Here is a 45,092-nt window from a genome sequence, read left to right as displayed (position 1 = left end):
GCCGGCGGCGCGGCCTCAGGGCCTGCCGGCTGGCGCAGGGCGGTGGGCGGGCCCTGAGGCGCCTCGCGCTGCTGCTCCAGGGCGGTATCCGCGGGCAGCGGCGGCAGGCCACTGACAGCCGGCATCTGGCCATTGCGTGGCCCGCCGCCTTCGAAGCAACGGTCCACCATCTCCAGGTAAACCCGGCTGGCCTCGACATTCGACAGGCCGATCACCAACGAGGCGCGGCTGGCCTTGCCCTCCCGCAGGGCCACTGTCGCCACCCAGGGGATGAAGGGGTCGTTGGCCGCGCCGGTCGGGTTGATCTGGCCGCAGACGGCGAAGCTCTCCGGCACCTGCTGCGGATAGACCTGAATGGCGCGCAGGCTCATGTCCCCGACGATGCGGAGCCGGGCACGCACCTGTTCCTCGGCGGCCCGGCGCGCCTCCGTCATGGCGGCCTGCGCCGCCCCTGACTGCTGCTGCGCCTCCGGCGGGTCGTCGCAGCCGGGAAGCCCGAGCAGGGCCAACAACAGAAGCGCAGGGGTTACTTTCAGCATCACAATCCAAACTCATCAGCCTCTGCCAGCGGACTGGCTTGGAGGGCAGATGGGGCTGGCTCCGGCCGGAACAAGCCGGAGGCGGCTCAGCCAGCCTCCAGCATCGCCTCGGCGGCTGCCAGGGCCTGCGTCAGCCGGTTGCAGGCCCGCATGGCGCTGACGGCAGCGAAGCGCGCGGCATCGGAGCCCGGCGCTGCTTCCGCCAGGCTGCGCAGCGGCGAGAGCACCGGCCAGGGCGGCTGCGGCAGCGCCGGGTCATGCGCCATCCGGTCGGTCGCAACATAGTCCAGGGGCACCAGGATGCGGGACAGGCGCATCAGCAGCCGGTTCCGCGCGGCTGCGTCCCGTGCCGGGCTGGCCTGCAGCCGCGCCAGCCGGTCCCGCAGCCGGGTGGTGGTGGCGAGCACCTCTTCCACCGGCACCTGGCCCGCCAGCCTCTGTGCCAGCCCTTTCAGTTCCTCCAGCAGGGAATCAAGCTGGGCGGAATGGTCCAGCGGCAGTACCGGGTCCGCCAGCAGGCGCCAGGTCGCATGCAGCAGGATGCGGGTGTCGCGGAGCAGATTGGCCTCGTCCACCTTGTCCAGCAGGTCCTGCGGCGTGTGCCACCACCAGCCCAGGGCGTTGCGGAAACCATCCGGCGGGGCGGGCTGCATGCTGATGCTGCCGAACATCGAGGGAATGCCGATGCCGGGGAAGGATTCGTCGCTGTTGCGGTTCTTGCGCCGCCCGGCATGCACTTGCCCGGAGACGGTCGAGATGGCATCCGCCGCCAGGGCGTTCAGCGGGGCCATGCAGCCGGCCTCGCTCAGCACATCGGCGCCGGCGCCGCCAAGGCTGTCCACGTTCACATGGGCGGCGCAGCGCTGCTCCAACTCGGCCCAGTTGCGATCGGCATACCAGGCGGAGCTGGCATAGCGCCCGTGGGAGTGGCCGGACCAGAAGCAGACCCGCAGCCCCCGCCGCCACTCCGCCCGCCGCGTGGCGCAGAGACGCGCCACCTCCAGCATGCCGATATTGGCGGAGCCGTTGTCCATGACGCCCCGATACCAGGTGTCCTGATGGCCGGAGAGCAGCACGAAGGGCGCCCCGGGATCGCTCCCGGGCGCATCCAACTCGCCGACCAGGATGGGGGTCTGGCGCCAGCCGGTATCCACCTTGGCATGCAGGGTCACCTGCGGCGCCTCACCCGCCGCCAGCCGCGCCGCCAGGGCCTCGCCATCCGCCTTGGAGACGGTGCAGACGGTGACACTGGGCAGGTCGGCCACCGTTTCCAGGCCGGGATTGCCCCAGACCGGCGAGATGCACATCTCGTGCAGGTGCCGGTGCGGGCTGACATGCAGCACGCCCGCCGCGCCGGCGCGCGAGGCGCGCAGCGCGACATCCGGGCTGGCAATGCCCCGCACCAGCAGCAGCGCCCCGCGCAGATTGGCACCCGCGAAACGCGCCGCCTCGCCGGCGCCCAGGTCCACCAGAGGCCCATTGGTGCCATTGGGGCCGGAAGCGCGGGACATGGAATGGGTGATGGCATTCACCCGCCTGCCATTCACCTCCACCCGCGCCGGGCCGGGCAAGCTGATATAGGCGTCGTGCATCAGCACCTGGGTACGGTAGCCGGCCGCATCCAGTTGCCTCCGCAGGAAGCGGATGCTCTCCATCTCCTCCGGCGTGCCGGAGAGCTTCACCCATTGCGCCAGCTCGGCGAGGTCCCGCATCATGCGTGGCCCGTCCACCTCGGCCCGCAGGCTCTCCAGCGGCATCCGTCCGCTCTCCCGTTCAGCCAAAGCCCTCATTTGGAGGGCCGGACGGTATCGGCGAAGGTGAAGGAGTCGGCTCGTGGCGTCATGGTCAGGTCCCGGCGCAGGCCCCAGATGGCCTTGGTGAAGTAGACCGGAACAATGGCGGAATCGCTAATGGCCTGGCGGGTCGCCTGCCGCACGAGGCCGGTGCGCCGGGCATCGTCCGGCTCGGCCTCCGCTTCGCTCACCATCCTATCAAGTTCCGGATTGGAATAGCCGGTGTAGTTGTTGCCGCCGCGCCCGCGGTCGCGGTCCATGGTCTGGGCCAGGGAGGACAGCGCCGAGGTCGCGAGGCCATTCGGCGAACCATAGCCGGCCATGAAGCTCGCCACATCCGGCCCGCCATCCGGCGCAGCGGAGCGGCGGCGGAAGAGGATGGAGATCGGCACCGTCTCCACCCGCGTCTGGATGCCGACAGTGCCCAACATCTGGCCCAGGGTCTGGCAGACCTTGGCATCGCCCGGATAGCGGTCGTTGGAGCAGGCCAGGGTCATGTGAAAACCCTTGGGGTAGCCGGCCTCCGCCAGCAGGGCGCGGGACCGGGCCGGGTCATGGGCCACCGGCTTCAGTTCCGCGTCATGGTTGTCGAGGCCCGGCGCCATGAACTGGCTGGCGGGCTCGGCGGCGCCTTCCATGGCGCGCTCGGCGATGGCGGCGCGGTTGATGGCATGGCTGAAGGCCTGCCGCACCCGCAGGTCCCTGAAAGGGTTTCGGGGCAGCGGCTGGCCATCCTCACCGGTGACGAAGGGCGACTGCTCCCGCCCCATCTCCAGTTGCAGGTAGATCATCATGATGGCCGTGGTGGACATCAGACGTGTATTGCCCGCTTTCTCGACCCGGTCGGTCAGGCCCGGCGGCACCGCGTCGATCACGTCCAGGTCGCCAGCCAGCAGCGAGGCGACACGCGCGCTGTCATTGGGCACGAAGCGGAAATCCACCGTCTGCCAATGAGGCTTGGTTCCCCAGTAATCCGGGTTGCGCGTCAGCGCCACGCCCTGGCCTGGGGTCCATCGATGCCAGCGGTAAGGGCCGGTGCCCACGGCCGCCTTGCCGCCGCGGAAATCGTCTGGCCTGGCATCCTTGGTCGCGCGGGCCGAAACGATGCCGAAAGTGGCGAGGCTGAAGGTCAACTGCGGCTGCGGTGTGCGGGTGCGGATGATAACGGTGCGCGGTCCCTCTGCCTCCACCGCGACGATCTCGCGCAGGTCGGACTTATAGGTGAGGGGCGTATCGGTCGTCTGATTGCGGAAGATCGTATGCGCCACGTCCTCGGCCGTCAGGGGCGTGCCATCGTGGAAGGTCACGCCTTCCCGCAGCGTAAGTTCCCAGGTTGTGGGGTCGCGCATCCGCCAGGCGGCCGCCAGGCCTGCGACGGGCTTCAGCGTCGCATCCTGCAACAGCAAGGGCTCGTAGATCTGCAGCGTGATGTTGCGGTTGGGCGAATAGGAACTGGCGGGATCGGCCACATCGAGTGCGGCGCGTAGGCCGACCCGCAGGGCCTGCGCGAAGCCCGGGCTGCCCTGCGCCATTGCGAGAACCGTAACGGCGCCGAGGGCGGCGCGGAAGGACGTTGCTCTCATGCATCAAAGGAAATCACGCAGCCGGGTCTCCCGCAACTGGCTTTGTCGACGCCCTGCGAAGAAGATACCTGAAGCGGCAGCCGGGCCGGCCGAGGCCTGGCGCTGATATCACAGGAGCTTCTCGATCGCGCCTTCGATGGCGGCGGGCTTGGTGATCGGCGCGAAGCGCGCCACTACCTCTCCTTGCCGGTCCACCAGGAACTTGGTGAAGTTCCATTGGATGCGCCCGGTGCCAAGCCAGCCACGCCGCGCCTGCTTCAGGTACCGGAAGATCGGGTGCGCCCCTGCCCCATTGACCTCCACCTTGGAGAAGAGCGGAAAGCTCGTGCGATAGTTGGTGGCACAGAACTCGGCGATGCTGCCGTCATCACCCGGCTCCTGCGCACCGAACTGATTACAGGGGAAGGCCAGGACCGTGAAGCCGCGCGGAGCCAGTCGCTGCTGCAGTGCTTCCAGTCCCTCGTACTGTGGCGTGAAGCCGCAGCGGCTGGCCGTGTTGACGATCAGCAGCACCTTGCCGCGGAACTCAGCCAGGGAGGTGTCGCTCCCGTCGGCGCGGCGTGCGGAAAGGCCATAGAGTCCAGACATGGAAGGCTCCTTCTGCGAGACGAATGACGTGACAACCGACCCGCCGGGGAGCCCGGCACGGAAGGCGGCGGTGCCCGGGATACCACGGAGAGGAGGACGGATCTCCCCGCGCCCACGCGTACCTCAAGGGCTCAACCGGCATATCCTGGCGGAGCGGCAGAAGCTTCCACGCACTGCCCTTCGTGCAACTAGGTGCGATCCCGATCCTGCGCCGGGCTGGCCAGCCAAACAGTTCCGTAACCCTACGGAACGAGAACGATCAGAAGCCGCACAGTTCTGCGGCCCATATCCCGCTTCGGCTTCACGCCAACGCGCAGACGCGCGGCGCGGTGGAACGCCATGCCGGCCGCCTGGCGGCTGTTGCGGGCAAATAGCAGCCACTCCCCGGCAGCGGGCGCGGCGTCAGGGGCGGAAGGGCCGGCTGAGAAAGGCGGAGCCGGCCCAGCCGAAGCGCCAGGGCGTCTCACCGCCGCGGGTTACGCCGATGCGGGAGCCCGAGACCACCTCGGGCGGCGCCGCGCCCGCATGGATCGAGAAAGGCGGCTGGTCGAGCGGCTGGCCGTTCAACGCGCCCGTGATTCCGAGCGCCTGGCACAGCCGCCCCGGGCCAGCGCAAAGCAGCCGGGCATCGGAAAGCCCGCGCCGCTGTTGCATGAGGTCCAGGCCAGACCTGGGCTCCAGGGCGCGGATCAGTACGGCGCTCCCCAGCGGCTCGGGACCGCAGACAATATCGAGGCACCAGTGCAGGCCGTGCGAGCGATAGACATAGGCATGCCCCGGCGGCCCGAACATCGCGGCATTGCGGGCGGTGCGGCCGCGATAGCTATGGGAGGCCGGGTCCTGGTGGTCATAGGCCTCGGTTTCCACCACGACGCCCCCCACCCCTTCCACCAGCAACAGGGTACCGACTAGGTCACGGGCGACCTCCGGGGCGGGGCGCCGGAAGAAGGCAGGTGGAAGGAGAAGCACGGCGCCTCGGGAATGCAGGTGGCTGAGGAGTTACCTATAGCATCGGCTTCTGGCTGCACAGGCGAGCATCAGCACGAGCTAAAAGCGGGAGTTATGGCTGCGAGACGGCATCCGTTCTGGCCTCTGGTGCCCGGCGGTGGCCCCATGTGCCCTCAGAAAGAACCTCGGGGGATCACCAGATGCGCTACATCGACGCTTTCTGCCACTTCTTTCCCAAGCCGCTGTGGGACCGCATGCTGACCCTGGAGGGCGCCGGGCAGAATATCGGTTCCCGCATGCGCGGCATCCCGGCCATCTACGACCTGGATGAGCGGCTGCGCGTCATGGACCGCTTCAAGCAGCATGACTATACGCAGATCCTCTCCCTCGGCATGCCGCCGCTGGAATCCCTCGGCACGCCGGCGCTGAGCCTGGAACTGGCCAGGCTGGGCAATGACGGCATGGCGGAACTGGTCTCCCGCCACCCGGACCGCTTCGCGGGCTATATCGCCTCCCTGCCCATGAACGACCCGCAACTGGCGGCAGCCGAGGCCGAGCGCGCCTTCCGCGATCATGGCTGCAACGGCCTGCAGATCCACACCAACATCAACGGTGCGCCGCTCGACGAGGAACGCTTCTTCCCCGTCTTCGAGACGGCGGCGAAGTGGAACAAGCCGGTGCTGCTGCATCCCTCGCGCGGCTCCGAGATGACGGACTACAAGACCGAGGACAAGTCGAAATACGAGATCTGGTGGACCTTCGGCTGGCCCTACGAGACCAGCGCCGCCATGGCGCGCCTCGTCTTCGGCGGCGTCATCGACCGCCTGCCGGACCTGAAGGTGCTGGCGCATCACCTTGGCGCCATGGTGCCCTATTTCGAGGGCCGCGTCGGACCGGGCTGGGACCAGCTGGGCAAGCGCACCTCGGATGAGGACCTCTCCCCGGTGCTGAAGCGGCTGAAGAAGCGCCCGGCGGAATACTTCAAGGATTTCTATGCCGATACCGCCGTCTTCGGCTCCCGCCCCGCCACGGTCTGCGGCCTGGAATATTACGGCCAGGACCGCGTGCTCTTCGCCTCTGACTGCCCCTTCGATCCGGAACGCGGCCCCGGCTATATCCGTGACACCATTGCGGTCCTGGAATCGATCGAGATGTCGGCGGAGATGCGCGAGAAGATCAACTTCCGCAATGCCGAGGCCCTCTTTGGCCTGAAGCGCAGCGGCGCGCAGGACCAGGCGGCGGACTGAACCCAGGCTGAGCAACGATCCCGGCGCCACGATCGGGACGGATGGAGGACCAGGAAGGAATGTTCACTCGCAGGATGGCCCTGCTCGGTGGCTTGGGGGCGCTTGGCGCCGCCGGGCTGCCGGCGGCCCAGGCTGCTGGCCCGCAGCCCGATGGCCCGGTGACGCTGGTGGTGGGCTCCACGCCCGGCACCGGCAATGACACGCTGGCACGGTTGATGGCGCCCTATCTGCAACAGAAGCTGGCGCAGCCGGTGGTGGCGGAGAACCGCACCGGCGCCAGCGGCGTCATCGCCGCGCAATATGTCTCGCGCGCCGCGCCGGACGGGCGGACGCTGCTGGTGCTGGGCGACCCCTTCGTCACCAGCCCCAGCCTGATGCCGAACCTGCCCTACAAGCCCGATACCGGCTTCACCTTCATCAGCATGCTCGCCTACGGGCTGGTGGTGCTGGCGGTGCGCTCGGACCTGCCGGTGAAGTCGGTAAAGGATTTCGTCACCTTGGCGAAGTCGAAGCCGGGCGAGCTGAACTACGCCTCTCCCGGCAATGGCACGCCGCACCACATGATCATGGCCCTCTTCGGCCTGACCACCGGCATCGACATCAACCACGTTCCCTATAGCGGCTCCGCCCAGGCCATTCAGGACCTGCTGGGCCGCCGCGTGGACGCCATGATGCTGCCCGTGCACGTGGCCCTGCCGCTGATGCGGGCCGAGCAGATCCGCGTGCTGGCGGTTGGCAGCGAGACACGGGCCGAGGAAGCGCCGGAGATCCCGACGCTGGCCGAGGCCGGTTTCCCGATGGAGAACGTCACGCTCTGGTACGGCCTCTTCGGCCCGCCCGGCATGCCGGAGGAAACCACCCGCCGCATCAATGCCGAGGTGAATGCCTGGCTGGCGCTGCCGGAGACCAAGGAGCGGCTGCGGGCGCAGGGAATGGTGCCCGGCGGTGGCACGCCGGAAGCCTTCCGGCAGCGCATGCTCCACGACATCGCCCATTGGGGCCAGGTCGTGAAGCAGGCGGGCATCCAGGGCGGCTGATCAGCCTTCCGCCGCGCGGCGGACCCAATAGTCCCAGGCGCGGCGGAAGCCTTCACCGGGCAAGCCGTCGCGCAGCCGGCTGCTGATCTTCGAGATCTCGCCGGGCGAGAGGAAATCCACCTCGCCCAGCTTCTCCGCCTGAATTTGCAGCTTGGCATTCACCTCCAGATAGATGGCGGTATAGACCGCCTCGGACACCGAGCCGCCGCAGACGGTGGAGCCATGCCCACGCATCAGGCAGGCCGAGCCGCCGCCCATGCAGGCCGCGAGGTCTCGCCCCATGGGCATGTCGCAGACCAGCAGCGCGGTATCGCCGAACTTGCTGCGGCTGTTCCAGACCGGCACCTCGGCGCCGATGGTCGCGGCGCTGTGCAGCAGCGGGCGGATAGGCCGGCGCACCACGCTGAAGGGCACGACGCTGTGGCTGTGGCTATGCACCACCGCCATCACGTCCGGCCGCGCCTCATAGATCGCGCCATGGATGAAGCGCTCCAGGTAGGGCTTGCGCGCCCCGGGCGAGAGCGGAGCGCCATCCAGCGCGTATTCCTCGATGTCGCCTTCCTCGATTAGCTCCGGCGAGCGGGCACGGGCCAGCAGGTAGCGGCCCGGGTCCTCCGGATGGCGGGCGCTGACATGGCCGAAGGCGTCGACGATACCTTCCCGCGCGAGAATATGGTTCGCGGTGACGATCTCGCCGCGCAGCCGCTCCAGTTCCGTCATTATTGGTTGCCTCCCTCAGTGGCCGGTGGCCAGCGCCGCCAGGGCGGCGGCATCGGCTGGCGGCGCATTGCCGCGCCAGACGACATGCATGTCCGGCCGCAGCAGCAGCAGGTCGCGCTCATAGACCTGGCGCGCCGTGGCATCGGGGATGTCCAGCAGCGTTGCCGGGGCGCCCCGCGCCCGCAGCGCCCGCAGCAGCGGGCCGAGATCGGCAGTGCTGCCGCCAAGCCGCAGCAGGGTATAGCCCTCGGCCGGGATGCGGTCCTGCATGGCCGTGCCGTCCTCCAGCCAGACATGCGGCAGGCGTGCGCCCGGCCAGGTGGTCGGGTGGTACTCGCGGAAGAGATGCTCCGGCCCGCCGGGGATATTGTCGACGATCGGGCTATCGACGTAGCGATAGCCGAGTTCGGCGCCGATCATCTCATTGGTCTTGCGCTGCTCTACATCCGCCACGCGCGCCAGGTTGTCGCGCGCCGCCAGCCCCGCGGGCGTATCGTCACGGATCTCCGGCCGGTATTGCGACCGCCAGCGCCGCCGCCCCAGCGAGGCATAGCGGGAGGCGCCGACATTGCGCTCCCCGACCTGGCGCCGCTCGACCTCGTAGGAAGACAACAGCGCCGGCCCACCCCAGCCCTGCAGCGTTGCCGCCAGCTTCCAGGAAAGGTCGAAGGCATCGCCCACGCCGGTATTCATGCCGAGGCCGCCGGTGGGGATCACCAGATGCGCGGAATCCCCGGCCAGGAAGACGCGCCCTTCACCATAACGGTCGGCCAGCAACAGGTTCTGGCGCCATTCGCCGCAATAGAGCATTTCGTACTTCACCGGCATCGCCACGACCTTCTCGAACTGGGCGCGCATCGCCTCATCGCTCTCGACTGTCGCATGCAGGGTCCAGTGGCGGGTGGAATCCTGCATGATCAGGAAGCTCGCCCGGTCATCGGCGACGTGATAGTGGCGGCCATGGCCGGGCCCGTTGCCGATGGGGATGCGATCGTAGAGTTCGTCGCAAACAAAGAGCGCCTGCCGCAGTTGCAGCAGATTGCCTTCCCCGCGCAGCCGGATGCCGAGCTGCTTGCGCACCGGGCTGCCGCCGCCGTCGCAGCCGGCCAGATAGGCCCCGCGCAGCCGTTCCGTACCGCCATCCTCACGGCGGAAGGTCACTTCCACGCCCTCCGCATCCTGGGCGAATTCCAGGAAGGTGCAGCCGTAGCGCAGCGTGACGCCGGGCAGCTTCTCAGCCGCCGCCTTCAGCACCGGCTCCAGCGTGTATTGCGAGGTGAGCTGATAGGGTTCCAGCGCCTCCGTGCCATCATTGACCTCGCGGATACGCACCCGGGCCTCGTCCACCGAAGGGTAAGGCAGGCGCAGCAGCGGCGGCTCGGCCATGGAGAGGATGACGAAGACATCCATCGGCACATGCGTCGGCAGCCCGGCGGCGCGGATGGTCTCCGCCAGCCCGATGCGGCGGAACATCTCCATGGTGCGGGCATTGCACCGCTCCATCTTCGGCAGGAACTGCGGCTCCGGCTTCTGCTCCAGCAATGTGCAGCGAATGCCGCGGCGGCCGAGATCGACCGCCAGGGTCAGCCCGACCGGTCCGGCACCGACGATGATGACCTGGGTATCCATCGGCTCACGCTCCTCCTGCCCGGCGAGGCATGGCACGCCGGATCCATGCTTGGCCGCGCGGCATCAGCCTCGCGGATGACAGGACCCTCCCAGCCCAGGGCTGATTCGTCAAGTCGCAATATTTGGGATTATGGTGAGGCCTGTGGCAAAGTGCGCTCGATGATGCCGGCGCAGAAGCGCAGCCGCTCCACCAGGCGCAGCAACTCGGCTTCCACAGGGCGCGAGCGGCCAAGGGTGAGGCTGACGCTGCCCACCACCTCCCCGGCGGCATCGCGCAACGGCGCCGCAATGCCGGTGACGCCGGGCGTCGCCTGGCCTTCCGTGACATCCCAGCCCTGCTGGCGGATGCGGCGCAGCGCCTCCCGCGCCGCCGCCGCCGTGTGCCCCAGGCCCACCTCGGCAAAGCCCGCCGCATGCTCTGCCTGCAACCTGTTGATGCTGGCGGCAGGCAGATGCGCCAGGATCACCCGCGCCGCCGCGCCGCGGTACAAGGGCCGCGCCAGCCCACGTTCATAATGGCTGCGGAAAGCCGCCTGCCCCCGCTCCTGATGCACGCAGAGCACCCGGTCCCGGTAGCGGCGGCAGAGCAGCGCGATGCCACCTTCCGCCTGCACCAATCCTGCCATCACCGGCCGGGCGGCGGCGATCAGCGGGTCCTGCTGCCGCATGCGGTAGTCCAGCTCGGCGATCCGTGGCCCGAGCGTGAAGCCGAGCTCGGGCATGGAAGCCACCAGCCCCGCCTCACCCAGGATCTTCAGGTAGCGGTAGAGAGTCGAGCGGGTATAGCCCAGCCCTTCATGCAACTGCTCGAGCGTCAGGTGGCCGGCGGAGTCCTCCAGCAGGTCCAGAATCCTCAGCATCTTGCCGGGGGTGGTATCGGCCTTCATGGCGCCAAGCCTCCTTTCAATCCTGTTATACAGGAATTCATTCAGGATTCAGATATCTAGCTCTGCTCATAACATGGAACCGCGCTGCTGGAGCCCAGGCTTATGGCTGCCGTAAGCCATTGCTTCTGGCGCGGCCGGTTTCTTCCTGCCTCTGCTGCCCTACCGCGCTGACATGGCCCGCCCAGAAGGCCGCCGCGTTTCACAGGAGGACCCCGCCACCATGACCAGCCGCCGCGACCTCATCCTGCGCACAGCCCTGCTCCTCCCGGCCCTGCCGCTGCTGCCCCGGCCGGCACTGGCACAAACTGGCGGCAGGCCGGATGGGCCGGTGACTTTGGTGGTGCCCTTTACCCCCTCCACCGCCCAGGACCTGCTGGCGCGGCTGCTGGCGCCTGCCTTGCAGGAAGGGCTGGGACAGCCAGTGATCGTGGAGAACCGCGCCGGCGCCAGCGGCCAGATCGGCACCCAGACGGTTGCCCGCGCCACGCCGGATGGGCGGACCCTGATGATCCAGGGCGTGCCCTTCGTCATGAGCCCGCCGCTGCTGCCGCACCTGCCCTATGACCCGGCACGCGACTTCACACCCATCATCCAACTGGCGGAAGGGCATGTCATGCTGCTGGTCCGCCCAGACCTGGAAGCAGCGACGCTGTTGGATTTCGTGGGCCTCGCCCGCGCCCGGCCCGGGGCGCTGGACTATGCCTCCCCCGGCAATGGGACGGCGCAGCACATGGCCATGGAGCTGTTCAAGCTGACGGCCAACATCGACCTCAACCACATTCCCTACCGCGGCACGGCGCCAGCGGTGCAGGATCTGCTGGGCCGCCGCGTGGCCGCCATGATGCTGCCGGTGGCGGTGGCGCTGCCGCTGGTCCGCAACGGGCAGGCGCGGGCCCTGGCTATCGGCGCGCCGCGGCGCTCGCCGGAGGCGCCGGAGGTGCCTACCCTGGCGGAAGCCGGCTTTCCGATGCGTGGGTTGACGCTGTGGTACGGCCTTTTCGGCCCCGCCAACCTGCCGGCGCCGCTGCTGGAGCATATCAACGCCGCCGCCAATGCCTGGCTGGCCGATCCTGGCACGCAGAAGGCATTGCAGGCGCAGTCCCTGCAACCCGCCGGCGGCACCCCCGCCAGGTTCCGCGCCATCGTCGAGGAAGAACTGCGCGAATGGGCGCGCGTGGTGAAGGAAGCCGGCATTACCCCCGGCTAGTCACACCGGCCGCCAGCCGAGGCCGCCCTCAGCCACCTTGGCCGCCGCGATGCGCCGCACCAGCGCCACCAGGCCCGGCCCGACCAGTGCCGGCAGGGTCCGCCGCGTCACCAGTGCCAGGCTGCGGCTGAGCGGCGGGTCGACAATGCGGCGGGCACAAAGGGCGCCGCGCGCGATATCCTCCATGAAGAGGCCATAGGGCACCACGGTGCAATTGCTGCGTTCCAGCACCAGGGTCCGCTTCACCTCGGCGGGCTCGGCCTCCATCCGCACCTGCAGCGTGATGCCCTGATCCCGCGCGCAGGTCTCGATCAGCCGCCGCGTCGAATGGAAGCGATGGTCGAGCACCAGCGGGAAGCGGTGCAGCTCCGCCGAGGGCAAAGGCCCATCTGCCGAATTCACCAGCCCCGGCACGCCGACAAGGAAAAGGTCTTCCTCATACAACGGGTGTATCAGCAGGGCGTCATGCGGCTCCGGGTCATAGCAGAAGGCGGCGTCCAGTTCGGCGGTCGAGATCAGCAACTGCCGCAGCTCATCCGAAAGGCCGGCGCGCAGGTGGAACTGCAATTCCGGCTTCTGCGCCGCGCCTTCCATCAGCAGATCCGGCACCAGAGTCTTGCCCGAGGTGGGCGTGATGCCGAGCGCGATGCGGATGACCCGCGCGTGGAAGGGCTCGACGGCGGCGCGTGCTTCCTCCAGCGCCGCCATCACCTTGCGCGCGGCGCCCAGGAAGGCCTGCCCGGCCGGGCTGAGCAGCACGCCACGGGAATGCCGCTCCAGCAGCACCACGCCCAGGCTGGCCTCCAGGTTGCGCACATGTCCCCCCAGCGCCGGCTGCGACAGGTGCAGCACGCGTGCCGCCGCTGTGAAGCTGCCGGCCTCGGCCACCGCGATGAAGCAGCGGATCTGCTGCAACATCATGGGCTGCGCAGCCTTCCCATTACTTCTTCTCGATGTTCCAGAAGACCATCACCGGCGCGCTGAGCACGCCGGAGATGTTGCTCCGCCGCGCATAGGGCTGGTCGTATTGCCCCAGCACGCGATAGGGCTGCATCTCCGCCAGCCGGCGGTGCAGCGCCTCGGTGGCGGCGCGGCGGCCATTCTCGTCCACAGCCTCCACCACCGCGTTGCGCAGCTTCTCTGCCTCGGCATCGCAGGGCCAGCCGGACCAAGCGCGCTCGCAGGCCATGTTGGTGCCGATATTCGTCACCGGCGACTGCATGGTGGCGCCGGAGGCCGTGGTGACAAACAGGTTCCAGCCGCCCTGGTCCGGCGTGGAACGGTTCTGCTGCCGCGTCGTCACCGTGCCCCAGTCGGCGAACTGCAGATCGACGTTCAGCCCGATCTTCTTCAACGCTTCCGCAGCCACTTCCGCCATGCGGCCGATGGGCGCGATGTCGTAGGAGGAACTCATCACCACGCGCTCGCCCTTGTAGCCGCTTTCCGCCAGCAGCTTGCGGGCCTTTTCCAGGTCCGGCCTGGCATAGGCCTCGGCACCGGCCTCGGTGCCATTGGGGCTGCCGCAGACGAAATAGGACCCGCAGCGCTTCCACCATTGCTCGTCGCCAAAGCCGGCGGCGAGGAAATCCGCCTGATCCGTCGCATAGGCCAGGGCCAGCCGGGCGCGCGGGTCGTTGAAGGGCGGGTGCAGGTGGTTGGGCCGCAGCATCGCCTGATTGGAAAGGCTGGAATAACGCTCCACCTTCACATCCCGGTTGCGGCTGATGACGGGGATCAGGTCCTGCCCCGGCTGCTCCCAGATATCGATCTCGCCGGTCTGCAAGGCGGCCGCCGCCGTCGCGGGGTCCGGCATGATGGTCCATTCGACACGGTCCAGCTTCACCACCCGGCCACCGGCCAGGCCATCGGCGGGCTCGCTGCGCGGGCGGTAATCGGGGTTGCGATCATAGACCACGCGGGCACCGCTCTGCCATTCCGCGCGGTTGAAGCGGAAGGGGCCGCTGCCGACCGCTTCCGTCACCGGCTTCATCGGGTCGGTCGTCGCGTCGCTCTCGCGCATGATGGCCGGGATCTGCCCGACGGCGGAACCGAGTGCGAAGGGCACCATGCCGGTCGGCGTCTTCAGCCGCAGCGTGAAGCCGCGCTCGTCCTGCGCTTCCAGTGCCGCGGTGTATTCGGCCAGCTTGCCGCCCACGGTATCGCGCTTCATCCAGCGCTGGAGCGAGGCGATGACATCGCGGCTGGTCACCGGCTGGCCATCGTGGAAGCGCAGCCCGTCCCGCAGCCGGAAGCTCCAGGTCAGGTTGTCTGGTGAGGTGGAGACGCTTTCCACCATCTGCGGGTGGGATTGCAGCTTGGAATCCCAGGCGAAGAGCGTCTCGTAGATCATCAGCCCGTGCATGCGGGTGATGACGATGGACGCGAAGACCGGATCGAGGGTCTTGAGGTCGGCATGCGGCGCCACGCGCAGCACGCGGTTGGGCGCCGGCTGCGCGGCGGCACCCTGAGCCAGCGCCAGGGCAATCGGTGCGGCAGCCAGCAAAAGCGCGAGGCGTGAGCGATTCAAGGCCGGTCTCCTCAAGGGTTCGAAGGCGTGAAATGCAGCACCCGCGCGCGATGGCTGGCAAGCCGCAAAGATCCGTCCGCCTGCAGCCAGAGGCAGGGACGATGCCGCCAAGGGCCGTGCGCGAGGTCCGCCAGAGCCCGGCCGCCCGGCAGCGGTGTCAGCTTCGTCTCGGCGCCGGTGCCGCCGGCCCAGGGCAGCCGCGCGGTGCCATCGGCGCGGATGGTCAAGGCAAGGTCGTAGTGCTTCTCACGCCATTCGCCGACCAGCGCGGGGTCGAGCCCCTGCTCCCGCGGTACGCGGATGAAGCGCCGCACAGTGCCACCCACCTGCCCCGCCAGCACATCCTGCCCCTCCGCCCGCACCTGGATGTCGAGATACGCCGGAAGGCTGCGCATGCTGCCATCCGGCTCCGCCACCAGCCGCTCGTGGCCGCCCATGAAGCTGATGGAATCCGCTGTCGTCTCGGCCCAGAAAGGGCCTTCCTCCGTGGCAAAGAGGCCCGTGGGGAGATCGCGCGCCGGTTCCGGCAGCGGCTGTTCCAGCAGCGCGGCCAGCACGGTCATCGCCGGCCAGAGGGCCTCTTCCTCCCGGTTCGTCAGCACCACCGCGCCCAGGCCGCGCCCGGGCGCCAGCAGGACATGGTTGCGGTAGCCGGGCAGCGATCCGCCATGGCCCAGCAACTCATCATCGCCCAGCCTGCTGCGGACGAGGCCGAGGCGATAGGCGCTCTCCGTGCCATCCGCGAAGAGCCTGGGGGCGGCGAGCTGCTCCAGTATCCCAGCCAGCGGCCCCTGCCCCGTCATCAGCGCCACCAGCCAGCGCGCCAGTGCCGCCGCGCTGCCCGCCAGGCCACCGGAGGCCGAGAAATGCATGCCGTAGCGGCCGCGCCGCCAGGAGGCACCATCCCACCAATAGCCAGTGGCGAGGCCCGGCACCGCTTCCGTCTCATCCTCCGGAAAGCGGATGGGCAGGTCGAGTGGCGCCAGCAGCCGGCGGCGCAGCGCCTCGGCGTAAGGCACGCCGCGCTGGGCGGGAAAGACCGACTGCGCCAGGCGCCAGCCGGTATTGGAATAGGCCATTTCCGTACCCGGCACCGCATTCAGGCCGGGCAGGCGGCGGGCGATGCCCAGGACCTCGGCGCCGCCCAGGCTGGCGGTGTAAGGCACGCCCTGCTGCCACAGCACTTCCATCATGTCCGGCAGCGCGGCGGTCATGTCCAGCGCCCGGCCCAGCGGCACGGCGCCAAGCGCCGGCGGTAGGCCATCCAACAGCACGCCCAGCGGCGCCTCCAGCGGCAGTTCCTCCAGCAGCGCCGTGGCAGCCAGGAAATGCTTGCTGATGGAGGCGTAGCGGCTCGGCGTATCCGGCGTGAAGGGGATGGCATGCTCGATGCTGGCGAATCCGCCGCAAGCCGCGTGGCGGATACCGGCACTGTCGAAGAGCAGGATGGCCCCGCCTGGCCCGGATGCCTCGGACCAGGCCCGCGCGAGGCGATCGGCTTCGTTGGTGGCGCGGGTCCAGTCGGGCATGCGGCGGGCCTCTCGGCGGGTGGGAATCAGCGAGGTGTCATTTCCTCAGCCTTTCCCCACCGCCGTCAATCACCCTGGCGTCATTTCCCGCAGGCGCCGATCCTCAGGCCAGGAAAACGTCGTCGTAACTGGCGTGGTTCCCGGTACCGAGCTGCACGGCGTTGTGCAGCCGCTTGTCCGTCACCGTCGGGTAGTTCACCTCCACCACCCAGAGCAGCGGCATATCCTCCACCAGGATCTTCTGCACCTCGGAGAAGGCGGCCTTGCGCTCCGCCTCCGTCGCGCCCGTGCGCGCCCTGGCGAAAAGCTCGTCCACCTTCGGGTTGGAATAGCCGGCGGTATTCGTGAAGAGGATCTTCTGGATATTGGAGGAAACATAGCTCCGCTCCACCCCTAGCGTCGGGTCGCCATACTGGTAGAGGACATTGGATGTCGCCTCGTAATCCCAGTTGGCGATGCGAGAGGCCCAGGTGCCGGCATCGGTGGATTCCAGCGTCACCTCGAAGCCGATGCGCCGCATCGCCTGGCGGAAGTATTCGCCCATGCGCGTCCAGATCTCGCCGTAGGGCGGGATAATGTATTTAAAAGCGCCGCGAATGCCCTGGGCATTGGGCTTCAGCCCGGCCTCGTCCAGCAGCGCATTCGCCCTGGCGACATCGAAAGGCGCCAGCGTGGCGCTGGGGTCATGGAACCGGGTGGTGGAAGCCACTGGCCCCGTCGCCGCCTTGCCCAGGCCGAACCACAGGCGCTCCACGATGAACTTGCGGTCCAGTGCCATGCTCATGGCCTGCCGTACCCGCTTGTCGTCGAAAGGCTTCACACGGTGGTTTGGCTCGAACCAGAAGAGCGGCGAGAAATACTCCCAACCCTTGGTCGTGACATTGAGGTTCGGCGCCTGGCGCAGGGCCGGGATGTCGAAGGGCTCGATATCCGTCGCGGTGCTCATCTGCACCTGCCCGCTTTCGATGGCCAGGCGGCGGCTCTGCCCGTCCGGGATCACGCGCCAGATGATGCCGTCCAGGTAAGGCTGCCCTGGCTTCCAGTATTCCCCGAAGCGTTCCATCCGCACGAAATTGCCCCGCTGCCACTCGGCGAAACGGAAGGGGCCGGTGCCCACCGGCTTCAGGTTCGCCGGGTTGGTGCGGATGTCGGCGCCGTCATAGACATGCTTGGCGACAATGGGCAGCGCCGTGGCATCGAAGCACAGCAGGAAGGGCTGGAAGGCCTGCTTCAGCACGAAGCGCACCGTCAGCGGGTCTGGCGCCGTGGCCTCCGAAATGCCGGCGATCACGCCACGCAGGCGGGGCGCGATCTCCCGGTTGAAGGTCATGACGGAGTAGAGGACATCCTCGGCGGTGAAGGGGCGCCCATCATGCCATTTCACATTCTCCTGCAGCCTGAAGACGTATTCGAGCCCATCGGGGCTGACGGTCCAGCTCTTCGCCAGTTCCGGCATCGGCTCCAGGGCCGGGGAGAATTTCAGCAGCCCCTGCGTGATCTTGCTGCCGCAGATCAGGGTCGGCGTTTGGTTGTTGACGCCGATCTGCAGGATTGGCGGTTCCGGGTTCAGGATGACGTTCAGCACGCCGCCACGCCTGGGTTGCAAGCCCTGCGCCAGGGCGTCCGAGGCTGACATGAGCATGGGCGAGGTGCCAATTCCGGCAAGCAGATGGCGGCGCGTCAGGCTCATGGCGGTCTCCGTCATGGTGAACGCGGGAACGCTAGGATGAAACCGGCGCCGGTGGGAAGGGCAATCCGCCTGACAGCACCGGCCCAGGCAGAGCTTTGCCTGCCCCCTTTCCACGGCCGCCTCCGACGGCGTGGTGGGCGGAGATATCCACAGATTTGGGGGACAGCCCTGTGGATGAACAGGTGGACAATTTGCTCGCCCCTTGGAGACAGGATGACACGCCACCCACCCAGCCAAACCCCAGGCGGGAACACCAAATCATGGATCAGAAGAAGTAAGGATGGGCCAGAAAAGATACGGACCAGGAACAGCAATCCTGACACGTCACATCGCCGCCGGGTCCGAAACTTTCTCGGCTTCTTGGCATACTGACGATGGATGCTCAGGCCGAGGCAGCCAGGATTTTCAAGGGAGTGGACATGCACGAAGATATGCTTTAACTAAGCTCTCGATTAAGCACACATAGATTGTGTCTTTTTAGGGGCGCTGTCGCTGCGCCCCGCAGCCAGCCGGACCAGTGGTTGGCTGCGCTTCGCTCAACCCGATGGAGGTGATGCCGCCGCATGGCGCGCGGCAGCCCGGAGTATCCATGACCGCCACGACCCCGACCCTCAGCAGGGTGGCCGGCAATGCCGCTTTGCCGCCCGTAAAGATCGCGCTTCGTAACGTCTTCAAGGTTTTCGGCGACCGCCCCGAGGCCGCCCTGCGCATGGTGCGCGAAGGGCAGGACAAGGCGGCTGTGCAGGCCCAGACTGGCTGCACCATTGGCGTCCACGATGCCAGCTTCGAGATCCGCGCCGGCGAGATCTTCGTCATCATGGGCCTTTCGGGCTCCGGCAAGTCTACCCTGCTGCGCCTGCTCAACCGGTTGATCGAACCCTCCTCCGGTGAGATCCTGATCGATGGCCGCGATATCGCGAAAATGTCGCGTGGCGAGCTGACGGCGTTGCGCCGGGCCGAGATGGGCATGGTCTTCCAGTCCTTCGCCCTGCTGCCCAACCGCAGTGTGCTGGACAATGCCGCCTTCGGGCTGGAAGTGGCCGGCATGCCCCAGGCCGAGCGGCACGCCAAGGCCCGAGCGGCGCTGGAAGGCGTCGGGCTCGGCGCCTATGCCAACAGCCGGCCAGACCAGCTTTCCGGTGGCATGAAGCAGCGTGTTGGCCTCGCCCGCGCCCTGGCGGGCGAGCCCAGCATCCTGTTGATGGACGAAGCCTTCTCGGCGCTCGATCCGTTGATCCGCTCGGAAATGCAGGAAGAGCTGCTGCGCCTGCAATCCGAGCACAGCCGCACCATCGTCTTCGTCAGCCATGACCTGGACGAAGCCATGCGCATCGGCGATCGCATCGCCATCATGCAGCACGGGCGCGTGGTGCAGGTGGGCACGCCGGATGAGATCGTGAACAGCCCGGCCAATGACTATGTGCGCTCCTTCTTCCGCAACGTGGATGTCTCCCAGGTCTTCCGCGCCGGCGACATCGCCGCCGAGACCCAGGTGCCGTTGATCGAGCGCCGCAACATCGCCCTGCCCGCCTCGCTGGAGCGGCTGCAGAACCATGAGCGCGATGTCGCTGTCGTCGTCGGTCAGGACAAGAAGTACCACGGCATGGTCACGGTGGATTCGCTGGCCGGTGCCGCGAGCGGCTCGGGGCCCGATGCCTACCGGCGCGCCCTGCTGCCGGATGTAGAGCCGATCGCCGCCGATGCGGTGCTTTCGGATGTGATGGGCCGCGTGGCGGAAAGCCCGCATCCCGTGCCGGTGGTCGATGAGGAGCAGCGCTACCTGGGCGCCATCAGCAAGACGGCGCTGCTGCAAACCCTCGACCGCAACGGCAACTGAGGAGAATCCCCTTGCAGGATCTCGATCTTCATATCGGCGAGGGTGCCGATGCGGTCGTGAATTTCATTCTCGACCATTTCACGCCGGCGCTGGATGCCATCGCCTCCGCCATCGGCTTTGTCACGGATGGCGTGCGGGACGCGCTGCTGGGCACGCCGGAGCCGTTGGCCATCGCCGCCATCGCCCTGCTGGCGCTGTGGCGCGTGGGCTGGAAATTCGCCATCTTCGCCGTGGCCGCCCTGCTGCTGATCAGCGGCATGGGGCTCTGGGACCGAATGATGGAAACCCTGTCCCTGGTGCTGGCTGCCACCGGCATCGCCATGGTGCTTGGCATCCCGCTCGGCATCGCCATGGCGCGCAGCCGCGCGGTGCAGGCCGTGGCGCGGCCGCTGCTGGACCTGATGCAAACCATGCCGGCCTTTGTCTACCTGATCCCGGCGGCAATGTTCTTCGGCCTTGGCGCCGTGCCCGGCACCATCGCCACGGTGATCTTCGCCATGCCGCCGGTGGTTCGCCTGACCAACCTGGGCATCCGGCAGGTGCATCATGAGTTCATCGAGGCCGGCCAGGCCTTCGGCTGCACGCCGATGCAGCTGCTGCTGAAGGTGCAGGTGCCGAACGCTCTGCCCTCCATCATGGCGGGCGTGAACCAGACCATCATGCTGTCGCTTTCGATGGTGGTGATCGCCTCCATGATCGGTGCCGGCGGGCTGGGCAATACGGTGCTGACCGGCATCCAGCGGCTGGACGTGGGTACGGGCTTCGAGGGCGGCCTCGCCGTCGTGGTGCTGGCCGTGCTGCTGGACCGCATCACCCAGAGCTTCAGCGCCGAGCCTCAAGGTTTCAGCTTCAAGCGCCTGCGCGCCGCCTTCGCCCGTGGCGATGAGGCGGAGCCCGCCGGCACATTGGTCACCCGCAAGGCGTGACCGCGGCGGGGGCCACATTGCCCCTGCCTCCCCTTTCTTTCCGTGATCTTTCCCCGGGGCCGCCGCTTGGCGGCGCCCGCAAGCAGAAGGATGCCGACGCATGATCGCCATCAACAAGCGCCAGTTCCTCACCGCCGGCATGGGCCTCGCCGCCGGCCTCGCCACGGGCTTCCGCCCGGCGCTCGCCCGCTCCGGCGGCATCAAGCTCGGCTTCGCGCCCTGGGCGGATGCAGAATTCATCACCCGCCTCGCCGCCAAGCTGATCGAGGACAAGCTCAACACCAAGGTGGAGCTGGTCCAGACCGACGTGGCGCCGCTCTACCAGGGCGTCACGCGCGGCGACGTGGATGCCATGCTGATGTGCTGGCTGCCGAAGACGCATGAGGATTACTACAAGCGCGTCGAAGGCAAGGTGGAGCGCCTGGGCACCCTCTACGGCGATGCCAAGCTGGGCTGGGTGGTGCCGAAATATGTGCCGGAGAGCGAGCTGGCTTCTCTGGAGGACCTTGCCAAGCCAGCCGTGCAGGAGAAGCTGGGCGGGCGCATCCAGGGCATCGAGCCCGGTGCGGGCCTGACGCGCCTGTCGCAGGATACGCTCAAGGCCTATGGCCTGAATGGCTATAAGCTGCAGGAATCCAGCGAAGCCGCGATGCTCTCCATGCTCAACCGCCAGATGCGCGGCAAGAACTGGATCGTGGCGACCGCCTGGAGCCCGCACTGGATGTTCGGCAAGTACGAGCTGCGCTACCTGGCCGACCCCAAGGGCGCGCTGGGTGCGGCCGAGGAAGTGGTGGGCCTGGGCCGTCCTGGCCTGAAGAAGGATCGCCCGGAAGTGGCCGCCTTCCTGTCCAAGCTGAACATGCCGCTGAACGAACTGGAAGCCGCCATGCTGGTGGCGCAGGAAGAAAGCGTCGAGGCCGCCGTCTCGAAGTACGTCGACGAGCACGCGCAGCGTGTGAACGGCTGGTTCGCCGCCTGAGGCGGCAGGAGAAGCGCCGCGCCCGGCTGGGGCGCGGCGCTGGCCGCTCAGCCGGCCACGAGGCGGCGATAGGCCATCTGGTCCTCGTGCATGCGCAGGAAGACCGCGTATTTGGCATCGTGGTAGCGCCGGGCCGCCTCGGAGGCGGGTTCCACCATGCGCCCGGCACGGCTCATCGCCGCCATGGCGGCGGGCAGGTCCGGGTGGACGCCGCCGGCCACCGCGCCCAGCATGCTGGCGCCCAGCAGGATGGCCTCCGGCTCGGCGGGCAGCACGATGCGGCAGCCGGTGGCATCGGCATGTTCCCGCAGGAAGACGGGGTTCTTGGTGCCGCCGCCGCAGGCCAGCACGGTGTCGATGGCATAGCCCTGGCCGTTCAGCGTCTCGATGATATGCCGGGTGCCATAGGCGATGGCCTGCACCGTGGCGAGGTAGAGCAGCGCCAGGTCCTCCGCCGTGGCGGAAAGCCGCAGCCCCGACACCATCCCGCGCAGCGAGGCATCGGCGCGTGGGGAGCGATTGCCGTGGAAATCCGGCATCACATGCAGATGTTCCGTCAACAATGCCGGGAAAGGCAGCGGGGCCGCCATCTCCTCCAACAACTGGTTCAACCGCTGGTAGATGGTGATGCCGGCCTGGGCCGCTTCCTCCGCCAGGGCGGGATAGGCGGCGTGGGTGGTGATCACATGGTCCACCAGCGCGCCGGTGGCGGATTGCCCGCCCTCGTTCAGCCAGAGGCCGGGCTGCATGGCGGAGAAATAGGGGCCCCAGACACCGGGCACGAAGCGTGGCTCGGCCGAGACGGCCATGTGGCAGCTTGAGGTGCCGCCCACCAGCGCCAGCCGGCGCAGCAGCGCCTGCTCATCCGGCGCCTGCCCATCCATCGCCGCGCCGATGACGCCGAGCCCGCCGGCATGGGCATCGATGGCGGAAGTGCCGACCGGAATGCCAGCCGGCAGCCCCAGTTCCGTGGCAGCCGTGGCGCTCAACCCGCCGGGGATGGGATGGCCCACCGGCAGGATCTCGGTGCCGATGCGCTGGAAGCCCTCGGCCGCCAGATCCTCCAGCCCGATGGCGCGGAAGAAGCCTTCGTCCCAGCGCCCTTCCCGCCCCAGGTAAGTCCATTTGCAGACGGTGGAGCAGAGCGAGCGCGTGGTGCTGCCGGTGGCCCGCCAGGTCAGGAAATCCGGCAGGTCCAGGAAGAGCGCGGCGCGTGCCCAGGCCTCCGGCAGGTGGTGCTTCAGCCAGAGCAGCTTGGGCGTCTGCATCTCCAGCGAGACGCGGCCGCCGACATAGCGCAGCACGTCATGCCCGCCGGCATTGATGCGCTCGGCCTCCGCCGCCGCGCGGTGGTCCATCCAGACCACCGTGTCCTGCTCCGGCTCCGCATCCGGGCTGATGGAGACCGGGCCGCCGGTGGCATCCAGCGCCACCAGCGAGCAGGTGGCATCGAAGCCGATGCCGCGCACCCGCACCGGGCCCAGTTCCGCCAGGGCATTGCGCACCGCGGCGCAGACCGCCGCCCAGATGTCGGTGGAAGACTGCTGCGCGAAGCCCGGGCGCGGCCGCCACATGCGGATAGGCTGCGCCGCCTGGGCCAGCATGGTGCCGTCCGGGGTGAAGGCGCCGGCGCGGGCGCTGCCGGTGCCCACATCCACGCCGATGACGATGTCCTGCATTGCGCCGATCCTGTGCTGCCGGCGGCGGGGTTAGGAACCGGCGCCCGCCGCGTCAAGCCGCGCCCCGGCGCGCGCCAGGGCGGCGGCGGGTTCCGTGCGGTTCAGAGCGCTGGTCACGATGCGTTCGAAGGCCGTGACGGGCGCGAAATAGGCCGGCTTCAGCTTGCCCAGCTTGGAGGAATCCACCACCAGAAAGGATTGCGCGGCGGAGGCCAGCGCCACCTGCTTCACCGGCACCTCGTTGAAATTGGTGCAGGTGACGCCGCGCGTGGCATGCACCCCGCCGGCGGAGACGAAGGCCTTGTTGATGCGGACCCTCCGCAGGCTCGCCAGTGCTTCGTCCGAGGCGAAGGTGGCGGAGGCCGGGTGGTAGAGGCCGCCGAGCAGCACCAGTTGCGTCCGCGCCCGCCGGCTCAGCAGCGTCACGATGTTCAGGGCGTAGCAGAGCACGGTGAGGGAAAGCCCCGCCGGCAGAGCCTCCACGAAATGCGGCATGGTGGTGCCGCAGTCGATGAAGATGGTGTCGCCATCCTCCACCAGCGCGGCGGCATGGCGCGCGGCCTGCCGCTTGGCGGCGGTGTGGCTGTCCTGCTCACGCTCAAGTGCATAAGGGCTCGCGCCGGAAGGGCCGCCCACCGGCACCACATGGCCGCCCAGCAGCGTGAAGGGCTGCCCCGGCTTGGCTAGGTCCCGCCGCAGGGTCATGGAGGACACGCCAAGCGCCGCCGCGGCGCTTTCCAGCCGGGCCGGGCCGCCCTGCCGCAGCATCTCCCCCAGTTGCGTGAGCCGGGCACTACGCCGCGCCCCCGCCACACCCTGCATCCCGCCCTGCGACATCCGCCCTCCTCGCGTGGCCCCTGCTTGACGATCGAGGCCGTTAATGTGACGATTATAACAAGAGTTACGAAACTAACAAATCATGGGACGGCGGATGACATATCCGCAGATCCCGAGGACGCCTGTTTCATGACCAAGACCCCGCGCACGCCAGCCGAACTGGCGCCGTTGATCGACCACACCCTGCTGAAGGCGGATGCCGTCGAGGCCGAGCTGCGCCGCTATTGCGACGAGGCGCGCGAGCACCGCTTCTGCTCGGTCTGCGTCAACCCCGGCAATGTGGCGCTGGTGTCGGAGGCGCTGCGCGGCAGCGGCGTGAAGACCTGCTCCGTGGTCGGCTTCCCCCTGGGTGCCACCACGCCGGAGGCCAAGGCCGCCGAAACGGCGGATGCCGTGCGCAATGGCGCCGACGAGATCGACATGGTCATCAATATCGGCGCCCTGAAGGACGGGCGGCTGGACGCGGTGCGGGCCGATATCGCCGCCGTGCGCGCCGCCTGCCCCGGCAAGGTGCTGAAGGTCATCATCGAGACCTGCCTGCTGAGTGACGAAGAGAAACGCACGGCCTGCCGCCTTTCGGCCGAGGCCGGCGCGGATTTCGTCAAGACCTCCACCGGCTTTTCCACTGGGGGCGCGACGGTTGCCGATGTGGCACTGATGCGTGAGGTGGTGGGCGATGCGCTGGGGGTTAAAGCTTCCGGCGGCGTACGCACATGGGATGGGGCGCAGGCGCTGATTGCCGCCGGCGCCACGCGGATCGGCGCCAGCTCCGGCGTCGCGCTCGTCACGGGCGCGCCGGTGGCGACGACCGGCTACTGATTCAACTGCGTCAACCGGCTGAGACGGGAAGGAAACAGAACATGGTCGATTTCAGCAGGCGTTCGCTGGGCGCGCTGACCGCGGGCGGCCTGATGGCAGCCACGATGGGCCGCCCGGCCTGGGCGCAGAATGCCGCCGTGGATGCCAGCAAGGTCTCCGGCGACGTCAATGCCAAGGCAGGCAAGAAGCGCACCATCGCCACGGTGGTGAAGGTGGATGGCATCGCCTGGTTCGACCGCATGCGCACGGGCGTGACGCAGTTCGGCAAGGACCAGGGCCACGACACCTGGATGGTCGGCCCCAGCCAGGCCGATGCCGCTGCCCAGGTGCAACTGGTGGAAAGCCTGATCGCCCAGGGCGTCGATGCCATCTGCATCGTCCCCTTCTCGGTCGAGGCGGTGGAGCCGGTGCTGCAGAAGGCGCGGCGCCAGGGCATCGTGGTCATTTCCCACGAGGCTTCCGGCCTGACCAATATCGACTATGACATCGAGGCCTTCGACAACCACGCCTATGGCGCCAAGCTGATGGAAGTGCTGGCGCGCGACATGGGCGGCGAGGGCAAGTACGTGGCCACCGTCGGCAGCCTGACCTCGCAGTCGCAGATGGAATGGATCGACGGCGCCGTCGCCTACCAGAAGCAGAACTTCCCGAAGATGCAGGAAGTGACGCGGCGCATCGAGACCTATGACGATGCGACCACGGACTACAACAAGCTGAAGGAAGTGCTGACCGCATATCCCGACCTGAGGGGGATCGTCGGCGCGCCGATGCCGACCTCGGCCGGCGCGGGCCGCCTGATCGCGGAGCGCAACCTGAAGGGCAAGCTCTTCTTCTCCGGCACCGGGCTCGTTTCCGTCGCGGGTCAGTACCTGCGCAACGGCGACATCAACTACATCCAGTTCTGGGACCCGGCGGTGGCCGGCTATGCCATGAACATCCTGGCGGTGATGGCGCTGGCCAAGAAGGAGATCAAGGCGGGCCTCGACCTCGGCCTCGCGGGCTATAACAGCCTGCAGGCGCCAGATGCCAAGAAGCCCAATGTCCTGGTCGGCCAGGGCTGGGTCGGCGTCACCAAGGACAACATGTCCCAGTACAACTTCTGATACCAACCTTTGACCGGGTGAAGGGGACGGCGGCTTAGGCCGCCGTCCCTGCATCCTGGCGACGGACAAGCATGACCCCTCCGCTGATCGAACTGCGCCATATCGGCAAGAGCTTCTCTGCCGTGCGGGCCCTGGAGGATGTCTCCCTCACCATCGGGCGGGGCGAGATCCATTGCCTGGCCGGTGAGAACGGCTCCGGCAAGTCCACCCTCATCAAGGTCATCTCCGGCGTCTGGCAGCCCGACCAGGGCGAGCTGCTGATCGATGGCCAGAAGATGGAGGGCATGACACCCCGCGCCGCCATCCAGCATGGCGTGCAGGTGATCTACCAGGATTTCTCGCTGTTCGGGAACCTCTCGGTCGCGGAGAACCTCGCGCTCAGCATGGAGCTTCAGGAAGGGCGCAAGCTCGTCTCCTGGCGCCGTGTCCGCGGCATCGCGCAGGAAGCCATCCGCAAGCTTGGCGTCGATCTCGACCTCGACGCGCTGGTGGAGACGCTGCCCACCGCCGGCAAGCAGCTTGTCGCCATCGCCCGCGCGCTGATGTCCGACCCGCGCCTGCTGATCATGGACGAGCCCACCACCGCCCTGACGGGGCGCGAGGTGGAAGCCCTGTTCCGTGTGGTGCGCGACATCCAGAGCCGTGGCATCGCCGTGCTCTTCGTCAGCCACAAGATGCGCGAGATGTTGGAGATCAGCGAGCGGCTGACCGTCATCCGCTCCGGCCGCGTCGTGGCGGCGGGTCCCATTTCCGAATTCGACGAAGCCGCCATCACCCGCGCCATGACGGGCCAGGAGATCGCGGCGGAAGGTTACCGCTGGGACGGCACAGCCGGCGGCACGCCGTTGCTGGAGGTCTCGGGCCTCAGCATTCCGGGGCAGCTCGAAGACATCTCGCTCCGCGTCATGCCGGGCGAGATCGTCGGCGTTTCTGGCCTGCTGGGCTCCGGCCGCACGGAACTGGCGCTGGCGCTCTTCGGCATGAAGCACGGCTATCAGGGTCAGGTCCGCATCGATGGGCGGGAGGTGCGGCTGGACAGCGTGCAGCGCGCCATCGAGCACGGCATCGCCTATGTGCCCGAGGATCGGCTGACCGAGGGCCTGTTCCTGACGCAGACCATCGACCGCAACATGCTCGCCACCTCGCACGCGCGGCTGAGCAAGGGCGGTGTCATCCAGCGCGTCCGCGCGGAGCGGGAGGCGGCGGGGATGATCCGCGAGATGGCCATCGCCACCCCCACCGGGGACCGGCCGGTGACGCAGCTTTCGGGCGGCAATGCCCAGCGCGTGGTGATCGGCCGCTGGCTGCTGAACGACCCGCGCCTGCTGATCCTGAATGGCCCCACCGTGGGCGTCGATGTCGGCTCCAAGGCCGGCATCCATCGCAAGATCCGTGAACTCGCCCGCGCACGCGGCCTGGGAGTGCTGATGATCTCCGACGACCTGCCGGAGCTGGTGGACAACTGCAACCGCATCATCGTGCTGCATCGTGGCCGCCTGGTCTCCGACACGCCCACCGAGGCAACCAGCGAAGCCGCGCTCAGCGAGCAGTTGGGAGCCCTGGCATGAGCGCCCTCGCCAACGCGTTGCGCCGCCATCCGGAGATGATGGTGGCGGCCGTGCTGGTGCTGGCCGTGGTGGTGATCGGCACGATCAACCCGGTCTTCTGGCAGCCCGCCAACCTCTTCAGCCTGATGCGTGCCAGCGTCATCACCGGCATCCTGGCATTGGCGGTGCTGCTGGTCATGCTTTCTGGCGGCATCGACGTCTCCTTCCCCGCTTTCGCCATCGCGGCCATGTACCTGACCGTGAAGGCCATGATCGCCTGGGGCTTCGATGGCGTGCTGCTGCCCTTCGCCATGGCCACCGCCATCGGCGTCGGCCTCGGGCTGGTGAACGCGGTCTTCGTCTATTACCTGCGGATGATCCCGCTGATCGTCACGCTCGGCACCGGCACCGCCGTGCGCGGCTTCATCCTCGGCGTGGTCGGCACCAGCCAGATCAACATCGACCAGATGCCGCCGCTGCTGATCAACTTCGCCCGTGGCGAGTTCTTCCATGTCACCCAGGCGGATGGCAGCACGGCGGGCCTCTCCTCCATGGTGCTGGTCTATGCTGGTATCGCCCTGCTGGTGCATCTGATGCTGCGCTACACCATGATGGGCCGCAGCATCTATGCCCTGGGCGGCGGCGAGGAAGCGGCGCGGCGCGTCGGCTTCAATGTCCGCCGCACCACCTTCTTCATCTATGGCCTGGCCGGTGCGCTGGCGGGCTTCGCCGGCCTGCTGCACGGCGCCATGATCTGGACCGCCAACCCGCGCGACATGGTGGGACTGGAGCTGGACGTGATCGCGGCGGTGGTGCTCGGCGGCGCCAGCATCTTCGGCGGGCGCGGCACGGTCATCGGCACCGTGCTGGGCGTGCTGACGCTGGTGGTCATCACCAACAGCCTGATCATCCTGGGCGTGGACACCACCTGGCAGCGCGTGGTGGTGGGCCTGATCGTGATCGCGGCCACGGCGGCCACCGCCTGGCGCGACCGCAAGCGCATCGCCTGAAGGCAGGGAACGCATCATGAGCGCCATCACCCAGCGCCTGCGCCGCTTCGACACCAACCTGCTGCAGCTCCTGCTGCTGACGGTGCTGATCTTCGCCGGCATGGCGGCGCTGAACCCCGACCGGTTCCTGCGCCCCTATGTCTTTGAATCCATCACCTTCATCGCGCCTGAGCTGGGCCTGCTGGCCATCGCCATGATGGTGGCGATGCTGACCGGCGGCATCGATCTCTCGGTCATCGGCATAGCCAATCTCTCCTGCATCCTGGCGGGCATGTTCTTCCACTGGGTCGGCGGGCCGCGCGGGCCGGAACTGGTGAACCTGCCGCTGCACACCGTGGCGGCCGGTATCGGCATTGCGCTCGGCACCGGGATCATCGCGGGCGCCATCAACGGTCTGCTGATCACCCGGCTGCGCGTCACGCCCATCCTGGCCACCATTGGCACCGGGCAGGTCTTCACCGGCATCTGCCTGGTGCTGACGGGCGGGCCCGCCGTGGTGGGCTTCCCCAAGCTCTGGGGCCAGATCGGCAATGGTACGGCCCTCGGCATCGCGGTGCCGCTGATCGTCTTCCTGGTGGTGGCGGCGCTGGTCTGGTTCCTGCTGTCGCGCACCGCCTTCGGTATCAACCTGTCGCTGATCGGCACCAATGCGCGCGCGGCGGCCTTCGCCGGGCTGCGCACCGGGCGCACCGTTTTCTTCTCCTATGTCATGACCGGCGTGCTGGCCTCCATCGCGGGCATCCTGCTGTCCGGCCGCACCAATGCGGCGAAGTCGGATTACGGCGTCTCCTACCTGTTGCAGGCCGTGCTGATCTCGGTGCTGGCCGGCACCAACCCGGCCGGCGGGCGCGGCAGCGTGGTGGGCGTGGCGCTGGCGCTGGTGGCGCTGATGCTGCTGTCTTCCGGCTTGCAGATCATGCGCTTCTCCAACTTCCTGGTGGACCTGATCTGGGGCGGCTTCCTGCTGCTCTCCATCGCCCTGGCCGCCTGGCGGAACCGGGTGCGCTGACCATGGCCGCGACCATCCCCCTCTACCCCGAAGTCACCGGCGAGGTCCTGCGCGCCGGGGAACTCTCCGCCACCCTCTTCCGCTTCCACACCGGCATCCCTGGCCTACGCCTGCGCAACAGCCGGGGCGAGGTGGTGGTGCTGCCCTGGATGGGCGGCATGATCTGGTCCGCGCGCTTCGACGGCGTGGAACTGGCCATGTCCAGCGGCTTCGACGCCCCGCGCCCGGCAACCACCATCGCTGAGACCTATGGCTGCTTCGCCTTCCACAGCGGCTTGCTACGCAACGGCGTGCCGGCGCCGGAGGACAGCCACGCCGCCCATGGTGAATTCCCCTGCGCGCCGATGGATCGTGCATGGCTTGAATTCGGCGAGGACGCGAACGGCTCCTTCCTGCGCGTGGTCAGCGCGCGGGAATATGTCATGGGCTTCGGCTCGCACTACCAGGCGCATCCCTCGCTGGCGCTGCGGCCCGGCGCCACGCTCTTCGACATCGGCCTCAACATCCGCAACCTGTCGGGCAAGCCGATGGAGTTGATGTACATGTGCCACGTCAACTTCGCCTTCGTGCCCGGCGGCCGCTGCCTGCAACCGGCCCCCTTCACGCCGGATCGCACGGCGGTGCGGCACGCGGTGCCGGCGCATGTGCAGCCCAACCCGGCCTATCTGGCGCTGATCGAGGACCTCGCGCGCAACCCGGCGCGCATGGAGGCGCTGGACGAGCCGGAGCTTTATGACCCGGAGCAGGTCTTCTACCTGCACGGCCTCGGCACCGACGCGAAGGGCGAGACCCACCTGATGCTCGCACGGCCGGAGGGCGATGGCTTCGCCATGTCCTATGCCCCCGCCGACTTCCCGCACACGGTCCGCTGGATTCTGCACGACCCGGACCAGCAGGTGGCCGCCTTCGCCCTGCCCTCCACCTGCCAGCCGGAAGGCTATGCGGCGGAGAAGCGCAAGGGCCATGTGCGGCTGCTGCCGCCGGGGGCGCAGGCCGGCTTCTCCGTGCGCGCCGGCTACCTGGACCAAGAAGCGGCCCACAAGACGGCCGCTCTCATCTCCTCGCTAGGATAGGAACTTCCATGGGTACGCGCATCGGTGTGGTCGGCAGCAACATGGTCGACCTGATCACCTATACCGACCGGATGCCGGCGGCGGGCGAGACCCTGGCCGCCCCCTCCTTCGCCATGGGCCATGGCGGCAAGGGCGCCAATCAGGCCGTGGCCGCCGCCAAGCTGGGCGGGGACGTGCTGCTGGTCAGCCGCGTGGGCGACGACCTCTTCGGCGGCGGCACGATCAAGAACTTCCAGGACCTGGGCATCGACACCCGCCACGTGCGCGCCGTGCCGGGCACGCAGAGCGGCGTGGCGCCCATTTTCGTCGAGCCCTCCGGCGAGAACCGCATCCTGATCGTCAAGGGCGCCAACGAGCACCTGCTGCCGGCGGATGTGGACGCGGCGGCCGACGACCTCCGCACCTGCGGCCTGATCCTGCTGCAACTGGAGATCCCGCTGGAGACGATCTACCACACCGTCGCCTGGGCGGCGCGGGAGGGGATCGAGGTGCTGCTGAACCCCGCCCCGGCGGTGCCTGAGCTGGATGTGGAGCGCATCCTTTCCGCCACCTTCCTGGTGCCCAACCAGACCGAGCTGACCATCCTGACCGGCCTGCCCGCCGAGACGCCGGCACAGGCCGAGGCCGCCGCGCGCACCCTGGTGGCCCGTGGCATCCGGGCCGTGATTGTGACGCTGGGCGCCGATGGTGCGTTGCTGGTGACCGACGGCCCGGCGGTGCATGTGCCTTCCGTGCGGGTGCGGGCGCATGACACCAGCGGCGCGGGCGACGCCTTCATCGGCGCCTTCGCGCAGCATTACGCCGCCAACCGCGACGTGCAGGCGGCCATGGCCTGGGGTGCCAGCTATGCGGCGGATTCCATCACCCGTCCGGGTACCCAGAAGGCCTTCGCCGATGCCGCCACCTTCGCCCGCTTCCGCGAGGCGCTGAAGGCTTCCGCCGGCGCCTGATCGGCCCGGCGCGCCGCCCTACTGGGCGGCGCGCGTTCCGGCAGGCGCCATCTCCCGCAGGAAAGCGGCGAATTCCTGGAAGGCCTCGGCGCGCGTATCCGTCCGTCGCCAGGCGAGGCCGATGGTGCGGCCGACCTCCTCGGCATGGGTCAGGTCACGCACGCGCACCAGCCCGTCCAGTTCCGCCCGCTCCTGCGTTGCCAGCAGGGGCAGCAGGGAATAGCCCTCGCCGGCAGCGATCATGTGCCGCAGCATCTCCAGGCTGCTGGCGAAGCGTGCATCCCGCCCCGGCTGGTTCTTGCCGCAGAGCGAGAGGGCCTGGTCCCGCAGGCAATGCCCTTCCTCCAGCAGAAGCAGCCCCTCGCCCGCCAGATCCTGCAAGCCGAGTTCAGGCTGACTGGTTAGCGGGTGGTCGCAGGGCAGCACAGCGCGGAAGGGCTCGAAGAACAGCGCCTCGGCCATCAGCGCTTCCGTTGGCAGCGGCAAGGCCACCAGCAGCGCGTCGAGGTCACCGGCCTGGAGGGCACTGAGCAAGGTAGCGGTCTGCCCCTCCTGCAAGCGTAGTTCCAACCGGGGGTAGCGCGTGCGCGCCGCCCGCAGCAGGCCCGGCAGGTAGTAAGGCCCCAGTGTGGCGATGACGCCCAGGCGCAGCGGCCCCGCCAGCGGCTCAGACCGGCTGCGCGCCATCTCCAGCAGCAGGCGCGCCGCGGCCACCACGTCCCGCGCCTGCCGCAGCAGCACCTCCCCTGCCGGAGTGACGGTGATGCGCCGCGTCGTGCGCTCGAACAGCGCAACGCCTAGCAGGCTTTCCAGCTTTCGCACCTGCTCAGAAAGGCCCGCCTGGCTGACGCCGCAGCGTTCCGCCGCACGCCCGAAATGGCCGAGGTCGGCCACTGCCACGGCGTATTCGAGGTCGCGCAGGGAAAGGCCGGCGAGGGTGCTGGGAGGTGCCATGGACCCATAGGTAAGACCGAACAATCCGGATGAAAAGATCGATTTAACCTGCGCTTCAGCTTCGGTCATCTTCCGCCAGCGCCCTGAAGGCGAAGAGATGGAGGACCCGATGGCAGACATCACCACACGTCCCGTACTGACCAGCACGGCGGGTGCGCCGGTTGCCGACAACCAGAACAGCGTCACGGCCGGCCCGCGCGGCCCGGTCCTGCTGCAGGACTTCCAGCTGATCGAGAAGCTGGCGCACCAGAACCGCGAGCGCATCCCCGAGCGCGTGGTGCATGCCAAGGGCTCCGGCGCCTATGGCACCCTGACCATCACCGGCGACATCACCAAGTATACCCGCGCCAAGGTCTTCCAGCCCGGCAAGGTGACGGAGACGCTGCTGCGCTTCTCCACCGTGGCCGGCGAGCGCGGCGCGGCCGATGCCGAGCGCGACGTGCGCGGCTTCGCCCTGAAATTCTACACCGAGGAAGGCAACTGGGATCTGGTGGGCAACAACACGCCCGTCTTCTTCATCCGTGACCCGATGAAGTTCCCGGACTTCATCCGCACCCAGAAGCGCCACCCGCGCACCAATATGCGCAGCGCGACCGCCATGTGGGACTTCTGGTCGCTCTCCCCCGAGAGCCTTCACCAGGTGACCATCCTGATGAGCGACCGTGGCCTGCCGCAGAACTACCGCGCCATGAACGGCTACGGCAGCCACACCTATTCGCTGTGGAACGATGCCGGTGAGCGCTACTGGGTGAAGTTCCACTTCAAGTCCATGCAGGGCATCAAGACCTGGACGAACGCGGAAGCCAATGCCGTGATCGCCGAGGATCGTGAAAGCGCCCAGCGTGATCTTTACGAAGCCATCGAGCGCGGCGAATACCCGAAGTGGCGCGTCTGCGTGCAGATCATGCCGGAAGCCGATGCCGACAAGCACTGGTACAATCCCTTCGACCTGACCAAGGTCTGGCCGCATGGCGACTACCCGCTGATCGAAGTGGGCGTGCTGGAGCTGAACCGGAACCCCGAGCATTATTTTGCGGAGATCGAGCAGGCTTCCTTCTCGCCCTCCAATGTCGTGCCGGGCATCGGCTATTCGCCGGACAAGGTGCTGCAGGGCCGTCTCTTCGCCTATGCGGATGCGCACCGCTACCGCGTCGGCACGCATTACGAGGCGCTGCCGGTGAACCGCCCGCGCTGCCCGGTGCACCACTACCACGCCGATGGCGCCATGCGCTTCGACGCGCCCCATGGCACCGACGCCTACTACGAGCCGAATTCCTTCAACGGCCCGGCGGAGGTGGCTTCGGCCAAGGAACCGCCGCTGCGCATCAACGGCGACGCGGACCACTACAACCACCGCGACGGCAACGACGACTACCGCCAGCCCGGCGACCTGTTCCGCCTGATGGACGCGGCGCAGCAGCAGCGGCTGTTCGAGAATATCGCCGGTGCCATGCAGGGCGTGCCGCGCTTCATCATCGAGCGGCAGCTGGAGCACTTCCGCCGCGCCGACCCGGCCTATGCCGCCGGCGTGGAGGCCGCGATCCAGCGCATCCACACCGCCCCGGCCTCGGCCCCCACGACGGCCGCCGACGTCATCCCCGCCGCGGCCGCCGAGTAACAGCGGAACCGCGCGTGGGGCACCTACCCCGCGCGCGGCCCCAGGAGAAAGACCTTCCGCATGTCAGCCGTCCTTTCGCTCCCTTCCTGGCCTCCCCAGGCCACTCTGGCCGCGCTGCGCCTCGGCACGCGGGGCTCCGCCCTGGCCCGGACCCAGACGCGGATGGTGATGGAGGCGCTGGACGCCATCCGCCCCGGGCTGCCAATGCGGGAGGAGGTCATCAGCACCGCCGGGGACCGGGTGCAGGACCGGCGGCTGGCCGATCTCGGCGGCAAGGGCCTTTTCGCCAAGGATATCCATGAGGCGCTGCTGGACGGACGTGTCGATTTCGCCGTCCACAGCCTGAAGGACCTGGAGACGGAACTGCCGCGCGGCATCGCCATTGCCTGCATGCTGCCGCGTGAGGACCCGCGCGATGCCCTGGTGCTGGCACCCTGCTGCCCACCCACCGAGCGCGCCCTGCCCTTCCCCTGCCTGCCGGAGGCCGGGCGCATCGGCACCGCTTCCCCGCGGCGGCAGGCGCAGCTGCTGCACGCACGGCCGGACCTGCGCTTCGGCCTGCTCCGCGGCAATGTCCGCACGCGGCTGGAGCGGCTGGAGGGCGGTGACTTCGTTGCCACGCTGCTGGCGGTGGCCGGGCTGAAGCGCCTGGGCCTGACCCACCGCATCGCCGCCGTGCTGGAGCCCGAGGCCATGCTGCCCGCCGCCGGCCAGGGCATCATTGCCGTGACGGCGCGGGAGAACGACCACCACACGCGCGCCCTGCTGGCGCGCATCGACGACCCCGCCGCGCGGTTCGCCGCCCGGGCGGAGCGCGCGGTGCTGCATGCGCTGGATGGTTCCTGCCGCACCCCTGTCGGCGCCTTCGCGCGCCCGCTGCCCGGTGGTGAACTGCTGCTGACGGCCATGCTGGCGCGGCCCGATGGCTCCTTCCTGCTGCGGCGCAGCCTGCGCGGGCGGCAGGCCGATGCGGCCCGCCTGGGCGCCGAACTGGGCGCCGCCCTGCGCGCGGACAGTCCCGAGGATATCCTGTGATGAGCTATATCGAATGTCCACCGGGCCAGGCCGGCAAGCCGAGCTGGTCCGAGCCGGCCCCGGCGCAGGCGGGGCGCATTGGCGTGCTGCTGGTGAATCTCGGCACGCCGGATGGCACGGGATACTGGGCCATTCGCCGCTATCTTTCGGAATTCCTGTCCGACCGGCGCGTCATCGAGGCCAGCCCGCTCTGGTGGCAGCCGCTGCTGCAAGGAGTCATCCTCAGCCGGCGCCCCTTCCGCACCGGTGCCGCCTATCGCGAGATCTGGAACCGGGAGAAGGACGAATCCCCCCTGCGGAGCTTCACCCGCGCCCAGGCGGAAAACCTGCGCGCGCTGTGGCCGGAGGAGAGCACGGGAGTGGTGGTGGACTGGGCCATGCGCTATGGCCAGCCTTCGGTGGCCGAGCGGCTGCAGGGCCTGGTGGACCAGGGCTGCGGCCGCGTGCTGCTGGTGCCGCTCTACCCGCAATACAGCGCCACCACCACCGCGACGGTGAATGACGCCGCCTTCCGCGCCCTGATGCGGATGCGCCGGCAGCCTGCGATCCGCACTCTGCCGAGCTTCCCCGACCATCCAGCCTACATCCGCGCCATGGCGGAGCGTATCCGGGCTTCGCTACAGCAGCTCGGCTGGGAACCGGAACTGCTGATCGGCTCCTTCCACGGGCTGCCGCGCCGCTATGTGGAAGCGGGCGACCCATATATGCGCGAATGCAAGCGCACCATGGTGGCGCTGCGCCAGGAACTCGGCCTGGATGCGGAGCGCTTCCCCATGACCTTCCAGTCCCGTTTCGGTCGTGAGCCCTGGCTGGAGCCCTATACGGATGACTATGTCGCGAGCCTGCCGGCCAGGGGCATCAGGCGCATCGCCGTGGTTGCGCCAGGCTTCCTTTCCGACTGCGTGGAAACCCTGGAGGAACTCGGCAGCGAGCTGCGGGAGGAATTCCTTGGCGTCGGCGGCACGCGCTTTCACCTGCTGCCCTGCCTGAACGACAGCGCCGGGGCAACCTCCTTCCTGGCTACTCTTGTCCAGGAAGAACTAGCAGGCTGGTCATCCCCTCACGGTTAACTTCTCGTCATCTCCTCTCCACTTGCATGGCGCCGTGATCCGGGCCAGCCTTTCGACCTGCCGTGCCACATCGCGCGGCCGTGAAGAAGACTGAGCCAAGGCCCTGGAGGCCGGCCGGAAGCGATTCAGGAGGGGGAAGCCCATGGCAGCGCTATGCCCATGGGCCGGCGGCTGGCCGGCATGAACTATGTTTTCGAGTTCGGGCAGGTCTTCGCGGCCTGGGACGAGCTTCTGGCCGGTGCTTTGCGTACCCTGTGGCTTTCCGCGGCCGCGATGGCCATTGGCATGGTCGTCGCGGTTCTGGGCGCATTGGGAAAGACCGGCGGGCCGAAGCTCCTGCGCTGGGTGATCGACGCCTATATCGAGCTGATCCGCAACACGCCTTTCCTGATCCAGATCTTCGTCATCTTCTTCGGCCTGCCCGCCATCGGCATCAGGCTGGAGGCCGACCAGGCGTCGCTGCTGGCCCTGGTGGTCAATGTCAGCGCCTATGGGATCGAGATCATCCGCGCTGGCATCGAAAGCATTTCCAAGGGACAGATCGAGGCCGGCCGCGCCCTGGGCCTGAAGCCCTTGCAGATCTTCCGCCTCGTCGTGCTGAAGCCGGCCATCCAGGCCATCTATCCGGCGCTAACCAGCCAGTTCATCCTGCTGATGCTGAATTCCAGCGTCTGCTCGGCCATCGCGGCCAGCGAGCTGACCGGCGCCGCCAATGACATCCAGGCGCGCAACTTCCGCAGCTTCGAGGTCTATTTCGTGGTGACGGGCATGTATTTCGCCTTGTCCCTGATCTTCTGGGGCATCTTCGCCATGATCGAGCGCACCTTCCTGCGCCAGCCAGCCACACGCTGAGGGAGCGGCGCATGCGAAGCCTCGGCCCCAACGAGATCATCTTCATCCTGGCGGCGGTGCGCTGGACGCTGCTGCTGTCCATCTTCGCCTTCATCGGCGGCAGCATCGGCGGCATCCTGATCGCACTGATGCGCAGCGGCACCATCAAGCCGCTCCGCTGGCTCGCCTTCGGCTACATCAAGCTCTTCCAGGGCACGCCCCTGCTGATGCAGCTGTTCCTGGCCTTCTTCGTCCCCGGTATCTTCGGCTTCAATGTCGATCCCTGGGGCGCGGCGGCGCTGGGTCTCTCCCTGCATGCCAGCGCCTTCCTGGGCGAGATCTGGCGTGGCAGCATTGAAGTGGTGCCGCGCGGCCAGTGGGAAGCATCGAGCGCCCTCGGCCTGCGCTACTGGAACCAGATGCGGCTGGTCGTGCTGCCGCAGGCCTTCCGGATCGCCATCCCGCCCACCGTGGGTTTCCTGGTGCAGTTGATCAAGGCCACCTCTCTCGCCTCGATCATCGGCTTCGTGGAAATCACGCGCGCGGCACAGGTGATCAATAACGCCGTCTTCCAGCCCTTCACCATCTTCGGGCTGGTGGGGCTGACCTACTTCGTCATCTGCTGGCCGCTCTCGGCCTATAGCAAGCGCATGGAGCAGAAACTCGCCCTTGCCACCCGCTGAAGCGGCAACCGACGACAATGATACATGCAGTGACCAGGGAGAAATCGCTATGACCTTCAACCCGATCAGCCGCCGCGCTCTTGGCGCGCTCGCGCTCGGCGGCACCGCCGCGCTGATGCCTGGCCTGATCCGCCCCGCCATGGCCGCCACGCCCGACGAGATCAAGAAGCGTGGAACGATCTCCATCGGCATTCTCACCGACTACCCGCCCTTCGGCGGCATCGACGAGAACCAGAAGCCGGCCGGCTATGACGCCGATGTTTCCGTCCTGCTGGCCAAGGAACTGGGCGTGCAGCTGCAACTGGTGCCTGTCACCGGCCCCAACCGCATCCCCTTCCTGCTGACCAACAAGGTGGACATGCTGGTCGCCACCTTCGGCATCACCGAGGAACGGTCGAAGCAGGTGCTCTTCTCCAATCCCTACAGTGCCTTCACGACCTATATCCTGGCACCCAAGAACACCAACATCAAAGGCCCGGACGACCTCAAGGGCGTGCGCGTCGGCGTGGCGCGTGCGAGCACGCAGGATTCGGCGCTGATGGCAGTGGCGCCAAAGGAAATTCGCGTCATGCGCTTCGACGATGATGCCACCACGACGCAGTCGATCATCTCGGGCCAGGTGCAGGCCATCGGCGCCAGCAGCACGGTTCTGGCGCAGCTGACCAACAATTACCCGCAGTTGCAGATCGAGCCGAAGTTCACGCTGCGTGCCCAGGCCAATGGCATGGCCTTCCGCAAGCAGGACGAGGCCCTGCGCGACTGGTGCAACACCTTCATCGCCTCCATCGTGCAGAACGGCGAGCTGGACCGCATCCACCAGCGCTGGTTCAAGGCACCGATGGACCCGCTGCCGCCGATGCCGCAGTTCTGATCATCCGCTGTCACCCCGCGGCCCTCCAGGCCGCGGGCTTTTCTCCTGAGGCCGGAGGCAGGCATGGCCACGCGGCACCGCATCGGAGTCATTGGCCTCGGCATGGCTGTCACGCCGCATGCCAGATCCTTGCTTGATCTGGCGGAGCGCGTGGAAGTGGCTGGCGCCTATGCGCGCAGCGCAGCCCGGCGCGAGAGCTTCGCGCGGCGTTTCCCCTTTCCGCTCATCGATCAGCTCGACACAATCCTCGCCGATGCCAGCGTGGATTGCGTCATGATCCTGACGCCGCCGGATACGCATCTCGAACTGGTCCGCCGCTGCGCCGCCGCCGGCAAGCATATCCTGCTGGAGAAGCCGCTGGAGGTCACCACCGCGCGGGCCGAGCAACTGGTCGCCGCCTGCCGCGAGGCCGGCGTCACGCTGGGCCTGGTGCTGCAGCATCGCTTCCGGCCCGCCGCCGTGCAATTCGCGGCACTTCAGCGGGAGGGGCAGATCGGCACGCTGCTCGCCGCCTCCGCCAGCATCCGGCTTTGGCGCCCCCAGTCCTATTACGACGAGCCGGGCCGTGGAACCTTGGCGCGGGATGGCGGCGGCGTGCTGATCACCCAGGGCATCCATACGCTGGACCTGCTGCAAAGCCTGGCCGGACCGGTGGCCGAGGTCACCGGCTATGCCACGACCAGCCCGGTCCACCGCATGGAGACGGAGGATCTGGCCTGCGCGGCGGTGCGCTTCGCCAGCGGCGCCATGGGCACCATCGAGGCCACCACGGCCGCCTTCCCGGGCTTCCCGGAGCGCATCGAGTTGATCGGAACACGGGCCACGGCCGCGCTGACAGGCGTGGACCTGCATGTGCAGCACCAGGATGGCCGGGTCACGGAGCTTCGCCCAGGTGGCGGCGGCGGCACCGGCGCCGACCCCATGGCCTTCCCGCACGATTACCACCGCAGCGTGCTGGCGGATTTCCTGGATGCGCTGGACGAAGGGCGCGAGCCCGCGGCCAGCGGCACCGACGCGCTGCGCGTCCACTATCTCGTCGACGCCTTGCTGGAGAGTTCGCGCAGCGGCCGCCCTTGCCCGGTCAAGGCCATCTAGCGAGGCGGCGGCATCATGCCTCGCTGAAATTGCTGCAACTCCCTCCATTCTCGGTCATGCTTACGATGAGGCATCGTTGCGCCTGTCCTGGTGCGCGGGCTTTGCGAGTACGCGTCCCTCGCCTGACGGCACGTCACAGAAAACGGAGGAAGCATGTCCATCCATTACCTGCGCCGGCGTACCTTGCTGGCCGGTGGCTCAGCCGCGACGGTGGCCTTGCAGCAAGCCCATGCGCAGACCCCTCTGCCCAGCGCGCCCATCGCGCTCAGCATCATGGATGTTGCCGGCGCCCTGCAGATCGACCGCCCGGCGATCGAGCTGTTCCGGCAGCAGAATCCCAAGCTGATCTCCCGCCTCAACATCCAGGTCGCGCCCTCGCCCGAGTTGGCGCCGAAGCTCAAGGCGCAGCAGGATGCCGGGCGGCTGGATATCGACTTCGTGCTGCTCGGGCTTGGCCCGCTGTCGGACGGCATCAACCAGGGCCTCTGGACGCAGATGCTGCCAGCCTATTCCGATGTTCTGCCGGACCTGGACAGGATCCTGATCCCCGGCGCCAAGATGCTGCAGGCGAATTTTGGTCGCGGCTATGGCATCGAGGTGTCCTACACGCCCTCCGGTCCCCTGTTCGAGTACATGCCCGACCGGATGACGGCGACGATCCGCACGCCGGAAGACCTGCTGGGATGGGCCAGGGCGCATCCCAGGCGCTTCGTCTATGCCCGCCCGGCCAATTCCGGGCCGGGATGGACCCTGTTGCAGGGCCTTCCCTACATCCTGGGCGACAAGGACCCCTCGGACCCGATCAATGGCTGGGACAAGAGCTGGGATTATCTCCAGGCCATCGGCGAGACGATCGATTACTATCCAACCGGCACCGCCGCCACGATGCGGGAGTTCGGCGAAGGCTCGCGCGACATCATCGCGACCGCCTGCGGCTGGGACATCAACCCACGCGTGCTGGGGATCGTGCCGAAGGAAGCCAAGGTCTTCATGCTGGATGGCACGCATTGGCTGCCGGACGCGCATTTCATGGCCGTGCCCAAGGGCGTGGCGCCGGAGCGCGTGGCGGTCTGCGCCAGGCTGATGGCCTTCCTGTTGCAGCCGCCGCAGCAGGCCATGACCTATGACAAGGGTTATCTCTATCCGGGCCCGGTGATCGCGAATGCGCCGCTCTCGATGGCACCGCAGGAAAGCCAGGACGTGATCCGTGAATTCGGCCGGCCGGAATACGAGACCTGGTTCAAGGAACGCCCGGTGGCACCGCCGCTGACGCCGGACCGGCTGGTGGCGGCCTTCCGCCGCTGGGATGAGCAGATCGGCTCCAAGAAGCCGCGGCAGTAAGGAGGGGCGGCAGGGCGGCGAGCCGCCCTGCCGTATCCGCTAGTGTGCCTGCTGTTGCTTGGCGCGGGCGACGATCTGCGTCGGGCTGACGAAGCGCAGCGCGATCACCAGCCAGATCAGCGTGGCGAGCATGTAGATCACCGCCATGGCATCCACCGACTGCACCGCCCGCACACCCGCCGCGAAGACCGAGTAATAGAGCGCGACCACCAGCGTCTGGCTGGTCGGGCCCGCGGTCAGGAAGGTCAGCTCGAACATCGCGATGGTGCGCACCAGCACCAGCAGCAGCGCCGCCAGCACACCCGGCAGCAGCAGCGGCGTCAGCACATGCACGAAGAGGCGGAAGGTGCCGGCGCCGAAGACCCGCGCGGCGGCCTCGATCTTCGGATCGATCTGCTCCACGAAGGGAATCATGACCAGGATCACGAAGGGGACTGTGGGCACGAGATTGGCGAGGATCACGCCCGCCATCGTGCCGCCGAGCCCTACCTGATACAGTACGGTGGCCATCGGGATGCCATAGGTGATGGGCGGCACCAGCAGCGGCAGCAGGAAGAGCAGCATCAGCAGCCGCTTGCCGGGGAAGTCCCGCCGCGCCATGGCATAGGCCGCCGGCACGCCGAAGAGGCCGGAGAGCAGCACCACGGAGAAGGTGATCTGGAAGGTGACCAGCAGCACGTCGTGCAACTGGAACTCCTCCCAGGCCGCGGAATACCAGCGGGTGGTCCAGCCGGCCGGCAGCCAGGTGCCGAGCCAGCGCGTACCGAAGGAGCTGACGACCACGGAGCCGATCATCGCCAGCAGGTTGAGCACGAAGAAGCCAACCAGAACCCAGAGCGCCGCGGCCCAGAGGCGGGTGGAAAGGCTGGGATTGCTATGCATCTAGGACGCTCCTCAGCCTTTGCCGCCGCCGGCGGGGCCGCGATAGAACAACTGCCGCGACGCCAGCACCAGGACCACCACGGCCAGCTGCGTGAAGCCCATGATCATCGCGATGGCCGAGGCCATGGAGTAATCATATTCCTCGAAGGCCGCTTGGTAGGCCGCGATGGAGATGACGCGGGTTATTCGGGCCGGCTCGCCCACCAGCACCGCCGAGGGAAAGACCGAATAGGCCTGCACGAAGCTGAGGCAGAAGGTGATGGCGAGGCCCGGCAGCAGCAGCGGCAGGAAGATGTGCCGGAAGCGCGAGCGCGGCCCCGCCCCCAGCGTCGCCGACGCCTGTTCCAGCGAGGGATCGATGCCGGTGACATAGGAGAGCGTCAGCAGGAAGGTGAAGGGGAAGCCGGTGATCAGCAGCGACAGGAAGACGCCGATATAGCTGTTGGTCAGCTTGATCGGGCCCGAGGTCAGGCCGATCGTCATCAGCGTGCGGCTGAACCAGCCCTGCGCGCCGAAATAGAAGAGCATGCCTTCCGCCACCAGCACCGTGCCGAGCGTGATCGGCAGGATCAGAATGGTGGTCAGCAGCCGCTGCCGCCGCATCAGGCGCACGCGGAAGGCCACGGGAACCGCCAGCAGCAGGTTCAGCAGCGTGACCGGCACCGCCAGCCGCATCGTCGCCCAGATGGTGTCGTAGAGGAAGGGATCGGAGAAGAAGCGACCGTAGTTCCCCAGCAGCGTGCCATCCTTCGGGCGGAAGGAGAGCCAGAGCCCGTAGAGGAAGGGATAGAGGAACAGCGCCACGAGCACGAAGGCTGCCGGCAGCACCAGCAGCGTCACTGTGTCGAGCCCCTTCGCCGCCATGCGCAGCCGCAGCGGCGGGCTGGTGTCGATGGCCGTGCTCATGCGGCCTCCCCCGCGAAGACCAGGGCGCGCTGCGGCTCGGCAGCGAGCCGGACCTGCGTACCGATCTCGACCGGAGCCTCGGTATGGAAGAACAGATCGATGCCGCCCGCCGTGGTCGCGATGCCATGGAACTCGCGGCCACGGTACTCGATGGCACGCACCGTGGCCGGGACGCCGGAGGCATTCTCCGCCGTCGTGGTCATGTCGTCCGGGCGCACGGCGATGACGGCATTGCTGCCGAGGCTCTCCCGCGCCGTGCCGGTCAGGCGCCCGCCATGGCCCATGTCGAGGGTGACGAGGTTGCCCTCGCGCCCGATGACACGGCCCGGCAGCCGGTTGCGGTAGCCCATGAAGTCCGAGACATCGAGATGCGCCGGCTGGGCATAAAGCTCCTGCGGCGTGCCGACCTGGCGGATCTCGCCTTCCCGCATCACCACGATGCGGTCCGCCAGCGACAGGGCTTCCTCCTGATCGTGCGTCACATAGATGGTGGTGGAGCCAAGGCCTTCGTGGATTCGCCGGATCTCGGCCCGCATCTCCAGGCGCAGCTTGGCATCGAGGTTGGAGAGCGGCTCGTCCATCAGCACCAGCGGCGGCTCGATAACGATGGCGCGGGCAATGGCCACGCGCTGCTGCTGGCCGCCCGAGAGCTGGCCCGGCAGCTTCTCCGCCTGGGATTGCAGGCGCACGGTGGCCAATGCCTCATCTACCCGCCGCGCGGCTTCCGCCTTGGGCACGCCCTTCATCATGAGTCCGAAGGCCACGTTGCGCCGCACGGTCATGTGCGGAAACAGCGCGTAATTCTGGAACACCATGCCGAAGCCGCGTTGTTCCGGGCGAAGCGTGTCGATGCGCCGGTCATCCAGCCAGATGCTCCCCCCCGTGAGGGGGAGCAGGCCGGCCAGGCAGTTCAGCGCGGTGGACTTGCCGCAGCCGGAAGGGCCGAGCAGCGCGATGAACTCGCCACGCGCGATGTTGAGGTTGATCCCCTTCAGGGCATTCAGGTTCCCGAAGGTGCGCCGCATGCCTTCAAGGCGCAGTTCACGGAATTCGGCAGCGTGCATGGTCATACCAGGGTAACTCCGTCGTTCACCGGGTTCTCCGCGCCCCGATCTCCTCGTCCCACCGGCGGAAGGCCAGCACCATCTTGTCGGCGTCCAGCGGCAGTTCCGTGGGCGTCTCGGCGATCAGCTTCTCGTATTCCGGGCGGCCATATTCGCGGATCGCGTCCTGGCTTTCCTTCGGCGCCATGTCGAGCGTGACGCCCTTCACCGCCGGGCCCGGATAGAAATAGCCCTCGTCATAGGTATAGGCCTGGCTTTCCTTGGTGAGCAGGAAAGAGGTCAGGTCGAGCAGCACGCGCAGCCGCTCCTCGGCGATGCCCTTGGGAATGACGATGTAGTGGGCATCGACCACCCAGCGGAAATTCTTGAGCGTCGCCACCTTCGCTTCCTTCGGCACAATGCCGAGGACGCGCGGATTGATGTCCCAGCCCGTGGTGCTGATGATCATGTCCCGGGTGCCCTCACCCAGTTCCTTCATCGTCACGCCGGTGCCAGTCGGGTAATACTCGATGTTCTGGCCGAGTTCCTTCAGGTAGCTCCAGGTCTTGTCCCAGCCGTTCATCGGGTCGCTGGGATCCTTGTCGCCCAGGATATAGGGCAGGCCCATCAGCCAGGTGCGGCCGGGGCCGGAATTGGCCGGGCGGGCGTAGCAGAACTTGTTGGGGTTCTGCTTGGTCCAGGCCAGAAGTTCCTCGGCGCTGGCGGGCGGCGTCGGCACCTTGTTCGGCATGTATTCCAGCAGCGGGCCGGAGGGGTAGTAGGAGACCACCACCCCCTGCTTCTGCGCCAGGCCCTGCATGCGCCAGGCCGGCTCCAGGAAGATGTCCTGCAGATTGGGCAGGGCGCGGGCATGCGTGTCGGTCAGCTCCGTCCAGAGCCCCTGCTGGATGCCGGCGGAGAGCGCGTCGGTGCCAACAATCACCATGTCGATGTCCAGGCGCCCGGCCTGCTGCTGCGCCTTGATCTTGCCAGGCACTTCCGGGGCCGGCGCCTTGGTGAAGACCATGCGCGACACCATGCGCGGCTTGGCGCGGCGGTAGTTGTCGAAG

At 67.9% G+C, this 45,092-nt stretch carries 40 protein-coding genes (1 of these 40 only partly in view); 21 read left to right on the top strand and 19 right to left on the bottom strand.

Annotated elements, in window-relative coordinates:
* The 5 genes from IBL25_RS02620 to IBL25_RS02600 all read right to left on the bottom strand — a co-directional run.
* On the bottom strand, nt 1–539 hold a 539-nt coding region (locus IBL25_RS02620), incomplete at its 3' end, for a hypothetical protein (protein ID WP_187777000.1).
* An 86-nt stretch (nt 540–625) separates the two neighbouring features.
* Complete coding sequence (locus IBL25_RS02615; RefSeq protein ID WP_187776999.1) at nt 626–2,296, bottom strand: M28 family peptidase; 1,671 nt, start codon at nt 2,294–2,296, stop codon at nt 626–628.
* 29 nt (nt 2,297–2,325) lie between these two features.
* Nucleotides 2,326–3,915: an ABC transporter substrate-binding protein gene (locus IBL25_RS02610; RefSeq protein WP_187776998.1), complete on the bottom strand. Its 1,590-nt coding sequence runs from the start codon at nt 3,913–3,915 to the stop codon at nt 2,326–2,328.
* A gap of 108 nt (nt 3,916–4,023) precedes the next feature.
* Complete coding sequence (locus IBL25_RS02605; RefSeq protein WP_187776997.1) at nt 4,024–4,503, bottom strand: glutathione peroxidase; 480 nt, start codon at nt 4,501–4,503, stop codon at nt 4,024–4,026.
* A gap of 402 nt (nt 4,504–4,905) precedes the next feature.
* A complete protein-coding gene (locus tag IBL25_RS02600; RefSeq protein WP_187776996.1) occupies nt 4,906–5,472 on the bottom strand; it encodes a DNA-3-methyladenine glycosylase in 567 nt (188 codons plus the stop codon).
* A gap of 179 nt (nt 5,473–5,651) precedes the next feature.
* On the opposite strand from IBL25_RS02600, the gene IBL25_RS02595 reads away from it, so the two are divergent.
* On the top strand, nt 5,652–6,698 hold the full coding sequence (locus IBL25_RS02595) for an amidohydrolase family protein (RefSeq protein WP_187776995.1): 1,047 nt from the start codon (nt 5,652–5,654) through the stop codon (nt 6,696–6,698).
* A 59-nt stretch (nt 6,699–6,757) separates the two neighbouring features.
* Complete coding sequence (locus IBL25_RS02590) at nt 6,758–7,735, top strand: Bug family tripartite tricarboxylate transporter substrate binding protein (RefSeq protein WP_187776994.1); 978 nt, start codon at nt 6,758–6,760, stop codon at nt 7,733–7,735.
* On the opposite strand, the gene IBL25_RS02585 is transcribed toward IBL25_RS02590, so the two are convergent.
* From IBL25_RS02585 to IBL25_RS02575, 3 genes are all read right to left on the bottom strand, one after another.
* The gene (locus tag IBL25_RS02585) at nt 7,736–8,455 is read right to left on the bottom strand and encodes a class II aldolase/adducin family protein (RefSeq protein WP_187776993.1); all 720 of its coding nucleotides are present in this window, start codon (nt 8,453–8,455) and stop codon (nt 7,736–7,738) included.
* Between the two features lie 15 nt (nt 8,456–8,470).
* A complete protein-coding gene (locus tag IBL25_RS02580) occupies nt 8,471–10,084 on the bottom strand; it encodes an FAD-dependent monooxygenase (RefSeq protein WP_187776992.1) in 1,614 nt (537 codons plus the stop codon).
* A gap of 128 nt (nt 10,085–10,212) precedes the next feature.
* Nucleotides 10,213–10,971, bottom strand: a complete 759-nt coding sequence (locus IBL25_RS02575; RefSeq protein WP_187776991.1) for an IclR family transcriptional regulator — start codon at nt 10,969–10,971, stop codon at nt 10,213–10,215.
* A gap of 220 nt (nt 10,972–11,191) precedes the next feature.
* Between IBL25_RS02575 and IBL25_RS02570 the strand changes: the two genes are divergently transcribed.
* Nucleotides 11,192–12,178, top strand: coding sequence for a tripartite tricarboxylate transporter substrate binding protein (locus tag IBL25_RS02570; RefSeq protein ID WP_187776990.1), 987 nt, complete (start codon nt 11,192–11,194; stop codon nt 12,176–12,178).
* Here the strand turns inward: IBL25_RS02570 and IBL25_RS02565 are convergent, their stop codons facing one another.
* From IBL25_RS02565 to IBL25_RS02550, 4 genes are all read right to left on the bottom strand, one after another.
* On the bottom strand, nt 12,179–13,099 hold the full coding sequence (locus tag IBL25_RS02565; RefSeq protein ID WP_187776989.1) for a LysR family transcriptional regulator: 921 nt from the start codon (nt 13,097–13,099) through the stop codon (nt 12,179–12,181).
* 19 nt (nt 13,100–13,118) lie between these two features.
* On the bottom strand, nt 13,119–14,705 hold the full coding sequence (locus tag IBL25_RS02560; protein ID WP_187776988.1) for an ABC transporter substrate-binding protein: 1,587 nt from the start codon (nt 14,703–14,705) through the stop codon (nt 13,119–13,121).
* Between the two features lie 11 nt (nt 14,706–14,716).
* Nucleotides 14,717–16,234: a serine hydrolase domain-containing protein gene (locus IBL25_RS27210; RefSeq protein WP_187776987.1), complete on the bottom strand. Its 1,518-nt coding sequence runs from the start codon at nt 16,232–16,234 to the stop codon at nt 14,717–14,719.
* A 103-nt stretch (nt 16,235–16,337) separates the two neighbouring features.
* Entirely contained in the window at nt 16,338–17,924 is a 1,587-nt protein-coding gene (locus IBL25_RS02550) for an ABC transporter substrate-binding protein (RefSeq protein WP_238940163.1), read from the bottom strand.
* A gap of 589 nt (nt 17,925–18,513) precedes the next feature.
* Between IBL25_RS02550 and proV the strand changes: the two genes are divergently transcribed.
* The 3 genes from proV (at nt 18,514) to IBL25_RS02535 (ending at nt 21,666) form a co-directional block, all read left to right on the top strand.
* Nucleotides 18,514–19,761 (top strand): glycine betaine/L-proline ABC transporter ATP-binding protein ProV, encoded by a 1,248-nt coding sequence (proV, locus tag IBL25_RS02545; RefSeq protein WP_187776986.1) that lies wholly within the window; start codon nt 18,514–18,516, stop codon nt 19,759–19,761.
* 11 nt (nt 19,762–19,772) lie between these two features.
* Nucleotides 19,773–20,687 carry an ABC transporter permease gene (locus IBL25_RS02540; RefSeq protein ID WP_187776985.1) on the top strand — a complete coding sequence of 305 codons (915 nt, stop codon included), beginning with the start codon at nt 19,773–19,775 and terminating at the stop codon, nt 20,685–20,687.
* 100 nt (nt 20,688–20,787) lie between these two features.
* Entirely contained in the window at nt 20,788–21,666 is an 879-nt protein-coding gene (locus IBL25_RS02535) for a glycine betaine ABC transporter substrate-binding protein (protein ID WP_202986652.1), read from the top strand.
* 47 nt (nt 21,667–21,713) lie between these two features.
* On the opposite strand, the gene IBL25_RS02530 is transcribed toward IBL25_RS02535, so the two are convergent.
* Nucleotides 21,714–23,345 (bottom strand): FGGY-family carbohydrate kinase, encoded by a 1,632-nt coding sequence (locus IBL25_RS02530; protein ID WP_187776984.1) that lies wholly within the window; start codon nt 23,343–23,345, stop codon nt 21,714–21,716.
* A gap of 30 nt (nt 23,346–23,375) precedes the next feature.
* Nucleotides 23,376–24,182 (bottom strand): DeoR/GlpR family DNA-binding transcription regulator, encoded by an 807-nt coding sequence (locus tag IBL25_RS02525; protein ID WP_187776983.1) that lies wholly within the window; start codon nt 24,180–24,182, stop codon nt 23,376–23,378.
* A gap of 129 nt (nt 24,183–24,311) precedes the next feature.
* Between IBL25_RS02525 and deoC the strand changes: the two genes are divergently transcribed.
* From deoC to rbsK, 7 genes are all read left to right on the top strand, one after another.
* Nucleotides 24,312–25,001, top strand: a complete 690-nt coding sequence (gene deoC / locus IBL25_RS02520; protein WP_187776982.1) for a deoxyribose-phosphate aldolase — start codon at nt 24,312–24,314, stop codon at nt 24,999–25,001.
* 41 nt (nt 25,002–25,042) lie between these two features.
* Nucleotides 25,043–26,104, top strand: coding sequence for an autoinducer 2 ABC transporter substrate-binding protein (locus tag IBL25_RS02515; protein ID WP_202986651.1), 1,062 nt, complete (start codon nt 25,043–25,045; stop codon nt 26,102–26,104).
* A gap of 71 nt (nt 26,105–26,175) precedes the next feature.
* Nucleotides 26,176–27,672 (top strand): sugar ABC transporter ATP-binding protein, encoded by a 1,497-nt coding sequence (locus tag IBL25_RS02510; RefSeq protein ID WP_187776981.1) that lies wholly within the window; start codon nt 26,176–26,178, stop codon nt 27,670–27,672.
* On the top strand, nt 27,669–28,661 hold the full coding sequence (locus tag IBL25_RS02505) for an ABC transporter permease (protein ID WP_187776980.1): 993 nt from the start codon (nt 27,669–27,671) through the stop codon (nt 28,659–28,661). Before IBL25_RS02510 ends, IBL25_RS02505 begins: the two co-directional genes overlap by 4 nt.
* A 16-nt stretch (nt 28,662–28,677) precedes the next feature.
* Nucleotides 28,678–29,670 (top strand): ABC transporter permease, encoded by a 993-nt coding sequence (locus tag IBL25_RS02500; RefSeq protein WP_187776979.1) that lies wholly within the window; start codon nt 28,678–28,680, stop codon nt 29,668–29,670.
* Between the two features lie 2 nt (nt 29,671–29,672).
* Nucleotides 29,673–30,743, top strand: coding sequence for an aldose 1-epimerase family protein (locus IBL25_RS02495; protein WP_187776978.1), 1,071 nt, complete (start codon nt 29,673–29,675; stop codon nt 30,741–30,743).
* An 8-nt stretch (nt 30,744–30,751) separates the two neighbouring features.
* Nucleotides 30,752–31,693 carry a ribokinase gene (gene rbsK, locus IBL25_RS02490; RefSeq protein ID WP_187776977.1) on the top strand — a complete coding sequence of 314 codons (942 nt, stop codon included), beginning with the start codon at nt 30,752–30,754 and terminating at the stop codon, nt 31,691–31,693.
* Between the two features lie 18 nt (nt 31,694–31,711).
* On the opposite strand, the gene IBL25_RS02485 is transcribed toward rbsK, so the two are convergent.
* Nucleotides 31,712–32,647, bottom strand: coding sequence for a LysR substrate-binding domain-containing protein (locus IBL25_RS02485; protein ID WP_187776976.1), 936 nt, complete (start codon nt 32,645–32,647; stop codon nt 31,712–31,714).
* Between the two features lie 118 nt (nt 32,648–32,765).
* Here IBL25_RS02485 and IBL25_RS02480 point away from each other — a divergent pair, with 118 nt between their 5' ends.
* The 8 genes from IBL25_RS02480 (at nt 32,766) to IBL25_RS02445 (ending at nt 41,191) form a co-directional block, all read left to right on the top strand.
* Nucleotides 32,766–34,265, top strand: a complete 1,500-nt coding sequence (locus IBL25_RS02480; protein ID WP_367615534.1) for a catalase — start codon at nt 32,766–32,768, stop codon at nt 34,263–34,265.
* A 60-nt stretch (nt 34,266–34,325) separates the two neighbouring features.
* Nucleotides 34,326–35,300, top strand: coding sequence for a hydroxymethylbilane synthase (gene hemC, locus IBL25_RS02475; RefSeq protein WP_187776974.1), 975 nt, complete (start codon nt 34,326–34,328; stop codon nt 35,298–35,300).
* The gene (gene hemH / locus IBL25_RS02470; protein ID WP_187776973.1) at nt 35,300–36,370 is read left to right on the top strand and encodes a ferrochelatase; all 1,071 of its coding nucleotides are present in this window, start codon (nt 35,300–35,302) and stop codon (nt 36,368–36,370) included. The genes hemC and hemH overlap by 1 nt, the downstream gene beginning before the upstream one ends.
* A gap of 180 nt (nt 36,371–36,550) precedes the next feature.
* A complete protein-coding gene (locus IBL25_RS02465; protein ID WP_187777006.1) occupies nt 36,551–37,222 on the top strand; it encodes an amino acid ABC transporter permease in 672 nt (223 codons plus the stop codon).
* 11 nt (nt 37,223–37,233) lie between these two features.
* Nucleotides 37,234–37,884: an amino acid ABC transporter permease gene (locus IBL25_RS02460; protein WP_187776972.1), complete on the top strand. Its 651-nt coding sequence runs from the start codon at nt 37,234–37,236 to the stop codon at nt 37,882–37,884.
* A gap of 49 nt (nt 37,885–37,933) precedes the next feature.
* The gene (locus tag IBL25_RS02455; RefSeq protein ID WP_187776971.1) at nt 37,934–38,755 is read left to right on the top strand and encodes a transporter substrate-binding domain-containing protein; all 822 of its coding nucleotides are present in this window, start codon (nt 37,934–37,936) and stop codon (nt 38,753–38,755) included.
* A 63-nt stretch (nt 38,756–38,818) separates the two neighbouring features.
* A complete protein-coding gene (locus tag IBL25_RS02450; RefSeq protein WP_187776970.1) occupies nt 38,819–39,850 on the top strand; it encodes a Gfo/Idh/MocA family protein in 1,032 nt (343 codons plus the stop codon).
* Nucleotides 39,851–40,003: 153 nt separating this feature from the next.
* Entirely contained in the window at nt 40,004–41,191 is a 1,188-nt protein-coding gene (locus IBL25_RS02445) for an extracellular solute-binding protein (protein WP_187776969.1), read from the top strand.
* A gap of 39 nt (nt 41,192–41,230) precedes the next feature.
* Here IBL25_RS02445 and IBL25_RS02440 read toward each other — a convergent pair whose 3' ends face one another.
* The 4 genes in view from IBL25_RS02440 to IBL25_RS02425 are tightly spaced (at most 19 nt apart) and all read right to left on the bottom strand, a layout consistent with a single transcriptional unit that may run on beyond the window.
* Nucleotides 41,231–42,073 carry an ABC transporter permease gene (locus tag IBL25_RS02440; RefSeq protein WP_187776968.1) on the bottom strand — a complete coding sequence of 281 codons (843 nt, stop codon included), beginning with the start codon at nt 42,071–42,073 and terminating at the stop codon, nt 41,231–41,233.
* A gap of 12 nt (nt 42,074–42,085) precedes the next feature.
* Complete coding sequence (locus IBL25_RS02435) at nt 42,086–42,979, bottom strand: ABC transporter permease (protein ID WP_187776967.1); 894 nt, start codon at nt 42,977–42,979, stop codon at nt 42,086–42,088.
* On the bottom strand, nt 42,976–44,049 hold the full coding sequence (locus IBL25_RS02430) for an ABC transporter ATP-binding protein (RefSeq protein ID WP_202986650.1): 1,074 nt from the start codon (nt 44,047–44,049) through the stop codon (nt 42,976–42,978). The genes IBL25_RS02435 and IBL25_RS02430 overlap by 4 nt, the downstream gene beginning before the upstream one ends.
* A 19-nt stretch (nt 44,050–44,068) precedes the next feature.
* On the bottom strand, nt 44,069–45,092 hold the 3' portion of the coding sequence (locus tag IBL25_RS02425; RefSeq protein WP_187776966.1) for an extracellular solute-binding protein. 161 nt of this gene lie beyond the right edge of the window; only the last 1,024 of its 1,185 coding nucleotides appear in the window; its start codon lies beyond the right edge, outside the window; it ends in the stop codon at nt 44,069–44,071.

The sequence above is a fragment of the Pseudoroseomonas ludipueritiae genome, assembly GCF_014490445.1.
Lineage (GTDB): Bacteria > Pseudomonadota > Alphaproteobacteria > Acetobacterales > Acetobacteraceae > Pseudoroseomonas > Pseudoroseomonas ludipueritiae.
The sequence above is the reverse complement of the archived record's forward strand: the minus strand, read 5'-3'. Positions and strand labels throughout refer to the sequence as shown.

What these genes read in the sequence shown, in the direction of transcription:
- IBL25_RS02615 (WP_187776999.1), bottom strand. Translation starts at nt 2,296, where the DNA reads ATGCCGCTGGAGAGCCTGCGGGCCGAGGTGGACGGGCCACGCATGATG.
- IBL25_RS02610 (WP_187776998.1), bottom strand. Translation starts at nt 3,915, where the DNA reads ATGAGAGCAACGTCCTTCCGCGCCGCCCTCGGCGCCGTTACGGTTCTC.
- IBL25_RS02605 (WP_187776997.1), bottom strand. Translation starts at nt 4,503, where the DNA reads ATGTCTGGACTCTATGGCCTTTCCGCACGCCGCGCCGACGGGAGCGAC.
- IBL25_RS02595 (WP_187776995.1), top strand. Translation starts at nt 5,652, where the DNA reads ATGCGCTACATCGACGCTTTCTGCCACTTCTTTCCCAAGCCGCTGTGG.
- IBL25_RS02590 (WP_187776994.1), top strand. Translation starts at nt 6,758, where the DNA reads ATGTTCACTCGCAGGATGGCCCTGCTCGGTGGCTTGGGGGCGCTTGGC.
- IBL25_RS02585 (WP_187776993.1), bottom strand. Translation starts at nt 8,455, where the DNA reads ATGACGGAACTGGAGCGGCTGCGCGGCGAGATCGTCACCGCGAACCAT.
- IBL25_RS02580 (WP_187776992.1), bottom strand. Translation starts at nt 10,084, where the DNA reads ATGGATACCCAGGTCATCATCGTCGGTGCCGGACCGGTCGGGCTGACC.
- IBL25_RS02575 (WP_187776991.1), bottom strand. Translation starts at nt 10,971, where the DNA reads ATGAAGGCCGATACCACCCCCGGCAAGATGCTGAGGATTCTGGACCTG.
- IBL25_RS02570 (WP_187776990.1), top strand. Translation starts at nt 11,192, where the DNA reads ATGACCAGCCGCCGCGACCTCATCCTGCGCACAGCCCTGCTCCTCCCG.
- IBL25_RS02565 (WP_187776989.1), bottom strand. Translation starts at nt 13,099, where the DNA reads ATGATGTTGCAGCAGATCCGCTGCTTCATCGCGGTGGCCGAGGCCGGC.
- IBL25_RS27210 (WP_187776987.1), bottom strand. Translation starts at nt 16,234, where the DNA reads ATGCCCGACTGGACCCGCGCCACCAACGAAGCCGATCGCCTCGCGCGG.
- IBL25_RS02550 (WP_238940163.1), bottom strand. Translation starts at nt 17,924, where the DNA reads ATGAGCCTGACGCGCCGCCATCTGCTTGCCGGAATTGGCACCTCGCCC.
- proV (WP_187776986.1), top strand. Translation starts at nt 18,514, where the DNA reads ATGACCGCCACGACCCCGACCCTCAGCAGGGTGGCCGGCAATGCCGCT.
- IBL25_RS02535 (WP_202986652.1), top strand. Translation starts at nt 20,788, where the DNA reads ATGATCGCCATCAACAAGCGCCAGTTCCTCACCGCCGGCATGGGCCTC.
- IBL25_RS02530 (WP_187776984.1), bottom strand. Translation starts at nt 23,345, where the DNA reads ATGCAGGACATCGTCATCGGCGTGGATGTGGGCACCGGCAGCGCCCGC.
- IBL25_RS02525 (WP_187776983.1), bottom strand. Translation starts at nt 24,182, where the DNA reads ATGTCGCAGGGCGGGATGCAGGGTGTGGCGGGGGCGCGGCGTAGTGCC.
- deoC (WP_187776982.1), top strand. Translation starts at nt 24,312, where the DNA reads ATGACCAAGACCCCGCGCACGCCAGCCGAACTGGCGCCGTTGATCGAC.
- IBL25_RS02515 (WP_202986651.1), top strand. Translation starts at nt 25,043, where the DNA reads ATGGTCGATTTCAGCAGGCGTTCGCTGGGCGCGCTGACCGCGGGCGGC.
- IBL25_RS02510 (WP_187776981.1), top strand. Translation starts at nt 26,176, where the DNA reads ATGACCCCTCCGCTGATCGAACTGCGCCATATCGGCAAGAGCTTCTCT.
- IBL25_RS02505 (WP_187776980.1), top strand. Translation starts at nt 27,669, where the DNA reads ATGAGCGCCCTCGCCAACGCGTTGCGCCGCCATCCGGAGATGATGGTG.
- IBL25_RS02500 (WP_187776979.1), top strand. Translation starts at nt 28,678, where the DNA reads ATGAGCGCCATCACCCAGCGCCTGCGCCGCTTCGACACCAACCTGCTG.
- IBL25_RS02495 (WP_187776978.1), top strand. Translation starts at nt 29,673, where the DNA reads ATGGCCGCGACCATCCCCCTCTACCCCGAAGTCACCGGCGAGGTCCTG.
- rbsK (WP_187776977.1), top strand. Translation starts at nt 30,752, where the DNA reads ATGGGTACGCGCATCGGTGTGGTCGGCAGCAACATGGTCGACCTGATC.
- IBL25_RS02485 (WP_187776976.1), bottom strand. Translation starts at nt 32,647, where the DNA reads ATGGCACCTCCCAGCACCCTCGCCGGCCTTTCCCTGCGCGACCTCGAA.
- hemC (WP_187776974.1), top strand. Translation starts at nt 34,326, where the DNA reads ATGTCAGCCGTCCTTTCGCTCCCTTCCTGGCCTCCCCAGGCCACTCTG.
- hemH (WP_187776973.1), top strand. Translation starts at nt 35,300, where the DNA reads ATGAGCTATATCGAATGTCCACCGGGCCAGGCCGGCAAGCCGAGCTGG.
- IBL25_RS02465 (WP_187777006.1), top strand. Translation starts at nt 36,551, where the DNA reads ATGAACTATGTTTTCGAGTTCGGGCAGGTCTTCGCGGCCTGGGACGAG.
- IBL25_RS02460 (WP_187776972.1), top strand. Translation starts at nt 37,234, where the DNA reads ATGCGAAGCCTCGGCCCCAACGAGATCATCTTCATCCTGGCGGCGGTG.
- IBL25_RS02455 (WP_187776971.1), top strand. Translation starts at nt 37,934, where the DNA reads ATGACCTTCAACCCGATCAGCCGCCGCGCTCTTGGCGCGCTCGCGCTC.
- IBL25_RS02450 (WP_187776970.1), top strand. Translation starts at nt 38,819, where the DNA reads ATGGCCACGCGGCACCGCATCGGAGTCATTGGCCTCGGCATGGCTGTC.
- IBL25_RS02445 (WP_187776969.1), top strand. Translation starts at nt 40,004, where the DNA reads ATGTCCATCCATTACCTGCGCCGGCGTACCTTGCTGGCCGGTGGCTCA.
- IBL25_RS02440 (WP_187776968.1), bottom strand. Translation starts at nt 42,073, where the DNA reads ATGCATAGCAATCCCAGCCTTTCCACCCGCCTCTGGGCCGCGGCGCTC.
- IBL25_RS02435 (WP_187776967.1), bottom strand. Translation starts at nt 42,979, where the DNA reads ATGAGCACGGCCATCGACACCAGCCCGCCGCTGCGGCTGCGCATGGCG.
- IBL25_RS02430 (WP_202986650.1), bottom strand. Translation starts at nt 44,049, where the DNA reads ATGACCATGCACGCTGCCGAATTCCGTGAACTGCGCCTTGAAGGCATG.